This window comes from Moorena sp. SIO3I8 (assembly GCF_010692325.1).
Lineage (GTDB): Bacteria > Cyanobacteriota > Cyanobacteriia > Cyanobacteriales > Coleofasciculaceae > Moorena.
Genome location: NZ_JAAHHW010000032.1, coordinates 1 through 57,671, shown reverse-complemented (window position 1 = coordinate 57,671; position 57,671 = coordinate 1). Strand labels below are relative to the sequence as shown.

At 44.4% G+C, this 57,671-nt stretch carries 42 protein-coding genes, 1 tRNA gene and 1 pseudogene (1 of these 44 running past the window's edge); 21 read left to right on the top strand and 23 right to left on the bottom strand.

The window, feature by feature from the left end; translation table 11 throughout:
• A protein-coding gene (locus F6K51_RS15005) for a hypothetical protein (RefSeq protein WP_293021405.1) crosses the window boundary here: on the top strand, window positions 1-660 show its 3' portion. The gene continues 153 nt to the left of window position 1, outside the view; the window shows 660 of its 813 coding nt (coding positions 154-813); its start codon lies beyond the left edge, outside the window; it ends in the stop codon at window positions 658-660.
• Here the strand turns inward: F6K51_RS15005 and F6K51_RS15000 are convergent.
• From F6K51_RS15000 to F6K51_RS14990, 3 genes and pseudogenes are all read right to left on the bottom strand, one after another.
• On the bottom strand, window positions 625-753 hold the full coding sequence (locus tag F6K51_RS15000) for a hypothetical protein (RefSeq protein ID WP_293021404.1): 129 nt from the start codon (window positions 751-753) through the stop codon (window positions 625-627). The two genes, F6K51_RS15005 and F6K51_RS15000, sit on opposite strands and share 36 nt — an antisense overlap.
• A gap of 645 nt (window positions 754-1,398) precedes the next feature.
• Window positions 1,399-2,040, bottom strand: a complete 642-nt coding sequence (locus F6K51_RS14995; protein WP_293021402.1) for a tectonin domain-containing protein — start codon at window positions 2,038-2,040, stop codon at window positions 1,399-1,401.
• A 403-nt stretch (window positions 2,041-2,443) separates the two neighbouring features.
• A pseudogene (locus tag F6K51_RS14990) lies at window positions 2,444-2,849 on the bottom strand (hypothetical protein).
• A gap of 198 nt (window positions 2,850-3,047) precedes the next feature.
• Between F6K51_RS14990 and F6K51_RS14985 the strand changes: the two are divergent.
• Window positions 3,048-3,200, top strand: coding sequence for a hypothetical protein (locus F6K51_RS14985; RefSeq protein WP_293021401.1), 153 nt, complete (start codon window positions 3,048-3,050; stop codon window positions 3,198-3,200).
• Here F6K51_RS14985 and thrC read toward each other — a convergent pair.
• The 3 genes from thrC to rimO all read right to left on the bottom strand — a co-directional run bounded on the left by thrC (window position 3,197) and on the right by rimO (window position 8,011).
• Window positions 3,197-4,297 carry a threonine synthase gene (gene thrC / locus F6K51_RS14980; protein ID WP_293021399.1) on the bottom strand — a complete coding sequence of 367 codons (1,101 nt, stop codon included), beginning with the start codon at window positions 4,295-4,297 and terminating at the stop codon, window positions 3,197-3,199. The genes F6K51_RS14985 and thrC overlap by 4 nt on opposite strands.
• Before the next feature lie 188 nt (window positions 4,298-4,485).
• Window positions 4,486-5,895 carry a DEAD/DEAH box helicase gene (locus F6K51_RS14975; RefSeq protein ID WP_293021397.1) on the bottom strand — a complete coding sequence of 470 codons (1,410 nt, stop codon included), beginning with the start codon at window positions 5,893-5,895 and terminating at the stop codon, window positions 4,486-4,488.
• Between the two features lie 793 nt (window positions 5,896-6,688).
• Entirely contained in the window at window positions 6,689-8,011 is a 1,323-nt protein-coding gene (gene rimO, locus F6K51_RS14970; RefSeq protein WP_293021396.1) for a 30S ribosomal protein S12 methylthiotransferase RimO, read from the bottom strand.
• Window positions 8,012-8,828: 817 nt separating this feature from the next.
• On the opposite strand from rimO, the gene btpA reads away from it, so the two are divergent.
• From btpA to F6K51_RS14940, 7 genes are all read left to right on the top strand, one after another.
• Window positions 8,829-9,659, top strand: coding sequence for a photosystem I biogenesis protein BtpA (gene btpA / locus F6K51_RS14965; RefSeq protein ID WP_071104593.1), 831 nt, complete (start codon window positions 8,829-8,831; stop codon window positions 9,657-9,659).
• A gap of 220 nt (window positions 9,660-9,879) precedes the next feature.
• Window positions 9,880-10,872 (top strand): vitamin K epoxide reductase family protein, encoded by a 993-nt coding sequence (locus tag F6K51_RS14960; protein WP_293021395.1) that lies wholly within the window; start codon window positions 9,880-9,882, stop codon window positions 10,870-10,872.
• An 18-nt stretch (window positions 10,873-10,890) separates the two neighbouring features.
• Window positions 10,891-11,025, top strand: a complete 135-nt coding sequence (locus F6K51_RS14955; RefSeq protein ID WP_293021393.1) for a hypothetical protein — start codon at window positions 10,891-10,893, stop codon at window positions 11,023-11,025.
• 514 nt (window positions 11,026-11,539) lie between these two features.
• Window positions 11,540-12,844 carry a group II intron reverse transcriptase/maturase gene (ltrA, locus tag F6K51_RS14950; RefSeq protein ID WP_364302757.1) on the top strand — a complete coding sequence of 435 codons (1,305 nt, stop codon included), beginning with the start codon at window positions 11,540-11,542 and terminating at the stop codon, window positions 12,842-12,844.
• 44 nt (window positions 12,845-12,888) lie between these two features.
• On the top strand, window positions 12,889-13,251 hold the full coding sequence (locus F6K51_RS38450; RefSeq protein WP_364302760.1) for an HNH endonuclease: 363 nt from the start codon (window positions 12,889-12,891) through the stop codon (window positions 13,249-13,251).
• A gap of 110 nt (window positions 13,252-13,361) precedes the next feature.
• A complete protein-coding gene (locus tag F6K51_RS14945; protein ID WP_293021392.1) occupies window positions 13,362-13,565 on the top strand; it encodes a hypothetical protein in 204 nt (67 codons plus the stop codon).
• A complete protein-coding gene (locus tag F6K51_RS14940) occupies window positions 13,535-14,812 on the top strand; it encodes an NAD(P)/FAD-dependent oxidoreductase (protein ID WP_293021391.1) in 1,278 nt (425 codons plus the stop codon). Before F6K51_RS14945 ends, F6K51_RS14940 begins: the two co-directional genes overlap by 31 nt.
• 61 nt (window positions 14,813-14,873) lie before the next feature.
• Here F6K51_RS14940 and F6K51_RS14935 read toward each other — a convergent pair whose 3' ends face one another.
• The 4 genes from F6K51_RS14935 to F6K51_RS14920 all read right to left on the bottom strand — a co-directional run bounded on the left by F6K51_RS14935 (window position 14,874) and on the right by F6K51_RS14920 (window position 23,658).
• Window positions 14,874-15,314, bottom strand: a complete 441-nt coding sequence (locus F6K51_RS14935; RefSeq protein ID WP_293021389.1) for a condensation domain-containing protein — start codon at window positions 15,312-15,314, stop codon at window positions 14,874-14,876.
• Between the two features lie 120 nt (window positions 15,315-15,434).
• Complete coding sequence (locus F6K51_RS14930; RefSeq protein ID WP_070393215.1) at window positions 15,435-16,604, bottom strand: pyridoxal phosphate-dependent aminotransferase; 1,170 nt, start codon at window positions 16,602-16,604, stop codon at window positions 15,435-15,437.
• A gap of 192 nt (window positions 16,605-16,796) precedes the next feature.
• Window positions 16,797-22,247 carry a non-ribosomal peptide synthetase gene (locus tag F6K51_RS14925; RefSeq protein WP_293021388.1) on the bottom strand — a complete coding sequence of 1,817 codons (5,451 nt, stop codon included), beginning with the start codon at window positions 22,245-22,247 and terminating at the stop codon, window positions 16,797-16,799.
• 196 nt (window positions 22,248-22,443) lie between these two features.
• Window positions 22,444-23,658: a hypothetical protein gene (locus tag F6K51_RS14920; RefSeq protein WP_293021386.1), complete on the bottom strand. Its 1,215-nt coding sequence runs from the start codon at window positions 23,656-23,658 to the stop codon at window positions 22,444-22,446.
• Window positions 23,659-23,911: 253 nt separating this feature from the next.
• Between F6K51_RS14920 and F6K51_RS14915 the strand changes: the two genes are divergently transcribed.
• Window positions 23,912-24,946 carry a sterol desaturase family protein gene (locus F6K51_RS14915; protein ID WP_293021384.1) on the top strand — a complete coding sequence of 345 codons (1,035 nt, stop codon included), beginning with the start codon at window positions 23,912-23,914 and terminating at the stop codon, window positions 24,944-24,946.
• Here the strand turns inward: F6K51_RS14915 and F6K51_RS14910 are convergent.
• The 5 genes from F6K51_RS14910 to F6K51_RS14890 form a co-directional block, all read right to left on the bottom strand.
• Window positions 24,927-26,381: an MFS transporter gene (locus tag F6K51_RS14910; protein ID WP_293021383.1), complete on the bottom strand. Its 1,455-nt coding sequence runs from the start codon at window positions 26,379-26,381 to the stop codon at window positions 24,927-24,929. The genes F6K51_RS14915 and F6K51_RS14910 overlap by 20 nt on opposite strands.
• Before the next feature lie 65 nt (window positions 26,382-26,446).
• Complete coding sequence (locus F6K51_RS14905; RefSeq protein ID WP_293021382.1) at window positions 26,447-38,923, bottom strand: non-ribosomal peptide synthetase; 12,477 nt, start codon at window positions 38,921-38,923, stop codon at window positions 26,447-26,449.
• A 145-nt stretch (window positions 38,924-39,068) separates the two neighbouring features.
• Window positions 39,069-39,293, bottom strand: coding sequence for a hypothetical protein (locus F6K51_RS14900; RefSeq protein WP_293021381.1), 225 nt, complete (start codon window positions 39,291-39,293; stop codon window positions 39,069-39,071).
• A gap of 409 nt (window positions 39,294-39,702) precedes the next feature.
• Window positions 39,703-39,888, bottom strand: a complete 186-nt coding sequence (locus F6K51_RS14895; RefSeq protein WP_293021380.1) for a hypothetical protein — start codon at window positions 39,886-39,888, stop codon at window positions 39,703-39,705.
• A 434-nt stretch (window positions 39,889-40,322) separates the two neighbouring features.
• Entirely contained in the window at window positions 40,323-41,162 is an 840-nt protein-coding gene (locus F6K51_RS14890; protein WP_293021379.1) for a prephenate/arogenate dehydrogenase, read from the bottom strand.
• Window positions 41,163-41,220: 58 nt separating this feature from the next.
• Between F6K51_RS14890 and F6K51_RS14885 the strand changes: the two genes are divergently transcribed.
• Complete coding sequence (locus F6K51_RS14885; protein ID WP_293021378.1) at window positions 41,221-42,783, top strand: pentapeptide repeat-containing protein; 1,563 nt, start codon at window positions 41,221-41,223, stop codon at window positions 42,781-42,783.
• 275 nt (window positions 42,784-43,058) lie between these two features.
• On the opposite strand, the gene F6K51_RS14880 is transcribed toward F6K51_RS14885, so the two are convergent.
• From F6K51_RS14880 to F6K51_RS14870, 3 genes are all read right to left on the bottom strand, one after another.
• Window positions 43,059-44,714, bottom strand: a complete 1,656-nt coding sequence (locus tag F6K51_RS14880) for a trypsin-like peptidase domain-containing protein (RefSeq protein ID WP_293021377.1) — start codon at window positions 44,712-44,714, stop codon at window positions 43,059-43,061.
• A gap of 74 nt (window positions 44,715-44,788) precedes the next feature.
• Window positions 44,789-45,700: a sialate O-acetylesterase gene (locus tag F6K51_RS14875; protein WP_293021376.1), complete on the bottom strand. Its 912-nt coding sequence runs from the start codon at window positions 45,698-45,700 to the stop codon at window positions 44,789-44,791.
• Window positions 45,701-45,748: 48 nt separating this feature from the next.
• Complete coding sequence (locus tag F6K51_RS14870) at window positions 45,749-46,660, bottom strand: sialate O-acetylesterase (protein ID WP_293021375.1); 912 nt, start codon at window positions 46,658-46,660, stop codon at window positions 45,749-45,751.
• 111 nt (window positions 46,661-46,771) lie between these two features.
• Here F6K51_RS14870 and F6K51_RS14865 point away from each other — a divergent pair, with 111 nt between their 5' ends.
• Both F6K51_RS14865 and F6K51_RS14860 read left to right on the top strand, forming a co-directional pair.
• Window positions 46,772-46,909: a hypothetical protein gene (locus F6K51_RS14865; RefSeq protein ID WP_293021374.1), complete on the top strand. Its 138-nt coding sequence runs from the start codon at window positions 46,772-46,774 to the stop codon at window positions 46,907-46,909.
• Complete coding sequence (locus tag F6K51_RS14860) at window positions 46,899-47,174, top strand: HNH endonuclease (RefSeq protein ID WP_008177627.1); 276 nt, start codon at window positions 46,899-46,901, stop codon at window positions 47,172-47,174. The genes F6K51_RS14865 and F6K51_RS14860 overlap by 11 nt, the downstream gene beginning before the upstream one ends.
• Here the strand turns inward: F6K51_RS14860 and F6K51_RS14855 are convergent.
• A complete protein-coding gene (locus F6K51_RS14855; RefSeq protein ID WP_293021373.1) occupies window positions 47,171-47,335 on the bottom strand; it encodes a hypothetical protein in 165 nt (54 codons plus the stop codon). The genes F6K51_RS14860 and F6K51_RS14855 overlap by 4 nt on opposite strands.
• A gap of 206 nt (window positions 47,336-47,541) precedes the next feature.
• A complete protein-coding gene (locus F6K51_RS14850; protein WP_293021371.1) occupies window positions 47,542-47,958 on the bottom strand; it encodes a helix-turn-helix domain-containing protein in 417 nt (138 codons plus the stop codon).
• A gap of 894 nt (window positions 47,959-48,852) precedes the next feature.
• On the opposite strand from F6K51_RS14850, the gene F6K51_RS14845 reads away from it, so the two are divergent.
• From F6K51_RS14845 to F6K51_RS14835, 3 genes are read left to right on the top strand one after another with little or no spacing between them, the layout of a single operon-like run.
• Window positions 48,853-48,999 (top strand): hypothetical protein, encoded by a 147-nt coding sequence (locus tag F6K51_RS14845; protein ID WP_293021369.1) that lies wholly within the window; start codon window positions 48,853-48,855, stop codon window positions 48,997-48,999.
• A gap of 48 nt (window positions 49,000-49,047) precedes the next feature.
• On the top strand, window positions 49,048-49,659 hold the full coding sequence (locus F6K51_RS14840) for a hypothetical protein (protein WP_293021367.1): 612 nt from the start codon (window positions 49,048-49,050) through the stop codon (window positions 49,657-49,659).
• Window positions 49,646-50,212, top strand: coding sequence for a lamin tail domain-containing protein (locus tag F6K51_RS14835; protein ID WP_293021366.1), 567 nt, complete (start codon window positions 49,646-49,648; stop codon window positions 50,210-50,212). The genes F6K51_RS14840 and F6K51_RS14835 overlap by 14 nt, the downstream gene beginning before the upstream one ends.
• A 135-nt stretch (window positions 50,213-50,347) precedes the next feature.
• Here F6K51_RS14835 and F6K51_RS14830 read toward each other — a convergent pair whose 3' ends face one another.
• Window positions 50,348-51,616: a serine/threonine-protein kinase gene (locus F6K51_RS14830; RefSeq protein ID WP_293021365.1), complete on the bottom strand. Its 1,269-nt coding sequence runs from the start codon at window positions 51,614-51,616 to the stop codon at window positions 50,348-50,350.
• Between the two features lie 147 nt (window positions 51,617-51,763).
• Here F6K51_RS14830 and F6K51_RS14825 point away from each other — a divergent pair, with 147 nt between their 5' ends.
• The 3 genes from F6K51_RS14825 (at window position 51,764) to F6K51_RS14815 (ending at window position 54,933) form a co-directional block, all read left to right on the top strand.
• Window positions 51,764-52,156 carry a hypothetical protein gene (locus F6K51_RS14825; RefSeq protein WP_293021364.1) on the top strand — a complete coding sequence of 131 codons (393 nt, stop codon included), beginning with the start codon at window positions 51,764-51,766 and terminating at the stop codon, window positions 52,154-52,156.
• A 164-nt stretch (window positions 52,157-52,320) separates the two neighbouring features.
• Window positions 52,321-54,645, top strand: coding sequence for a protein kinase (locus F6K51_RS14820; RefSeq protein ID WP_293021363.1), 2,325 nt, complete (start codon window positions 52,321-52,323; stop codon window positions 54,643-54,645).
• Between the two features lie 216 nt (window positions 54,646-54,861).
• A tRNA-Asn gene (locus F6K51_RS14815) sits at window positions 54,862-54,933 on the top strand.
• 284 nt (window positions 54,934-55,217) lie between these two features.
• Here the strand turns inward: F6K51_RS14815 and F6K51_RS38445 are convergent.
• A complete protein-coding gene (locus tag F6K51_RS38445) occupies window positions 55,218-55,559 on the bottom strand; it encodes an AIR synthase-related protein (protein ID WP_364302074.1) in 342 nt (113 codons plus the stop codon).
• Window positions 55,560-56,054 (bottom strand): hypothetical protein, encoded by a 495-nt coding sequence (locus F6K51_RS38440; RefSeq protein ID WP_365939964.1) that lies wholly within the window; start codon window positions 56,052-56,054, stop codon window positions 55,560-55,562. It lies immediately after the preceding gene.
• Here F6K51_RS38440 and F6K51_RS14805 point away from each other — a divergent pair.
• On the top strand, window positions 56,014-56,487 hold the full coding sequence (locus tag F6K51_RS14805) for a hypothetical protein (RefSeq protein WP_293021362.1): 474 nt from the start codon (window positions 56,014-56,016) through the stop codon (window positions 56,485-56,487). The genes F6K51_RS38440 and F6K51_RS14805 overlap by 41 nt on opposite strands.
• A gap of 899 nt (window positions 56,488-57,386) precedes the next feature.
• Complete coding sequence (locus F6K51_RS14800; protein ID WP_293021361.1) at window positions 57,387-57,536, top strand: hypothetical protein; 150 nt, start codon at window positions 57,387-57,389, stop codon at window positions 57,534-57,536.
• The last annotated feature ends 135 nt before the right edge of the window (window positions 57,537-57,671 follow it).

Genomic DNA, 57,671 nt, shown 5'->3' with positions numbered 1-57,671 from the left:
CTGATTGGACATATCGCCATAACTTCTGTATTGGTTTTACTTATTACTGTAGGAGTCATATTTCTGTATTCCTTAGGTAACTACCAAACCCAAAAGTGGTTGTTGCCCCCAAGAGAACCAGTTGCCTATACTGAGACCATCGCTGATGCTGCTCCCCTTGAACAAGAAAGAATTAGTGACCAAATCCAAGAAATCCAAGCGCGAGACCAAAGACATTTTAAAATGATGACATTCTTCTACAACAATTACTATATGTCTAAGTTAATGACCTATGGTACAGCAATTGTAGCAGGAATTTGTTTACTCTTTATTATTCGATCAGGTTGGAATAGTACTCACCCTTATGTGATTAATATCTTCGTAGTGGTTTCAGCATCAGCTATTCTGTTTGGAAATATTCCGGGATTATTCCGGTATGAGGACAGTATTGTCAATAACAAACAGTTATACCTGAACTATGCATCTCTACAGAATGAGGTAACTAGCTACTTGGTGACAGGCCAAGATATCGATGGGAATCCTAGAGAAATGAAATACTTTATTAATCACATTGATAAGGAATTAAGTCGATTAAATCGACTGCCAATTGGGTTTGAGAGAACTCCACTATTAAATTATCCCACTTTATATAGCAGCTCTCAATTGGATAAGGGACTTTAGTCCTGGGTTATAGGGAGTAGGGAGTAGGGAGTAGGGAGTCGGGAGTCGGGAGTCGGGAGTCGGGAGTCGGGAGTCGGGAGGTAGCTTGCTCATGGGGGGACTCTCATGAGCAACTGCATCAAGACTACGATTGTATAATCAACGAGCTCTAAAAGCTAGGTCGCTTATATAGTCTGCGTTTTAGCTTATATATAGTCTGCGTTTTAGCTTATTTCCTTACCCCCTCAGGCTTGATCGATGAAGATTCTAAGACGAACACAGAATTTCCGGGTCTAGTGTACTGAGGCTCGGAGTACCGATTTCCCCAACTGCGCGAATCACTAAATCAGGGCATTTGCGTCCAGGGTCAAGGCAAGAAGCAATAAGCATATGCTTATTGATAAAAAGACCGCGTCATTCTCAACAAATTAACTCTATTGCGAGTACAGTTCTACGAGATTATAGGGGTTTCGAGCCACGATCAACCGATATCCAGCCAATGCACATTATGAGCCATTTTTTCTTGCGCTTACCCTGGTAATTAGGCGTTGCTGAATTAAGGAATGAATGCGGGATAATTTGGTTTTATTAAAGCCCCCTAAATCCCCCGAGCGAGCAATCCCTCGCTCGGGGGACGCAAGAGAGTTTTGTTCCCCCCAAGCGAGCAATCCCTCGCTTGGGTGGCTAGGGGGGCGTGCGCCATACCCAGAATCAGCAACGCCGGTAATTAAGCCTCTTTCTCTGGGTTAATTGTTCAAGTTATTTTACACGGTTCCTAAGTAGTCGGTTTGCAGCCAAGAGGCTGTTTAAACCACTGCCCTCCCAGGGAATAGAAGATCTGATAAATGCACCATTCACTAGCTTATAATAATTATCATCAGTGCCGATTAACCAGACATTCTCCGATGCATCTACTGATATCTGCTTGCCCTCAGAGCCAGATGGAGTCTGTACAAATGATCCGTTCTTTAGCTCATATGTATTGGTGTCCGTTCCAATTATCCAAACCGTAGTAGTGTCGTATACGGAGATCTCCAGTGCTTTAGAGCCAGATGGAGTCTGTACAAATGATCCGTTCTCTAGCTTATATGTATTGGTGTCCGTTCCAACTATCCAAACTTGGGTTGGATCAGCTATACCAACAGATATGCGAATAGCTTTACTGCCCTGCGGTTGTTGAACAAAGCTATTTCCTTCAAGTTTATAAGTGAATAATTCTCCAGCCCCGATTGCCCAAACATTTTCACTGTCACCAACTGCTATTTGAACTGCTTCAAAATCTGGGTCTACCCTTTGCCAACCCTGTAATGAATATTTGAAAACTCTTTGTTGATTGTCAATGCCAAAAGCGGTACCATCAGAACCAACAGAGATGTCCAGCATGGTCTCGAAGTCACTCATATAAAACTCCTGTGAGTGTGGAAACTACATGTATGTATTTGCAGATTGACTGAAAAAAGATCAGTGTCATTAATTTCAATCAACACATTTATATAATGTTTGATTTAACCTAGACTTTGCAGTACCCCTGAGGGTACCTTTTGTACTATTTTCGGATATTGTGTAAAATGGCTCTCCTAGTTTGGCCAGGGTAAGCGCAAGAAGCAATAAGCATATCCTTATTGATAAAAAGACCGCGTCATTCTCAACAAATTAACTCTATTGCGAGTACAGTTATAAGAGATTATAGGGGTTTCGAGCCACGATCAACCGATATCCAGCCAATGCACATTATGAGCCATTTTTTCTTGCGCTTACCCTGCATTTGCGTCGGATTTGAGTTGGGTAAGCTGGGTCAACATTCTCATCCATTAGATACTTCAGTGCCATTGGCTTTCAACTGGGCTTGTCTTTCTGCTTTGATTTTCCGGAGTCGAGCAACAGCAGGATGAGGATTCAAGGCTTGAGCTTTACGCTGTTGATGTGCCCACTCTAGCCAGTCAGCAATGTATTGACTAACTGTGTCTTTGTTCTGTAGGTAATAAAGAATTGTGGCATAGACCTCTTCCAAGGTCAGAGTTGAGTAGATTTTCGCAATTTCTTCAGCAGTGCGTCCTTGTCTTGATGCAGTCGCTCATGGGGGAAACCCCCAAGACCGCGCTGCATCGCTTAAATAGATACTCGTACAACACAGTTTCAATCCCAATCCGATGACCTTTTATCCGAATGTCATCAGGAGCCAGAAAGTTGAAATACTCTTCTAGTTGCATAAGGAATTTGATGGCGATAGTGTTTTGAAATGAGATGCTCTACTAGGATTGATGGAAACAGGGAATCGGGAATCGGGAATCGGGAATCGGGAATCGGGAACAGTTATGAAAGACCGCGCTGAATCGCTTCGTTCCTTAAATTTGGAAACACCATTACGAACATTGCTATAGGGCTAATCTCGCTGGATTAGCTAAACCTTGACCTTTCGGCCACGCTACGCGAACAACCGACTAACCTTGGCCTATTGGCCACGCTACGCGAACAACCGACTAACCTTGGCCTATTGGCCACGCTACGCGAACAACCGACTAACCTTCAACCTAACAACCGACGTTACCACTCATCTTTAAGCCTCTTTTGGCTTTAACCCCATCACCTCTGCCACAGCAGCAGTTGTGGGCTCAATCCCTTCTGTCAATGGGTTTTTGCTGTGTTCGATAGCAGTATCTGGATCTTTGAGACCATTACCTGTCAATACACAAACCACAGTTGCTCCTGTGGGTACCTGGTCTTTTACTTTCAACAAACCAGCGACTGATGTGGCGCTAGCTGGTTCACAAAAAATTCCTTCTTGGGATGCCAATAACCGATAGGCATCTAAAATTTCTTGATCGGTAACACTATTAAATGCCCCTTTACTAGCTTCTTGGGCTGCGATCGCTTTTTCCCAGCTAGCTGGGTTACCCACCCGAATTGCCGTTGCAATGGTTTCGGGATGCTCTAGGACTTTGCCAGCGACAATCGGAGATGCTCCAGATGCTTGAAATCCCATCATTTGGGGTAAGCGATCGCATTTCCCCTGCTGATGGTACTGGCAAAAGCCCATCCAGTAGGCACAAATATTACCAGCATTGCCCACTGGTATGCACAGCCAATCAGGAGCATCACCTAAGTTGTCCACTATCTCAAACGCAGCTGTCTTTTGACCTTCTAAGCGATAAGGATTGAGGGAATTGACCAAGGTCACGGGATACTTGGATGCCATTTCCCGGACAATTGTCAAGCAGTCATCAAAATTTCCCTTAATGGCGATTACTGTCGCTCCATATACCAACGCTTGGGCTAATTTCCCCAGAGCTACATAACCATCAGGAACAATTACAAATGCCCGCATTCCCCCCCGACGAGCGTAGGCTGCTGCTGATGCCGAGGTATTTCCGGTACTAGCACAGATTACCGCTTGGTCTCCTGCTTCCTTAGCTTTTGAAATCGCCATGGTCATGCCCCGGTCTTTAAAACTACCGGTAGGATTGAGACCATCATATTTCACCAGTACCTTTACTCCTCTGCCAATAATTTTGGCAATAGTGGGGACAGGAATTAAAGGAGTGTTACCTTCGAGTAAGGTTACCACTGGTGTGGAGTCAGTGACTGGCAAATAAGGACGGTAAGCCTCAACTAAGCCAGGCCAGTTGAGTGAAGTAGAAACAGACAGACTTAAAGCCACGTTTGGTTAGGGAAGTATTCAGGGTGAAGTATCAAGTGTGAAGTGTGAAGTATGAAGCATGAAGTATGAAGCATGAAGGTTATGATTTGTCAACCCTTCCATTGATTTTTATTGCTTACTCAGCAACTGGTATATTGTGCTACTTCATCCAATACGCCTTCATCCTTTACACTTCATCTTTGTCTATCTTATCTTGACTGATTCTGAATCACAGGCTTTCTCGGTTTTTCTGACCGATGGCGTTTGTCTGTGTTAAGCCGCAGTTTGGGACGTTCCACCATTCGTTCTTCGATATCGTCACTAATGGGGGGTTGAGTTTTGTCATAGAACAACTGCAATGCTGCCGCTGCGATCGCATGAGCATCATATTCTTCTTCCAATTCCCGTACAACTGGCAAGAAAGAAGCCATCCGTTCCCCTGATAAAGCTTCCCGTAACTCTGCCTGCAGTCTTTCTAAGCGCCGGGCTTCAATTTGTGAGCGGGTCGGAATCCGGGTAACTTCCAACCGTTGCCGCACCTTGCGCTCAATCTGGTAGAGTTTACGGCGTTCAAAGGGTTGAATCAGGGTAATTGCTGTTCCTGTCTTACCAGCACGACCGGTACGACCAATGCGGTGAATATAGCTTTCTACTTGATCTGGCAGGTCAAAATTGATCACATGGGTCAGATGATCCACATCTAGACCACGGGCAGCAATATCGGTTGCTACTACCCAACGCACTTGATTTTTCCGGAACCGATACAATAACCGCTCCCGCTGACTCTGACTCAAATCACCGTGGTACTCATCCACACTGTGACCAGCCGCTTGTAATTGGTTGGTTAGTTCAGCAGCCGCTTTTCGTGTTCGCACAAAAATGATTGAAGCTTCTGGGTCTTCCAGTTCCAGAATCGGATGGAGAGCCCTGATTTTTGAGCAGCCACGGGGTACCATGTAAACTCGCTGTTCAATGCGCGCTGGTGCTGCTTTCGATTGCTGAACTTTAACAGTGACCGGGGATTTCAGGAATTTGCTGACTAGGTCCTGAATTGGCCGGGGCATAGTTGCTGAGAAGCAAGTAGTCTGACGCTCTTCGGGAGTCTGTTGCAGGATTTTCTTAACATCATCGATAAAGCCCATGCTTAACATTTCATCCGCTTCATCGAGTACCACCCAGCTCAGGTTTTCCAGCTTCAGGTCTCCCCGGTCTAGCAAGTCAATCACCCGTCCGGGAGTTCCTACCACAATCTGAGCGCCTTTGTAGAGCATCCGAATTTGCCGCTCAATGGACTGACCACCGCAGACGGTTAGTATATGCAATCGACGGTCCTCACTGAAGTCCCGAATCGCTTGGTTAACTTGCTGGGCTAACTCTCGGGTTGGGGTTAGAATTAAGGCTTGTACGGTTCGCTTGTCCAAGTCAATGCGATCTAGCATTGGTAGGGAAAACGCTGCTGTTTTGCCAGTACCGGTTTGAGACATACCGAGTACATCATGGCCATTGAGCAGTTCAGGAATAGCTTGGGCTTGGATAGTAGTAGGTGTAGTGAAGCCGATTTTTTCGAGTTGGCTTACACAAGTTTCAGACAATCCCAGGCTTTGGAAAGAAACGGTCATAAGTTATTTTTCGATTTTTCGTTGGTTAGTTGTGGTTTTTTTCTGGTAAGTCAGAAAGTTAGTAGTTGAACGTGTGAGGAAACACTGTCATGGCTATAAAGACAGTGAGCCTTCAGGTTTTACTCACCATGGTTTTTGCCTTGACAAACCTATGATGAGATTAGATGAGTAGAAAGCGGTTTAGTTTCCACCCATTTGGTTAGGTGCGCTTTCCGTTGGCGAATTAAATTCGCCACGGGTCGCACCTGTTGATAGGCATCAACTCCTAAGTTGCACCTTGTCCCATAGGCAGTCGCGCTTTGGCTTAAACCCCCTCAGGTCGGGGCTGCATCGCGCTTCACCATCAGCTGGGGTCTGTTGCGACCTATTTAGTGTGTCTAAAAGCTTGAGATTAGGTTCATCCCACTAGAACACGTCTTACAGACGCAATGGTTAATGCCCTAGACACAGTTGTCAGGTTGAGGGTGGCTCCTTAGCTAGGTATTGCCCGTTGGATTGGGGTGGGTTAAATCATCCCAAATTTGACCCTCAAAGCTGAATTGATGCACCGCTCAGCTAGTTTTTACCCCCTAAGCAGGTCTTTTAAGTGTGCCGTTTACGCTGCCGTTTAGTGTGCGCTTTAGTGTGCCATTACTATGGGCGACAGACACCTGCTTTTGATAAGGCTAGAGGCCTTGTGAAAAGCTCCATAATCTAAAAGACCAAGGATTATGTCTGGTTCAGGATTGACCAGATTACTTGCCCTAGTGGTGGAGTGTTTAATTCCAGCCCCTAGTTAAAGCCTGTGGCTTGTTTACGGAGGTAGTACTACAGAACCATACAAGTCGTAGAAATCACAATCAGTAATTTCTACTGATACTATGGTTCCTAAAGAGGCATCACCTTGAACGTAGACCAATCCATCCACCTCAGGGGCAAACCTGGCACTGCGACCAATAAATTCACCCGTTAAGGGATTTTCTTGTTCTATGAGAACATCAACTATCTTGCCCAGACAGTTTTGATTTTTTTTCAAGGAAATCGGTTGTTGAACTGCCATCAGGGCATCCCGTCTGGCATCCATCACCCCTTGGGGCAACTGATTAGGCAATTTGTATGCTGCTGTTCCCTCCTCCGCAGAAAAGGTAAACACTCCAACATGGTCAAATTCATGATGCTGGACAAATTCCAGCAAGTGTTCAAAGTGCTGCTCTGTCTCGCCGGGAAACCCGACAATAAAGGTGGTTCGCAACACTGCATCAGGAAGTGCAGTTTTTAGTTGCGTGATTATAGCGTCATTTACTCGTCCCTGCCAAGGACGGTTCATGGAGCGGAGGATTTCTGGATGGGAGTGCTGTAGAGGCAAATCGAGATAAGGAAGAACATTATGAGTTTCCTGAATGGCTTTTATGACGGATGGGGTTAAACCGGTGGGATAGGCGTAGTGGATCCGAATCCAGGGGATGTCTACTTCACCTAATGCTCTCAACAGTTCTGGCAGTTTCGGTTCGCCGTATATGTCTAAACCATAGTTGGTGGTGATTTGGGAAATTAAAATCAGCTCTTGAACCCCTTGAGATGCCAACTGCTCGGCTTCCGCAACAATGGATTCTATGGTACGCGATCGCTGCTTTCCCCGGAGGTGCGGAATTATACAGAAGGAACAGCGGTAATCACACCCTTCTGCGACCCGCAGGTAAGCAACCCCTTCAGAAGTTGTTCGGTAGCGTGGCGTTGTTTCGTCAGCAATGTAGGTTGGTTCAGTAGAAACCTCTTGAACGCGATCGCCTGTTTCTACTCTTTGGATTACATCTACTATTTTATGGTAGTCCCCGGTTCCCACCACTGCCACTGCCTCTGGCAACTCTTCCAATAGTTGGCTTTGGAAGTGTTGAGCCATACAGCCGGTAATCACAATTTTTTGATCAGCTTCCGCCAGTTCTACCAGCGTGCGCACTGATTCTCGCCGCGCTTCTTCTATAAAACTACAGGTATTTACAATAACATAGTCAGCTAATTCTTCATTGGCATCTACCTGGTATCCTGCCTGCACCAGCAGACCCAGCATATGTTCGGTATCAATGCGATTTTTCTCGCACCCCAAGTGAGATATTGCTACAGTTGGCTTTTTGCCCATTCATTCATCATTTTATATTGTACTACGGCTTAGTCACATAACCTACTGCCCTTTACCAGAACCTTACACCATTGATTGAGCTTGGTGTGATTGAGCTTAGTGTGTAAGTGATGTGCTCAACTCCTAATCTGCTCTGCTAATCTACTAGTACTGATGTTCCATGTTGATTTCACTATCAAAACCTATACACTCATTCTAAATTAAATTTTATTAAAATATTCAAAAAAATATGAGGAAATCTAAAAATATCCCTCACAGAAAATCATGGGCTCGCGGGGATCGTGACTCCAACGGGCTCGTGTTGGTAAGCTCCCTCTATGGGGGAGCGGGGGGCTGAGCTCCTACAGGGATTAAATCGAGTAGTGCTGATCTGGGCTCTTAACCACAAGCAGCTCGAAAAGCTCAAAGTTGACAGGACAAAGGTACAATCTACTGGTACTATATATAATCCTATTTTACCCTTGACCTAGCATCAGTAGGCATCAAAAACAGATGTAGTAGTTTTAGGGCTCACCTCTGTTAACCTACCACCACTAGAAATCGTCTTCAGGAATTAAGGTGCTTGCTTTGGGGATAGCACTGACCGATACAATTGGTTTGAGCGACTGGTTTTAGCAACCGGGAGAACTAAATCCCAGGTTTCATCAAATAGAGTAAGCACCATAGCTTTACCATTAATGCCAGTGGTAGACCGATGCCAGAAACGGCATCCGACCTCTCAATTCCCAAGTTTTCTACAGGGGGCGCTGAGGCGCTCTATCTGTAGCTTTTCCTCCCCGCTCCCTGATGAGATGGGGCTTCCAAACATCCCACGATTGTGAACTTAGAGCAAATTTTCCAGACACCGAATCCGATCATAGGAGTTGTGCATTTGCTGCCACTCCCTACTTCCCCGCGCTGGGGGGGTAGCCTGCAAGCTGTGATTGACCGAGCCGAGCAAGAGGTCACCGCCTTAGGGTCTGGTGGAGTCGATGGGGTGATTGTTGAGAATTTTTTCGACGCCCCATTTACTAAAAACCAGGTCGATCCAGCAGTAGTCAGTACCATGACGATCATAGTCCAGCGACTGATGAACCTGGTTCCCATACCAATAGGGATCAATATTTTACGCAATGATGCTCATAGTGCTTTAGCAATTGCTACTTGTGTAGGGGCTAAATTTATCCGTGTTAATGTTCTGACTGGGATTATGGCAACAGACCAGGGGTTAATTGAGGGACAGGCTCATACACTCTTGCGCTACCGTCGGGCACTGGGTAGTGATGTTAAGATTCTTGCTGATGTTCTAGTCAAACATGGACAACCTTTGGAGTCACCGAATATCACCATAGCTGTACAAGAAACCATAGAGCGGGGGTTAGCTGATGGTGTGATTCTCTCTGGCTGGGGAACCGGTACTCCTACTAATCCCCAAGACCTGGTGTTAGCCTCGGCGGCGGCTAAGGGCAAACCAGTGTTTATTGGCAGTGGGGCTAATTGGGAAAATATCTCCACCCTGATGCAATATGCTGATGGGGTAATTGTCTCTAGTTCCCTCAAGCGTCGTGGACAAATTGATCAACCTATTGATCCGATTCGGGTCAGTCAATTTGTGGAAGCAGTACGCAGTAGTGTGTCTGCTAAACAAGAAGAAAAACCAATTGTTTGAAGGTTGGCCAGTTGAAGGTTGAAGGTTGGCCGGTTGAACGCGCACGCGTGGCCAATAGGCCAAGGTTATCAGGTTGAACGCGCACGCGTGGCCAATAGGCCAAGGTTGGCCGGTTGACTTTCAACAGTATGTCACCTTGGTTTCTGTCTATTGGTTGTTTGACTTGATAACGTAATAGTTAGAACTTTCAAGCAACCCCTATTCCTCATTAATCTAGATTATGAGTGTGAGTCGTCGGCGTTCTGCCCCCTGGATTTATCGTTGGTCCCGTCAGCTGATTGCTGCGATCGCTGTCGTGGGTGCCCTGTTAACTGCTTATCTGACTGTGGTTAAACTGACAGGTGGTACTGCAGTTTGCAGCGCGGGTGCAGCTAATGCTTCTAGCTGTAATGATGTCCTTTCCAGCCCTTATGCTAGTATATTTGGTCTGCCACTAACCTTGTTTGGTTTCTTGGCATACACCAGTATGGCTACATTTGCCTTGGCTCCGTTGTTAGTAAAGGGAGACCCAAAGAAGGGACTTCGCTCAAAACTAGAAAATTGGACTTGGTTACTGCTGTTAGCAGGCGCAGCAGCTATGACAGTTTTCAGTAGCTACTTGATGTACTTGCTAGCGTTTGAGATCCAAGCACTCTGTATATACTGCATCACTTCAGCATTATTTGCCATTAGCCTGCTAGTCCTAACCCTTGTGGGTCGCAGTTGGGACGATATTGGTCAAATTTTCTTTATCGGTCTGATCGTGGGCATGATCACCTTGGTGGGTACCTTAGGCGTTTATGCTAATGTTGGGGAATCCGTGGCCACATCAGCAGATAATGGTGGTCCAATTCCCACAGCCTCTGGTGCGCCAAACGCAGCTATTGGTGGCTGGAAAGTTAACACAACCTCTGGTCAATCGGAAATTGATCTGGCGCGTCATTTGACTGAAGTTGGTGCTAAGAAATACGGAGCTTACTGGTGTCCCCACTGCTATGAGCAGAAGCAACTGTTTGGAAAACAGGCATTCTCTCAAATCAATTATATAGAGTGTGCTCGTGATGGCAAAAATGCTCAGACAGAAGCCTGTATCGCTGCTGGAATTCAATCCTATCCTACTTGGCAAATTAATGGCGAATTGCTCCCTGGTGTCCGAACTCTAGAAGAATTGGCTAATGTCACTGACTATCAAGGCTCCAGGGACTTTAAGTACTATTTGCCAGGACGATCCTAATTGGGAAGTGTGGGAAGTGTGGGGAGATGGGGAGGTGGGGAGATGGGGAGATGGGGAGATGGGTGCGATTCGTTGGCTAGAAACCTTGTCCAGAAAGGGCTTGGGGGATTAGCCGCTAGCCAGATAGAGCACCACGCTCTATTTGGAACCTAGATAACTTGATAACCATGCTGGTGAGTATAAGCAAGTCCAGCCGGAGTGGAATCCTCCTGACAGCCTTACCCCTATTCATAGGAACTAACAAGCCTATGGGTAAAGCGGGGTCAAACAGCGAAGCACTAGAAGCCGAATCTGGTTTTAGTAGCAGGCAAGGACTTATGGGTACGCAAGGAAGGTACGCTCAAATCATCGTTACCATCGTATGGCGCAAAGGCTGACACGCCATAGACAAAACGTCAAAGGAGGCACTGACTTCAAGGTTCCATCTCCATGAAGTGATTCCCAAAACCACACCTCCCGGTGAACAGTACCACCCTAAAAGTCCAACCAATGGTAATCAGGAACGAAGTAACCCCTGTTTGTACTCTTGGAAAGGTCGATATCCAAGTAGGTAGTTAGCCGCAAGTCATATGGGGGCAAGATTGAGCTCAGTTGCTAACGCCTAGGGTAATGCCTAGGATATGCAGACGGACTCACGTTGTAGGAAAAGAAATAGTCGCAAGTACCAATGAATAAGTCTAAAACGATGGGATTCTCCCATACGTCGGAATGGAATAAGGTCAATTGGCGTAAGTTAAAACGAGCCTTATTTAAGTTGCAAAAACGAATATTTCGAGCCTCCCAACGTGGCGATGTTCGCGCGGTTAGACGACTACAAAAAACCTTGATGAAGTCTTGGACTGCAAAAATGATTGCGGTGCGTAGGGTCACACAAGATAACAAGGGTAAGAAGACGGCTGGGGTTGATGGGATCAAATCATTAACACCATTACAACGTCTGTCCCTAGTTAAAAACTTGAAAGTCTGCGGAAAGGCCAAACCAACTCGACGGGTTTGGATTCCCAAACCTGGCAAAGGTGAAAAACGCCCACTAGGCATCCCTACCATGTATGACCGAACATTGCAAGCTCTTGCCAAACTGGCATTAGAACCAGAATGGGAGGCACAATTTGAACCTAATTCATATGGGTTTAGACCAGGACGCTCAGGCCACGACGCCATCGAAGCAATATTCAACAGTATCAAACAAAAACCAAAATGGGTTCTAGATGCTGATATTGCCAAATGCTTCGATAAAATCAACCACGATGCACTTCTGAGAAAATTAAATACTTATCCATCCATGAAACGTTTAATACGTTCCTGGCTCAAGGCTGGTGTGATGGACAATGACACATTCTCCACTACAGATGAGGGCACACCACAGGGGGGAGTAATATCCCCTCTACTGGCAAACATAGCCCTTCACGGCATGGAAAAACGGATTAAACAATATGCCGAAACATTACCCGGAAAAAAACGGGATAACAAATCAGCGTTAAGTTTGGTTCGATATGCTGATGATTTTGTCATCATGCACAAAGACCTAACCGTGGTAGAAGAATGCCAGAAGGTCATCAACCTATGGTTGATGGATATGGGCTTGGAACTAAAACCAAGTAAGACCAGGATTACCCACACCATGGATGGATTTGACTTTCTTGGATTCAATGTCCGTCAATATCAGGTTGGTAAAAACCAGTCAAAACAAGGTTTTAAGACCATCATCAAACCATCTAAACAGAAAATCCACAAGCATTATGAGCAGCTTTCCTCTGTTATTGATAGATATAAAGCTGCTCCACAGAAGGCTCTAATCAGCCGACTCAAACCCATTATAACAGGTTGGTGTAATTATTACAGCACAGTCTGTAGCAAAGAAACCTTGGCCTATGGCCACGCTACGCGAACAACGACCTGGGGAATATGTTATGGAATAAACTCCAACGGTGGGGGTACAGAAGGCATCCAAAGAAATCAAAAACCTGGGTAAACCAGAAATATTGGGGAACCATCTCAAACGACAACTGGGTATTCATGGCACAGGAAGATAACTATCTACCGAAACATGCTTTGACACCAATTGTTAGACATGTCAAAGTCAAAGAATCCAGAAGTCCTTACGATGGAGACCTAATCTATTGGAGTACCAGAATGGGCAAGCATCCTGTTTTGACCAATCAAAAGGCCAGACTTTTAAAAAGGCAAAAAGGGAAGTGCTCCCACTGTGGTCTTACCTTTAGGGACGAAGATTTATTGGAAAAACATCACATTATACCGCGCTCCATTGGTGGAAATAACACAGACGACAATCTGGAACTACTTCACCTACATTGCCACGATGTCAGACACGGTTCTACCGTAAAAACCAGTCATGAGCTTGATGCCCATCCCTGGTAGAGGTACCAATGTCAATGGTTCTTACAACGAGGAGCCGGATGAAGCGAAAGTTTCACGTCCGGTTCTGAAGACGAGTCAGTGGGGTGACTCACTGACTTAGTTTAATGGAGATGGGGAGATGGGGAGATGGGGAGATGGGGAGATTTTTATTAAGGGTAATTATCGGTTCTGATAGTAATTCTGATAGTAATAAGGTAAACAAGATTTTTTCCCAATTCCTGATTCCCGATTCCCGATTCCCGATTCCCGATTCCCGATTCCCAATTCCCGATTCCCGATTCCCTTGGATAATTCACGAAATCTCAATGTTGTAGTCATTGGTGGTGGAGCCGCTGGTTTTTTTGGGGCAATTACCTGTGCCACTACTCATCCCCATACCAATGTCACTCTCCTAGAAGCCTCACGCCATCCATTATCGAAGGTGCGCATCTCTGGTGGTGGACGCTGTAATGTTACTCATGCTTGTTTTGACCCAGCCCAGTTGGTGCAAGCTTACCCCAGGGGAAGCAAAGCATTGCGAGGGGCTTACACCCGTTTTCAACCCAAGGATACCATTGCTTGGTTTGGTGCTCACGGTGTTGATCTGAAAACTGAAGCGGATGGCAGGATGTTTCCGATTACTGACACTTCCGAAACTATTGTTGATTGTCTCTTACAAGTAGCTAAGAGGGCAGGGGTAAAGATTCGCACCAGTAATCCGGTTAAGTCGATCTCTCGGCAATCTTCCCAACACCCAACTCCTGACACGCCACACCAGACCCCAGGAGGATTTGAAATTGGGTTGAGGAATGGTGAGATTATAAAATGCGATCGCGTTTTGGTTGCTACTGGTAGCAATCCCCTAGGCTACCGTTGGGCAAAAGCCTTAGGTCATACCATCGAAACCCGGGTTCCCTCTCTATTCACTTTTAATATCCCAGACTCCCGTTTACAGGATTTAGCTGGGGTGAGTGTTAAACAGGTGTGCCTCAAATTACCCGATGCTGGTAAAACGTTGAAGGAACAAACGGGACCATTGCTAATTACCCACTGGGGTTTAAGTGGTCCAGTGGTACTCAAGCTTTCTGCTTGGGGGGCTAGAGTATTGCATGAACACCATTATCAAATGCCCTTGTTGGTGAATTGGCTTCCTGAGTATAATCCAGACCGATTGCGCAAATTACTCCTTGATGTTAAATCCCAGTTACCTCGACGCTTCATTACTACTAGTTGTCCCATTCCTATCCCAAAGCGCCTTTGGGTGAGCTTAGTTACTAGTGTGGGAGTGGGAGCACAAAACCGTTGGGCTGAGTTATCGAAAAAAACCGTACATCAGTTAGTTCAAGAACTGACTCAAGGACGCTATTTGATTCAAGGTAAAGGGGTTTTTAAGGAAGAGTTTGTTACTTGTGGTGGTGTTAGTCTCAAAGAGGTGAATTTTAAGACTATGGAAAGCCGCCAATGTCCAGGTCTTTACTTTGCTGGGGAAATTCTCGATATTGATGGAATTACCGGGGGATTTAATTTTCAGAGTGCTTGGACAACGGGTTGGTTAGGAGGTCAAGGTATTGGAAATAGTTAGTGTTGTGGGAATTGATAATTTGTCTTTTATTTGTCCATTAATTGTGATATTATTTGCGTCCTTAGTTAGAGTTCAAAATCCCAACGTACCAGTAAGCCATTTCAGAGTTTTGTAAGTCAACCAGGGCTTTCCCCAGTTCAACCCCTTGTTGTCGATCCCTGTCTAAAAAATCATCCATCTTGGCTGTTTGGGCTTCAGGAGATAGGGTTCGCCAGTCATGCTCAATCCAGGTTAGCTTGAAGGTTTTACGTACAACTTGCACCGGCTGCTTACGGTTTCTCCAAACAAATAAGGTGCGCAAAACTGGGTGTCTTTCTACCAGTCTCACCCAAGCCTGTTCAAAGAACTTCGGATTCAGCTTGCCGTGAATCGTCAACTTAAATTGGTCGAAATATACCCGATGTTCCGGGTGATACAATGTCTGAAATAATATCCCTTTTTGCGTTGAGGAAAGGGGATACATTGCTTCAATATCTTTAGTTTTATTTTGGGCAACAACCATTTTTTATATTGAGAATTTTTATGTTAAAGTCTTAAGAAATAAGGGAACAGGGAATGGGGAATAGGGAACAGGCAAGAGGCAACACTAGGGAATCTCCGTGCCTTTAGGTCGGGGAAGATGTTAAATGAGAGTATGAACTGCCTGCTCAATTCGATCCAATGCCTCTTCAATCTTGCTGAATGAGTTTGCGTAGGACAGGCGTAAATATCCCTGACCTTGATTGCCAAAAGAAGAACCAGGTAACACTACCACCCCAGCCTCAGTCATCAAATAATCTGCTATGGCTTGATCATCTAACGGTAACTGGGAGACATTTGGAAATGCATAGAATGCCCCTCTTGGCATTTGACAACTGATACCAGCTATTTGGTTGATCCTGGTGACAATCATATCTCGACGCCGATGAAATTCCATCACCATCTTCTCAACAAAGGTTTGGTCTCCTTCCAGGGCAGTCACCCCTGCCAATTGAGTAAACGAACAGGTACAGGAATTGGTATTGATCATGAGTTGAGTTAGCTTTTCACTGATTTCTGGAGATGCAACGGCATAGCCCAAACGCCAGCCAGTCATAGCATAGGTTTTAGAAAAACCATCTAGTAAAATAGTGCGCTCCTCCATGCCTGGCAAACTTGCAATACTAGTATGGGTCTGGTCGTAGAGAATATGAGAATAGATTTCGTCTGCGAGAATGTAGAAGTCGTATTGCTGAGCAAGGGTAGCAATTTCAGCTAGATCCTCAGACGTCAGCACTCCCCCAGTTGGGTTTTGAGGAGAGTTGAGGATCAATAACTTGGTACAATCGTTGACTAGGGTTTTCAAATCCTCAATTTGGATGCGAAAGTTCACGACTTCTCGCAAAGGTAGCGGAACAGGTTTAGCTCCGACAAAGTCAATAACTGATTTGTAAATGGGAAACCCTGGATTTGGGTAAATGACCTCATCTTGGGGATCAACCAGAGCCAGAATAGTCAAGAATATTACGGGTTTTGCCCCTGGCATTATGACAACCCGATCGGGTTCGACTGACAAATGCCGGGTTTTGGAAATGTGGCGTGCGATCGCTGACTTCAGTTCTGGTAGTCCTGCTGCAGGACCATAACCCGTGTGGCCCGCTTGCATGGCTTGGTAGGCTGCCTTACAAATGTGAGGAGGAGTAGGAAAATCTGGCTGTCCAATCTCCATATGAATTATATCTCGTCCTTGGGCCTCCAATTGTTTGGCTTTGGCGAGATATTCAAAGGCAGCTTCAGTGCCTAACCGTTCCATTCGGAGCGCAAAAGTTCTCATGGTCTTGATGTAATCGTTTATTCACTTTTCCAGTGCAGTGCGCTTGAGTTATAGTGTGGTAGTGTAGGTTATCCTGTGCCCCTCCCACTGTTTTTGTACTTGATGTGTTCAGTACTGTAACATACAATGCCAGCCACCAAGCCTCTCTCGTTACCACTCCGGATGCGCGGAATTCCCCATCTGTAGCTTAGGTCATATCTCAATTTCCTCAGTGTTTTTAACTGCTGCAAGGTCCACTGCATCTCGACCAAACCATAGCACTAGATCGATGTGTTTAGCCCACCCAGCTACCGTTGGATATTCAAAGAGGCTTTGGATTGGCAGTTCAATCTGCAAAGTTTGACGGAGCTTTGAAATGACCCGAGTAGCAAGGAGAGAATGACCACCCAATTCAAAGAAGTTGTCGTGAATACTGATGCGATCGCATTTCATGACTTCAGACCAGATTTTAACAATCCTGTACTCAGTTTCAGTTTGGGGTGCAGTAAACTCAAGCCTGTGAGGGAGTTGAGAAAAGTCAGGAATCGGCAGAGATCGACGATCTACCTTGCCATTTAGGGTTAAAGGCAAGGTTCTTAATTGTACAAAGGCGGAGGGGATCATATAATCTGGTAGCCTCTGCTTGAGAAACTGTTGGAGTTGATTAGGGAGAATTTGCTTATCTGCCTCAACTACAAAGTAAGCGACTAACCGCTTATCTCCTGGATTATCTTCTCGGGCTAACACAACGACTGCCTGTAAATCAGGATGCTCACCGAGCACTGTTTCGATCTCTCCTAACTCAATGCGGAAACCCCGAATCTTAACTTGATGATCAATCCGTCCTATAAATTCGAGATTTCCATCTGAACGGTAGCGGCAAAGATCACCAGTTTTGTAGAGGCGACCCAAAGCAGGATGGCAGATAAATCGTTCTGCTGTCAGATTAGGACGGTTAAAGTACTCGCGTGCTAAACCATCGCCACCAATATAAAGCTCTCCCGAAACTCCTATAGGAACTGGATGATAGCTGTCATCCAACAGATAAACCTGAGTATTTGAAATCGCACAACCGATTGGAACCGACGTGCCAATGGCTTCAAGATTTCGGATTGGGTAACAGCAGGTAAAAGTTGTATTCTCCGTCGGACCATAACCATTAATTACAAGGGTATTCGGTAAGGCTCGAACTGCTTTCTTGACATGGGTAACTGACAGAACGTCTCCCCCCGCCAGAAGTTGTCGAACTGAGGTGAAAGACTCCAAATGCTCTTCTACCATCTGATGGAAGAGTCCAGAGGTGAGCCAAACTACAGTGATTTGGTGATGTGATAGCAGATGTGCGATCTCTGCCAGAGATGGACGAGCAGCAGGAGCTAGGACTAATTTTGCTCCATTGAGCAAAGCCCCCCAAACTTCGAAGGTGGCCGCATCAAAGGCAATGGAAGCTAGTTGTAGGCATGTGTCGTCTGAGCAAATTGTCACATAGTTAGGATCGATCGCCAAACGTATCACTGCTTGATGGGGAATACTAACTCCTTTGGGTTGACCCGTAGAGCCAGAAGTATAGATTACATAGGCTAGACTCTCTCTTGTCACCAATTGCGGCTCTGACGAGCTATCAGACTGCACTTCATAAGATTGCAATCCATTGGATTGTGTCAAATCAATCTCATCGAGACAAATCAGGACACACTGCTCATAATTGGCTAATCGGGAGCGCAAAGTCGTTTGCGTAATTAATACGGGAATTTGCGTTTCATTTAAGATGAAAGCCAAGCGCTCCGAAGGATAGTTGGAATCAAGGGGAACGTAGGCTCCTCCAGCTTTGAGAGTTCCTAGCATGGCAACAATCAACTCTGGTGATCGTTCCAGGCAAAGGCCGACCAATACTTCTCGTTCTACACCCAAGGTCTGCAAATAAGTGGCAAGCTGATTTGCACGGCGATCCAGTTCTCGATAAGAGAGCTGTTGTTCTCCAAACACTAAGGCAACCGCATCTGGTGTACGTTCTACTTGTTGTTCAAATAGATGGTGTATGGAGGAATCACCGGGATAATCTCTATGGGCTTGGCTCCATTGTGCCAGTAATTGCTGCTGTTCTGCTTCGGTTAGCAGGGGTAACTCAGAAATTAATTGATCTGGATTGGCAACAATCCCTTTAAGCAAGGTTTGAAAGTGGTGATGCAATCGTTGAATTGTGTTAGATGTGAATAAATCACTGTTATACTCCCAAACCCCTTGCAACCCTTGAGAAGCTTCCCGCATTGACAAAATCAAATCAAATTTTGCAGTGGTCCGTTCTACCCTTCGTGGACTCACAGTTACGCCTGGAAAACTCAAGGCATGGGATGGGATGCTATTTTGCAATACAAACATGACCTGAACCAGGGGATGATAGCTCAGGTTGCGATCTGGATTTAATTCCTCTACTAACTTCTCAAACGGGAGATCCTGATGGGCATAAGCATTTAAGGCAACTTGGCGAGTTCGTTGCAACAATTCTAAGAAGCTTGGATTCCCTTCAAGGTTGTTACGCAACACCAATGTATTGACAAAGAACCCAATGAGAGGCTCAATTTCCTGACGATTACGATTGGCGATTGGCGACCCAACAACGATGTCAGTTGAGTTGCTGTAACGACAGAGTAAGATTGAAAACGCGCTCAGAAGTGATATGAAGAGGGTAGTGCCAGATTGTTGACTGAGAAGTTGTAATTTTTGGGTTAAGTGAGCATCTAAATCAAATTCAATCGTGCTACCCCGAAAAACTTGTTTTGCTGGACGTGGGTAGTCGGTTGGTAAATCTAGCAGGGGTGGACTGTCTGCAAGTTGGTTTCGCCAGTAGTCGAGTAAGGTCTCCAGAACTTGTCCTTGTAACCATTGATGCTGCCAATAGGCAAAATCTGCATATTGAATGGGCAAGGGTGCCAGCGGTAAAGGTTCCGATTGACAAAAAGCAGTATAGAGTTCGGAGAGTTCTTGCTGAAAGATGCCCAGTGACCAATCATCGGCAACGATGTGATGGATTGTAATCACAAGCACATGGACTGTTGTACTGCATTTCAAAAGCTTGCAACGAACAAGCGTATCTTGGGCAAGGACAAACGGTGTTTGAGCCTCAGCATTAATCAAAATCTGAATCTGAGATTCTAGTTCTGTTGGGGGAAGCGATTGTAAGTCGATTAGGGGAACCTGAACTGTAACGTCAAGTTGAATTTTTTGATATGGAGCAGCATTATCGCTCGGAAAAATGGTCCGTAGCCCTTCGTGGCGCTGCACAATTGTTTGAAGACTTTGGGTCAGTACTGATAGATTTAAGTCTCCTTCCAGTTGCCAGACATTTGAAATATTATAAGTTGAACTAGGTCCTTCTAATTGATCAAGAAACCAAAGACGTTGCTGAGCAAAAGATAAAGGAACCTTGGTGTCTTTGGGAACTGAACTAATGGTTGTCAGTTTAATTGAGTCTGTTGGCTGGATAGTGTCGATCGACTGGGCTAATTCCATCAAAGTGGGATAAGCAAACACTTGAGCCAGAGGTAATTCAATGAAGAATACGTCCCTGATCCGAGAAATCACCTGCGTTGCAAGCAGGGAATGTCCACCCAATTCAAAGAAGTTATCGTCAAGGCTAATCTGAGTAAGATTGAGAATGTCACACCAAATCTTGGCAAGCTTCACTTCGGTCTCTGTACGGGGAGCAATCAATTCTCGGTTTTCAAACTGCGCTTCTTGTTGTGCAAGCAGCACCTTACGATCGACTTTGCCATTCGGAGTTAGGGGAAGATCTTCCAGAATCACAAACTTGGATGGCACCACATAGCGAGATACTTGGGCTTGGAGATATGTCTTGAGTTGATGGATCAGCTCTGAGTTTGACTCAGCAACGGTAAGACTATCTATCTTCACAGACTTGCCAGATCTTACCGTTTGGAGGGCGATTTCAATTTGCTCCCAATTGTTATCCTCACGAGACAGGGATGTTGGTTCGAGGGTTAAATAAGCAACTAAATAAGGTTCATTCAGGTTCGTTTTCAGATCTAAAACAGCAGCTTCCCTAACGGTGGGATGTTGAGAGAGAATTGCTTCAATTTCGTCTATTTCAACTCGAACACCATTAATCTTAACTTGACGATCTACACGCCCCAACATTTCAAAAACCCCATCGCTCCGACATCGCCCCAAATCTCCAGTTTTGTAGAGGTAGAATGGAACAGTCTGGTCAAGTTCTTGTTCACTATTGCCGGACTTATGATTAATCAAGGGATTAACGATAAACCTTTCATCATTCAGTTCTGGGCGTTTAAAGTATCCCTGAGATACCGCTGGTCCTCCCACGTAGATTTCCCCGCAAGTTCCAGGCGCTACAGGGGTTAAATTATCATCAAGGATGTAGAGTTTCATCCCTGGTAATGGCTGACCGATCGGCATCACAGCGCCAGGTTCTCCGGATTGGTAAAAACAAAAGGCAACCGAACCTGTTGCCTCTGCTTGACCATATAGATTCAACGTCGCAGCAGGATGCTGTAACCTCTCTTGCCAGATCTGAGGAATATATTGGGGGACAGGTTCCCCATGACCGTTAACAAATCGTAGAGTGTTGGTCAGAAGTTTCTGGCGCGTATCAGGAGGCAAATGCTGTAGGGTTGAATTTAGAATTCGCCAATAGGATGGCACCATATCCATTAAGGTAACCTGCTGATCCTTTGCCAGTTGTAGCACTTTGAGCGGGATTTGACGTTCTTCCGAGGTCGCGATAACAACAGTTGCCCCATGTGATAGGGGTGACAATAACTGACGGGCAGATGTGGCAAAGCAGATGGAGGCAAGGTGCAAATAAATATCAGTGGATTGCAGAGCCATGGGCTGAACGATCGACCAACAGTAATGTGCCAGATTCCGATGGCTGATCATTACGCCTTTGGGTTTGCCCGTTGAACCAGAGGTGTAAATAATATAAGCGAGGCGATCGAGGGGGTTGATTTCAGGAGAAGATTTGGCTCGCTTGTCCCAGCTCAGTTTATCGCGGCCTTCACTGCACTGATCTACAGAAGGAGGATCTTCCACCTTCGACGGGGAAAGATCCTTGGCCGTCACTGGCGCAGAAATCGCTGTCGAGACAGATGGTTTTAATTTCGATGAGATTACTGAAGCAAGGGACAAACGACCGTCGGTCTCGACCTTTAACGTGATCACCTGTGCAATTGTTGATAGTTTTGGTAAATCCTGACACAACTGAGGTTCAGTTAAGACTATCGCTGCTTCAGTCTCTGCCAGCATAAATTCGAGACGCTGCTTGGGATATTGACTATCAAGTGGAACATAGGCACAACCCGCTTTCCAAATTCCCAATAAACCAACAATCATAGCCAACGATCGATCCATATACAGCCCGATCAATCCTCCGGATTCAATCTCTAAATGCTGCAAATGCTCAGCAACTTGATCGGCAAGCTGATTGAGTATGCGATAGGTCAGGGTCTGACCTCCACAAATTACAGCAGTTTTGTTAGGTATATTGTGGGCATAAGCATCTATCAGTTGATAGATACATTGGTTTCTTTGTTCAGGCAACACTTGATGTTTCAGATTCATCAGTAAGTTTTCCTCACCAGGTTCTTGCTTTGGAGTTGAAAGAGTGGCAATGGGGGGGGTGATCATAACTAAAGAACCGATTGGTAGGTTAAGGGTAGAGGGTCACCGATAAGTAGGTGGGCATAAATAAACGTTAAAACTCAAAATCCGAAAATGAAGCTGGAATCCTCTATTCATAGGGGTTTCATGATTTTGAATTTCCATCGCTATTTTACACTTAATTACGCCCACCTACTTAGCAAAAATCACGATTGCAGTGAGATCATGAAGGTTTTTGGGATCGATTCACTAAATCAACCAATTCATGATCAAATAGCATTCGCTTATTCTGAATTGTCCCTTCACGAATCTGGGGCAACAGTTTGAGAGCAGCTTCATCAGTCAACGGTATGCCCAACCCAGCAAATTTATGCTGGACGGCACGTTTGCCAGAATGTTTATTGATACCTAAACGTCGAGCAGTGTTAGTTTTGCCAACAAATTCAGGGCTTATCAGCTCGTAATTTGCAGGGCTTTTCAACACACCATCTACATGAATACCTGAGGAATGAGACCAAATATTGGGACCTACTACTGGTGCATTAATCGGGATCGGGCGACTACTTGCTTGCGAGACATAATCACAAACGCTGGAGAGTCTCGATTCCTGTACAGATAGATTTATATTTAGCCCAACTTTCAATGCACCCACTAATGTAGCCAAATCAGTGTTACCAGCTCGCTCACCAATTCCATTCACTGTAGTGGTTAAATAGAGCTTCCGGCTTGGTCGTTCTTTTTGGGCCTCATACCAGAGATCAAATGCTTTGATCGCAGCCACACAGTTGGCAACCGCCATACCCAGATCGTTATGGGCATGGAGTTCCACATCGATTTCCGAGTTATTGAGAATATCCGTTATGATATCGAAGATCATGAAGGGATCAGTGCGACCTACGGTATCGCAGAGCCGTACTCGATCTGCACCTGTTTCTTCTGACATCTGGATCATCTCAAATAAAAATGAGCGATCAGCATTAAAAGCATCCTGAAAGTCAGAAACAGCGTATAAGCCGTTCTCCTTGATGAAAGCTAATGCACTCCGTTGAGCTTGTAAGATTTTGTCCGGTGTAGATCTCAGGATGCTATCAATCATATAAGGGGTAATCGGAGTAGAAGAGCAGCAGCCATCTAGGCCCAACTTAACTGACCAGGATAGTTCTTCACGCAATGGCCGATGCCAGCCTAACACCCGTGCTGAGATACGCCCATTGGTTTTACGGGAAATCAGCTCTTGCAGGTAGGTCCTTTCACTTCCTTCTTGAGCTGGAAATCCAGCTTCCAACTCCTGAATGTCTAGTGCATCAAGTTGTCTAGCAATTTCCAACTTTTCCTCATTGCTGAAGACAATGCCAAATGTCTGTTCACCATCACGGAGGGTAGTATCTGAAATTATGATTGAATCTTTCAGGTCATTACTTTTCATTAATTGATTCATGGTTTTTTCCAGAGAGATCTTGAAAAAGGTGTTACAATGTACGTTTTTCGATTGTTCAATTAGAAAAGGTTAATAGGATGTAAGAGTAGTTCACACGTTACCTTAACCTTGAGGGTATAAATTATTACTTTTCAAATGATTACAGAATTTTACCACGGCTTCAAGGCGAAAAAATTCTGCTTCAGAAACAGGTGAATGATATCCTATAAGGATTGCTTGGCTAGACGCCTACTTCCCCCACTTCGCAATTACGATGTTAGATTTACTGCAATCATCTCGAATTCAGTTTCTATGGCGAGGGTGTCAGAATGTCGCTGGGATAACTTTAAGATTGGTAGTGATCTGTTTTCTAGTGCAAACCGCGATCGCCTGGAGTGACCTTGCCTACATTAGGACATTGGCCGAAGAAATTCTCATAACTCTTAGCCACGAGATCTCCCTTAATCCGTGGTTTTATGGGATTGTCTCAATGATTCTACTGATCGAAATCTGGTTACCCGCACGTCAGCAGGCTCGGCTGTCCGTTGGTTTCTGTCAAGACTCCTTGTGGTTGCTAGGTGACCTTGTCGAAACGATTCTTTTTCTGAAGCCTTGCATCTCCGTTCTTTACGCTTTGAGCAATCGTGTCGGTTTCCCTATCTTTGATAGCGCAACAATACTTCCTCCACCAATCATGTTAGTGCTCGGCTTTCTGCTTAGCGACTTTCTAATTTGGTTTGGACATATTCTACGCCACCATATCCCAGCCTTTTGGTATTTTCATGCTGTCCATCACTCCCAAACCGAACTGAACCTCTTGAGTGGTCTACGCTTTCATATCGTTGATAAAGCAATTGCTTATATCATTGTTGCTTTACCCATGATCGCGCTTGGGATTTCTGCGCCTTCTATCATTCTATTTAAAGTGTTGCAAAAGTGGTATTTACGTATCTATCATGCCAATCTCAAACTCAATTATGGTTGGTTGAAGCATATCATGATTACCCCTCAGTCTCATCGCATTCATCATTCAATTGAAGCACAACATCGCGATCGCAATTTTGGCTCAATTTTAATTATCTGGGATTACTTATTTGGAACTCAATACTGCCAATATGACGAATACCCAGCAACTGGCATCGACGATCCGAATTTTCCCCTTGAAAGCAGTCGCCAGCCGCACCATCTTCTGATCAACTTTATTCATCAAAACCTCTACCCATTTCAGCAACTTTCGAAATTCTCAATTAATCACGATAGGTTTACAGGTTGGTTCAAAAACTTGTTTGTTATTCAACCTCAGAAATAACATCAGATGAATCATCTCCAATTACATCAGGTAGCTCATCCTCAAGGTATCTCAACCGAGGTAAAAAATAAGCGATGCAAGTCATGGTAAGCGTTAAGATTCCCATGCAAATATAAAGCAAACCAATACCTCGGCCAGGACCTACCCCGATCGCTTGACCAATCAGTCTAGCACCTGGGTTATCTCCACTCATAAAGCGTTCAAAGTAATGATCAGCAAGGAAGCCAGCAAGAAGAAAAGAAATAGGGATTCCAGAGCGAGCAACTGATCTTAATAACGCTAAAACCCGCCCTAGTAATTCAGGGGCTACTTTACGTTGAAAGATACTAATAATGGAGCTGTTAATTAAGGGGACAGGTAGAAGCAAACAAAAACTTGAGATCGTAACTAACCAAATTGAGGGACGAATACCTTCAAGCAGAATGGATAAGCCGATTAAAGCCATGCCAATCAGAATGGTGCGCATTTGATTTTGCTTACCTCCTCTGCTCATTGCCACTAGACCTCCTGCAACCATACCAACATTTGAGCAGGACACAACTAGGCCAAAACCGATCACTGATGCGAAAGAAAGAATGAGGGGAGCCTCTAAAACAGCATGGGCTCCTATCAAAAAGTTACAGACTGTTAGTAGAAAAGTAAGCCATAGAAGACCTGATCGTTCTTTACAGTAATTCCAGCCAAGGGCTAAACTCTGCATAAATGACTCATGCTCAGTCTGCTGCTCAGTTTCAGCGGCAATCTCAGGGAATTTGACGATTAAGAGAGATACTAGGGCAAAGGCCAGGGTAATGAAATCGATAGCCACAATGCCTTCAAACTGAACGATCCCTAATAAAGCTGCAGCTAGTGCAGGTCCTATCAACTTGGATATGGCTTGACTCGTTTGCATCATACTGTTAGCACGAATTAGCTTATCTTTAGGGACAAGCAAACTGGTTGCAGCAAGATAGGCTAATTCTTGAAAGGTGCTAAAGCTAGATCGCAATATATTAGTCAGGCAAATATGCCAAAGTTCTAAATGACCTGTTACGTACAACCAAGCTACTATCAAGGTAGACAAGCCAGCACAGAAATCACTGATTATCATTGTCCATCGGCGATTCCAGCGATCGATATAAACTCCAGCAATGGGACTGATGAGAATAGTAGGCAGCAAAGTAGATAAAATAGGCAATGAAAACAGGGTGACAGAATCCGTGTGTGAATAAACCCAGATGCTGATGGCAAAACTGGTAAGCCTGGAGCCAAGTAGAGAAACGACCTGGCTGAGCCAGATGAAGCTGAAGATTTCCATACCCTCTAGGGCAGTAAATTGCTTCGTGAAAGCGTTAATGATGGGAAAGCTGCTACCATTAATGCGTGATTGCTTTATATCAGTCATTTGATTTATCAGTACATCACTGCCCGAACAATTTGCAGTTTTTCTAAGCAAGAGAGATAGAAAAAGGAAGATTCTTTTACTGTGACAAACCCTACCTGGCAAATTTGAAATAGTTCTCACAACCTTGCCGGAGCATCAAGGTAATTCTCTTGAATTAGAAAAGATAGAAAGAGGTTGAGATATGCCTGGTTGATGGATTCCAACTGAATATTACTTTGAGCTAAACCATTAGTCAAATTTTGATAGTCAAATCTCAGCACCTTGCCTGTATAAGGAGGATTATAGGGTGAGAACGCAGGAAATAACGAATATAGACTGTTATTACTCGCTTGAGAAATTTCTAGTTGTGTAAATTGAGTTCGCCACTCTGAATAGGGGATAGCTTCTAAAGGATAGCCAAAAGCCTTGATCCACTCAAACAATGTTTGTAGATTTACGGTTTCAGGATTATTGATATGGAAAACTTTACCCAGCTGACCTTTCAAAGATAGATGAACAATTGCTTTACTTACGTAATCTACAGGAGTCAATCGGTCTACCATCTGATCACTGTCGGGATATTTGCCAAACTGGATACAACCTCTCAGGAAAATGCAAAGGAAGTCCTGCATGTTCATGATGCCTGTCTGGCAATGGCTAAAGACTCTCCCTAGTCGGTAAATTGAAGTGGGTAATCCACGATTTCGTGCCGCCATAACAAGTTTTTCTGCTACCCACTTGCTCTGGCTGTATCCTCCTTTGAGTCCTTTGCCATGAATCAGGGGATCATCCTCAAAAATAAGGTTTTGTCCAGAATAACTTCCGGCAGAAAAAACTCCAAGGGTTGAAATATGGTGCAGCGGTTTGACTCGACTGGCACATGCTAGCTTTATAATCTCCTGGGTTCCTGCAACATTTACCGGACTTAAAAAAGAGTATGGATACATGCTATTGACCCAGGCTCCAGAGTGATAAATAGATTCAACCTGATGACTGAGCTGTTCGTACTCTGATTCCTCAAGACCAAACTTAGGCAGTGAGAGATCTCCCTTAATCACAACCACTCGCGATTGATAGGTTTCATGCCAAAGACCAAAAGATTTCAGGAGCTTGTGCAGGCGCTGCCAACCCTGAAGGGGATCGCCAGTCCGCATGAGACAGTAAATCTTGGCTGAAGTTTGTTTGAGTAATTCATGCAGGAGAAAAATACCGACAAAACCTGTTGCTCCTGTTAAAAGAATGTGATCTGGGTTGCGATAAATTTGTGCCTTAGCAGGCTTGATGTTTGGATCTAAAATGGCTTCAGCTTCTAAATCAACAAAAGATGTGCCAAGTTTTGAAATATCCTGATCGCTATTTCGAATCCGATCTATAGCTTGAGCCAGCTCTAACAGTGTTTTGGAGGTAAATAAGAGTTGAACGGGTAGACTAATTTGCAAAGCTTCTTGTAGGCGAGAAATAACCTTAACAGCTAGCAAAGAATGTCCCCCAAGGTTAAAGAAGTTGTCATAAAGACCAATCTGGTCCACTCCTAAAACATCGGCCCAAACCATTACTAAGAGTTGCTGGGTGGAGGTGGAAGCAGGGACAAAAGTTGTCTGTCGCTGCAAATCAGAAACGTTGGGCGCAGGCAGTGCTTTACGATCTATTTTGCCATTGGGCATTAAGGGTAATTCTGCCAGTGACACAAACGAACTGGGCAACATATAAGCTGGTAAGCTTTGCTGCAAATATTGCCGCAAGACTGGTGGATCTACATGAACGTTATCCTTCGCTACCACATAGGCAATCAGTTGCCGATCTCTAGTCTCAGATTCACGAGCGATGGTGACAGCCTGACTAATATCTGGATGTTGGCTTAAGACGGTTGTAATTTCACCTAACTCAATGCGGAAACCACGAATTTTAACCTGTTGGTCCAAGCGACCCAGGTATTCAATGGAACCATCAGGCAAGTAACGGGCTAGGTCACCAGTTTGGTACAATCGCCCAGCACCAAAGGGATTAGCAATAAACTTTGTGGCAGTCAACTCTGGACGATTTAAATAGCCACGGGCTAACCCTGCCCCTCCAATATACAACTCGCCAGGAATTCCTATCGGAACAGGTTGTAGATGACTATCCAACAGATAAACCTGCGTATTCACAATAGGGCGACCAATAGTACCAGCACTATGAGCGGACTGTAAACGACAGATCGTAGCATCTACAGTACATTCTGTTGGACCGTAGAGATTAAAGCAGTGAATTGTCTCGCAGCTTTGAACCGCTAGCCAAGTGGAGGAGGCAATCGGTTCTCCACCTACTAAGATGGCTCTCAGGGGTACTTCATCTGTGCTAAGGAGACCTGCTTCTATCAACCAGGTGAATTGCATGGGTGTACAGTCAAAAACATCAATCTGATATTGCTTGAGATAGTGCAGTAGAGTTGAGCCGCTGTATCGATCGCTTTCTGGAACAATGACTAGGGTGTGCCCATGTAAAAGTTGAAGAATCTGCTTAACCGATGTGTCGAAGGCATATGAACCATTAATACTAATGCAAAGGTTCTCCTTACTATGAGTCAGAGAACTGTAAACAGCGTGCAATAATCCCTGATCCAGGTTCAGTACAGAATGATGAGTGATCGCTACGCCTTTGGGTTGTCCAGTAGACCCTGATGTATAGATGACATAAGCAAGGTTAGTAGGATGGACCTTACTGTGAACTGTATCAGTGCTGTATTTAGCAAAAACGTCATCTTCTACATCCAAGCAGATGATTTGAGGTCGGTGAAGCGGTAATTCCTTTAGCAAACATTGTTGAGTGAGGAGCAGCCCAATCTCTGAATCTTCCATCATGTAAGCAATTCGATCACTCGGATAGGTGGGGTCTAAGGGAACATATGCCCCTCCTGCTTTAAGAATACCTAGCACGCCCACCACCATCTCTAGGGAACGCTCAACACAAATACCAACTAATACTTCGGGGCCTACACCTTGCTGCTGTAAGTAATGAGCCAACTGATTAGATCGCTCATTCAGTTCCCGGTAAGTTAGTTTCTGCCCTTCGAATATTACAGCAATGGCATCAGATGTGCGCTCAACCTGAGCTTCGAATAATTGATGAATACATTGATCATGAGGATAATCTTTCTGAGTTTGATTCCAGGCAACTAACAGTTGCTGTTCAGCCTGAGTCAGGAGGGGAAGTTCTGCAATTCCTTGAGTACTATCAACAACAATGGCTTGTAAGAGAGTCTGAAAGTGGCCCAACATCCGTCGAATTGTTTCAGCCTTAAATAAACCAATATTGTAAGTACACCGTCCTGCCAAACCTTCAGGATTCTCAAAAAGATCAAGTTCAAAATCAAACTCACGAATGGTCTTCAGTTCTACGCCTAGACGTTCTACTTTCAAATCAAAGAGTTCTAATTTATCACCCAGGGCATTCTGCAAAGCAAACATGACCTGAACGATAGGATGATGATTGAGGTGACGTTCTGGTTGTAAGGTTTCCACCAGTTTTTCAAAAGGCAAATCTTGGTGAAGATAAGCCTCCAAGGTTGTTTGTCTGACCTGAGCCAATAACGCCTCAAAGCTAGGATTGTTAGACAGATCAGAGCGCAGTACCAGGGTGTTGACAAAAAAGCCCAGCAACGATTCAACTTCAACCTGTTTGCGGTTGGCGATTGGCGATCCAACCACAATATCTGATTTTCTGGTGTAGCGCGAGAGCAACACTTGAAACGCTGCCAGTAAGGTCATAAACAGGGTGACACCTGCTTTTTGGCTTAGGGTCTTCAGTTGTTGCGTCAGGCTAGAATCCAGCCAGAACCACTCTATTCCTCCCTCAAAGGTAGCTACCTCTGGGCGAGGATGATCTGTGGGGAATTCTAACAGGGGAGGAGCACCATCAAGTTTCTGTTTCCAATAGTCTAGATGGCTTGTCAGGGCTTGACCTGCTAACCATTGCCGTTGCCATTGGGCAAAGTCGGCGTATTGGATTGTTAATGGAAAGAGTGGAGAGGTCTCTCCTTGACAAAAGGCTTGATAAAGTTGAGATAGTTCCTGAATGAATACCCCTAATGACCACCCGTCTGAGACAATGTGGTGTATGGTTACTAGCAATACATGGGTAGTGGGGGACAGACACAGTAACTTGGCACGAATCAGTTGATCTTGACTAATATCAAAGGGCTGGTGGCTTTCTGCTTGAATTTGATCTTTAACTTGGCGTTCTTGGTGTTCGCTGTGTAATTCAATCACTGGCAAGGTAAAGATTCCAGCCTCATTAATATACTGGTAAGGTGTACCCGTATCATCAGCTTTAAAGGTGGTCCGTAGGGTCTCATGACGATGAATGATCGCTTGAAAACTTTGCTCCAATGCGGTGTGGTTCAACACACCCTCAAGTTTGAAAGCATTGGGGACGTTATAGCCAGCGCTCATGCCTTCGAGCTGAGTTAGAAACCAAAGCCGTTGCTGAGCAAACGAAACGGGCAAGAGTGTTGCACGAGAAACGGGCTGAATGGCAGGAAAAGAGATTAAATCCCCTTGCTGAGCAGTCTCTATTGCCTGGGTGAGATCCCTCAATGTCGGTTGCTCGAACATCACTTGCAAAGGCAGTTCAACTCCTAGTCTATGGCGAATCCGCGACATCACCTGAGTTGCCAATAAAGAATGTCCCCCTAGCTTAAAGAAGTCATCGTCAAGGCTAATCTGTTCAATTCGCAAAACCTCACGCCAAATCGCAGCTAACAACTCTTGAGTCGGGGTCTTCGGTGCAACAAATGCTCCCTCTCGAGCCACATCCATAACATCGGGGACTGGCAAAGCGCTGCGATCGACTTTGCCATTGGCGGTCAGAGGTAAATGGTCTAAGACAACAAAGTGCTGAGGCAGCATATACTCAGGCAACTTGTTTTGCAAAAACTGGCGTATTTCAGGAATCAGTTTGTAAGTTAGCTTACTTTGTAGGGGGATATTGGCATAGTCTTGCCTCAGCTTAAGAGGACTTCGGTGCTCTTGCCAAAAGGCAACCTTTTGAAGAGCTGAGACAACATCCTGGTCCTTGGGAACAGTCTCACGTAGAAAAACTACATCATAATACCCTGTTGAACTGGCTTCCCACCAACTCAAATGCACCTGATAGCCCAATTCTTCTGCTAATTCCCAGAACATATCCGGCTCAACGCCACTGGAGTTGTTGTGTGCTCCATCACCCATTACATCCATTAGATGTTGTCGGAGATGTTTAACGGTTTTGAATTCCTGAGACGATTGCTCCAGACATTGTTGGACTTGTAATGCCTGTTGAATTCGCCCATTGGGAATACGACGAATACCCAACGATTCTGGACGTTCTTCCAACAACACACGCCGAACTTGAGTCAACATGTCTGGGTCATCCTGCCAGTCCTGCCAAGGAATTGTTACATTTTCCCTTGGTTGAGTCATGCTGAGATGGAGCGTTACATCATAACGAAACTGGGTTAACTCATTGTGATGTTTGCCTCGCTTCGGTTGAACTTCAACATGGCTAATTTCAGGGAAATAGTGAGGTAAGGTAACAAAGAAATCTGGATCAATGACAAGCTCTTCTTCCGCTTGCAAGCTCTGCTGACATCGAGTTGTCAGTTCCTGTAACAACATTGAATCGTCCGCTTGCAAGTATTGCACCATCGTATGAAACTTATCTAATAAGGGTAAACTCCGAATATCTCCCACAAAAATGCGACCGGGGGTGCCAGGAATAATGACATCTATTGCCCCTTGTAAAACCTGGAGAAGATAATGAATACTGGGGAAGTATTGAATGACTGAATTGAGTATAACGGTGTCAAATTTTTGCTTAGGAATGCCTTCAAAGTCATGGGCTAATTTATGATGAAAAATAACATGATTTAAGGTCGTTTTACTTTGCTGTAGATTTTGGTTATAGGCTAAGGCTGCCCTGGAATAATCAGTTCCTTCATAATGTTTGCAATGGGGAGCAATTCGACTTAACAATAATCCTGTTCCACAGCCAATTTCTAATACTGACTGAGGGTGATAATGCTGAATTCGCGACACGGTATGCTCAACCCATTCCCTCATTTCGATAGCTGGAATTGGCTGACCTGTATAACTGCTATTCCATCCTACAATATTGAAATCCAAGTTAGATTTTAATCCTGTCTCATCCGGTTCTGAAGTGGATGGACTGTAGATTTCTTCGTAGAGGGTTTGCCAATCCTCTAATAATTCCTGTTCTGCCTGAGCAAGTAATGCAGCAATCCCTTGTCCGCGCCAGTCAGGCACTAAATAAGCAATCAAACTTTTATGACTGGTTGCATCTCTATGCACCGTAGCAACGGTTTGAGAGACAATTGAATTCTGCCGAATCGTTGCTTCAATTTCTCCCAGTTCAATGCGGAAACCACGAATTTTAACTTGATGGTCGACTCGTCCAAGAAACTCAATATTGCCATCAGGAAGGTATCGAGCTAAGTCTCCTGTTCTGTAAAGTGTGTCCGAAGTTGAAATCTGGAGGGGTTCTTTTGATTCTCTCCCTTCATCCTTTTCTATGACTTTGCCAGAGAGAAAGGGATTCACGATAAAGCGTTCTGCGGTCAGATCAGGACGCTTGAGATACTCGCGTGCTAAGCCGTCTCCGCCAATATAAAGCTCTCCAGGTACTCCAACTGGAACTGGGTGAAAAGTTTGATCTAACAGATAGACTTGAGTGTTTGAAATCGGAGATCCGATCGGAATTGATGTGCCGATCTCATCAAGATCTCGAACAGGGTAACAGCAGGTAAAGGTGGTATTTTCTGTTGGACCGTAGCCATTAATCACCAGGGTGTTGGGTAAGGCTTGAACTACGGTTTGAACATGAGCAACAGAGAGAACGTCACCTCCAGCTAAGAGTTGTTGAACAGAGGAGAAAGCTTCAAGATGCTCTTCCACCATTTGATGGAAGAGCCCAGCAGTGAGCCAGAGAATCGTAATGTGATGATGCTGCAGGAGGTAAGCAATTTCAGCCAGAGAAGAACGAGAGGCTGGAGCGAGCACCAAGGTAGCTCCGTTGAGTAACGCACCCCAAATTTCAAAGGTGGCTGCATCAAAAGCAATGGAGGCGAGTTGTAGAAAGGTATCCGCTGCGGTGATGTTAACATAGTTGGAATTGACCACCAAACGAACAACTCCCCGATGGGAAACTGCAACACCTTTGGGTTTACCTGTAGAGCCGGAAGTATACATCACATAGGCAAGATTGTCAGCGGTGATTGATTTTCCGCTCAAAGAAGTCCCAGCCTGGGTTTCTAGGGTAGGAGAGATGGTGTCTGTTAACGTTCTCTTCAAATCAGGCTGGACATCGTGTTCTTTCCGGTTAGTCGGTTGTTGAGCAGCAAACTCTCTTAAGTTGATTTCATCTAAACAAATGAGGAAACAGGTCTGAGAATCCGAAAGGTGGGCTCGAAAAGCTGTTTGAGTAATTAATATCGGTATTTGTGTATCTTCGGCAATGAAGGCCAAACGTTCTGAGGGGTAGTTTGGATCAAGGGGCACATATGCTCCCCCAGCTTTAAGAATTGCCAGTATGGCCACAATCAGGTCAGGCGATCGCTCCAGGCAAACCCCAACCAATACGTCTGGATCGACACCCCAGTTCCGTAAGTAAGCGGCAAGCTGATTGGCCTGGTAATCCAGCTCCTGATAAGTAAGTTGTTGGTCTTCAAATACTAGGGCAATGGCATCTCCTGATCGTTCTACCTGTTGCTCAAATAGTTGATGAATACAGGAGTTACGAGGGTAGTCTCTTTGAGTCTGATTCCATTGCGTTAGAATCTGGTGTTGTTCAGCAAGAGTCAGAAGGGGCAACTCATCGATCCTTTGACTGCTATCGATCACCACTGCTTGCAATAACCTCTGAAATTGTTCAAATAACCGCTGGATCGTTTCAACTTTGAACAAATCACCCCTGTAAATACAGGAGCCGACCAACCCCTGAGGTTTTTCCCAAAGGTAAACTTCTAAATCAAATTCGCGGGTTGTCTCAACCTCTGATCTGAGGGACTTGACTTCTAAGTCTGGTAGTTCTAAATCAGCATCTGGAACATTTTGCAAAGCAAACATGACCTGAATAATCGGATGATGGTCAAGACGACGCTTCGGTTGTAATTCCTCTACTAATTTCTCAAAAGGTAGGTCTTGATGCGTGTAAGCCTCTAGCGTGGTTTGTCTAACCTGTCTAAGCAGTTCCACAAATCTAGGATTGCCGGACAAGTCGGAACGCAATACCAGGGTATTGACAAAAAAACCAATCAAAGGCTCAATTTCAGCCTGATTACGATTAGCAATGGGCGCACCCACCACAATATCGGTCTGTCTGGAGTAGCGAGATAATAATATCTTAAAGACAGTAAGCAAGGTCATAAATAGGGTAACGCCTGCTTTTTGGCTGAAGGCTTTCAGATTCTGGCTCAGGGATGCATCAACCTGAAAACTGACCTCCCCCCCTTGAAATGTTTGCACAGCAGGTCGAGGGTAGTCTGTGGGCAGTTCTAATAGAGGGGGAGCGCCTTCCAGTTGTTGTTTCCAATAGTTGAGTTCAGCCTCTAAAACTTGATCGGTTAGCCATTGCCGTTGCCAACAGGCAAAATCTGCATATTGGATCTGTAAAGGGGAAAGGGGAGAAGATTGATTCTGGCAAAAAGCTTGATACAGTTGGAGTAGCTCTTGTTGGAATACCCCGATCGACCAACCATCACAAATAATGTGGTGTATCGTGACCATCAAAATATGATCAGTAGGCGACGATTGCAGCAGTTTGAAGCGAATGAGCCTGTTGTGAGTCAGATCAAAGGGTTGTTGACTTTCTACTTTAATTAGCTCTTTAATCTCGGCTTCTTGTGCTCCTGCTTCCAACTCAATCACGGGTAATGTTATCGTTCCAGGCTCATTAATCCGTTGACAGGGAATACCTTGACGATCAATGGGGAAGGTAGTGCGTAGGCTTTCATGACGTTCGATGAGGGCTTGCAGACTTTGTTGTAGTGCGGGTCGATTCAAATTCCCAGTTAACTGAAAAGTTCTACCCGTGTTATAGCTTGTTGTATTGACCCCTTCAAGACGATTGAGGAACCAGAGCCGTTGTTGGGCAAATGACAGGGGAAATGATTTGGGGTCGCTTAAGGGGTTGCGATCGATCGGCTGAATAGGAGGTAAGGGAGAAAAATCTTTCTTCTGAACAGAGTTCACAGCCTGAGCAAGGTCTATTAACCTGGGTTGCTCAAATAGAGTGATCAGTGGGATCTCAACCCCAAAACTTTGACGAATTCGAGAGATAACCTGAGTCGCTAATAACGAATGGCCTCCCAGTTCAAAGAAATCATCCTGCAGACCCACCTGTTCTAAACCCAATGCCGAGGCGATGATATTGGCAATAACAATTTCAACCGGACTGCGAGGCGGAACAAAGGTAGCTTGTTGTAGGTGTTGCAAATCAGGAGCAGGCAAAGCAGCACGGTTGATCTTGCCATTGGGGGTCAGGGGGAATTCTGACAGCAAAATGATCGCCATTGGCACCATATAGTGAGGCAATAGTCCTCGCAAAAACCTCCGCAGTTCAGGAGCAGAAGGCTGATCACTCCCACTGTGCAAAACTGCATAGGCGACCAATTGTTGTTCGCCACGTTGATCTGGTCTCAACAAGGCAATTGCAGTCTGAATGGCTGGATGTTGTTCCAGGGTTGCACTGATCTCTCCGAGCTCGATCCGGAATCCGCGCAACTTAACTTGGTGATCAATCCGTCCTAAAAACTCAATTCTGCCATCAGCAAGATAACGCACCCGATCGCCCGTTTTGTATAAACGATTGGCTAGAGAGTTTGCAGGTAAAGCTTTGCCACAATCCTCGTGCAGCCTCTTTAAGCGGTGAGGCATTGCGGCAAATGTTGCCTGGGTCAGATCAGGACGGTTGAGATAACCTCGTGCAAGACCGATCCCCCCAATATACAACTCGCCAGGAATACCGATCGGAACCGGCTGACCATAGGGATCTAGAATATAAACGTTGACATTGGGAATGGGGCGACCGAGTGTAATGATAGGGTCCTCTGGTTGACAAAGGGCGATAGTCGTATACACACTCGCCTCTGTTGGGCCGTAAGCATTAAATAATTCCCGACCCTTAGCCCACTCTTGCATCAACGGAACAGGACAGGCTTCCCCTCCTACAATCAGCACTTGTAAACTGGGGATTGGCATGAGCGGTAAAGTCGCCAGGGCAGATGCAGGTAATACCAAATGCGTAATTGCCTGCTGCTGGAGAAGTTGCACTAAATCTAAACTCGGAAGTAAAGATTCTGATGGATTCAAGCATAAGCAAGCCCCAGAACTTAAAACCATCAAGATTTCTGAGATTGAAACATCAAAACTCAAGGAGGTAAATTGAAGGACCCGACTGTGGGGGTTGACTTTAAAAGTCGCAATCAGAGTTGCTGCTAGATTGCTTAACCCCCGATGCGTGACCATTACTCCTTTGGGTCGTCCGGTAGAGCCAGAAGTATAGATTACATAGGCTAGCGTCTCTGCAGTAATGGCAGAGGTTGGTGCTGTCACAGGTTGGTTGGCAAAAACAGCAGAGTCGCTCTCTAACATCACCACTTTTGCTGGGTGAGATGGAAGTCTAGTCAGTAGAGTGGGCTGAGTCACAAGCACCGAAACTTGTGCATCTGCAAGCATATAAGTGAGCCGTTCTTGGGGATAGGTCGGATCAAGAGGGAGATAGGCTCCACCTGCTTTAAGGATGCCAAGAAAACCCACAACTAGCTCTATAGACCGTTCGACACAAAGACCTACGACAACTTCTGGACCAACCCCAAGACTTTGGAGATAATGAGCGAGTTGATTAGCCCGATCATGCAATGCTTGATAAGTGAGCGTTTGCTGTTGAAACTGGACAGCTATAGCATCTGGATGCTGAGATACCTGCTGCTCTAACAGAGTTAGAACCTGTGAATGAACAGAAATGTCACACAGAGAATCCATTTGGGTTTGATTCCAAGCAACTAGGAGTTGATAGGATTCCTCAAGACTTAAAAGCGGCAGGTGACAGATCGATTGATCAGGATTTCTGACAATTGCGGCAAGGAGCGTTTGAAAATGCCCAATCATTCGAGCAGCAGTGTCCTGATCAAACAAATCCGTGCTGTATTCTAACTTCCCTCTCAGCCCAGATTCCCGATTTTCAAGACATAAGGTTAAATCAAACTTGGCCGTGACCCTTTCCGTTTGTAAAGGAGTCAGGGTTAAATCCGAAAACTTCCACTCATCAACCTCATTCTCCTGCAGAACAAACATTACTTGAAACAGCGGATTGTAACCAGGGTTTCGTTCGGGTTGTAGCTCTTCCACAAGCTTCTCGAACTGCAAATCTTGATGGGAATAAGCTTCTAACGTTACCTGTCGTGTCCGATCCATTAATTCTCGGAAGCTTGGATTACCAGAGAGATCAACCCGCAACACTAACGTATTGACAAAAAAGCCGATCATCGAATCAAGTTCAGGATGATTGCGACCTGCGATTGGGGTGCCCACTATAATATCTTCCTGGTTACTGTAACGGCTGAGCAAGGCCATAAAAGCCGTCAACAATGTCATGAATAGTGTTGTTCCGGCTTGGTAACCCAGTTCTTTAATTTGTTGCGTCAGGTCTTTACTGAAGTCAAAAAGCTGAGTCGCACCTCGAAAGGTTTGCACTGGAGGGCGAGAATGATCAGTAGGTAAATCCAGCAAAGGTGGTGCACCAGCTAATTGATGTCTCCAATACTCCACCAGATTTGCCAATCGTTCTTTTGATAAGCATTGTCGCTGCCAGTGGGCAAAGTCTATATATTGAATTGGTAACTCAGGTAATGGTGAAGACTCACCATTCAAAAAAGCCGTATAAAGACTTCCGAGTTCTCGCAACAAAACTTTTGTAGACCAGCCATCTGTAATAATATGATGAAAAGTTAATAGTAAGATATGCAAATGCTCTGACAGATGAAGCACTGTGGCTCGCAATAATATCTCTTGAGATAGGTCAAAAGCATATTGACTTTCTGCCTGAATGAATTGTTCTGTTTGAGTCAACTGCTCTTGGCTAGGTAGCGATTGTAAATCAACAACTGATAAGATCAGATTTAAACCAGGTGCAATTGCTTGTATTGGGATCCCTTTTTTTATGAAAAATGTGGTTCGTAGTACTTCATGACGGCGAATAATCTCATTTAAACTTTGTTCAAGTATTGAAACATTGAGTATTCCTGAAATTCGAAAATTATGAACCACATTGTAGTTAGTATCACCAGGATTAAGCTGATTTAGAAACCACAGTCTTTCTTGAGCAAAGGAGAGACTATAGTTTCCTTCACGAGGAAATTTTACTATAGTTTCAACTGCTTGATTCTTATATTTATCCCACTGTTGTAGAGTCTCAATTATTGCTATTTTATGCTGTTGCAACTGATCTCGTAAGGCTGGATTTAAAGCTCCTTCTGGAGCTCTACATTTTAACCTAGGTGCTTGAGTTGAATCACTATATTCAAGCCATAGCTTTATTCCCAAACGACTGAGATCAGATAAAAGATTCTCGATTACTGTCATAAATCTCCTGTTTTATAAGAGCTTGAAATGCTTAAACTTTTTGCTCAACAAATTTTATAAATTATAAAATATAACTTTTACTCCAATACAGGTGTCTCGAAATAACATTCGAGGTAAGGATTCAGGTCGTAAAAATAGGGATAAGTTAAGGAAAACCCATGTCACGACCGATGTGGGCACGTAATGCTTCAGCAAAAAAGTTGACGACACAACGTTGCTGAGAACGACAGGTTTGCACAACAGTCAAAAGTCTGGCGGTGTTTTCAAATCTTTCCAAGGAGCGAGAACCTCCGCGCTCCCTTACGCTTTGTAACAGCCAATCAATGACAACGTTCTGCCAAATTGTTTCAGGAGGTACTTCTGGATGCATGGCGAAAATACCACCACTGATCAAACTTGTTTTGGAGATTATTTAAAAGCCTCAAAGCTCTTGCTCCCCCTTGCGGTATCCATTTATTGAAAGCTTTACTTAATTTGGATTTGAATTCCTTGGCCCATAATTCGTAAGCTTTATGATCAGCCTGGGTTTGCCATAAGTGATAATGCTCAAAAGCGCACATCTTGCAGACTAATAAATGCTTTGCCAATACTCTCATTGTGTAATCCAGGACATTTAATTAAACCCTTGAAATGCCTGCGCATATGTGCCAAGCACTTTTGTTGGGCTACTACAGGGTAACCATTAGTATACACGCTTTTCGTCGCTGCGCTCGAACTCCACCATACTTATCTCCTAGCAGTGACTCTAGTTCTTTTCGTGAACGTGTATCTGCTGCTCTTTATAGGCAAAAATCCTGGTTGGCGACTAGCCATAACCATTCCTTTACCCCAATGACCCCCCAAGGGGTTTCATCGACATGGACATTGGGTTGTTCTATTTTTACCCAATTTTCCAGTTCTAGTACCGGCTGTTCTATGGCTTGGGCTACTAGGCACGTTGGTGGCCCCTTTGGTTCCGACTCCAATCTCTACTTCACCCATCTGCTAAATCAACTCTTACACTTAATTACGCCCACCTACTTAGCATATCCAAATTTACACTATATACCAAGTTAGTATACAGGAAGTTTTTTTTTACAAAACTTTATTTTTTAGGAACGCAGTATCAGGTGATGAGAGAGTAACTTATTACTGTATCATAGTAAGTACCGCGCGCCGAATTAATTACCTACTATAATTCTCTGTAACCCTTGAATTAAAAGAGTTTCAGTTTTTGCAAATTTGTAATTAATTTTGTGTACCTGCTTACATTTGAAAAACTGTAACAAGGTAAGCATATGCGCTACGCGCACGCTACGCGAACAGCGGTCAGCGTTCAGCCGTCAGCTTAAAATAAACACTGCTTGGTGGGATTAGCAGTGGTGGCTTTCTAATTAGCTCAATAACAAACTCAACAAACTCAGGAAACAAACTTTTTCCGAGCTACATGAGTAGTTTCAAAGATTTTTTCCAGACTTGACCAATCTTCCTGTTCAATCACCTCAATTATCTGGTCAAGGCGATCGCGATACCCTACAAGCGATCGCATTATCGACTCCTGATTGTAACGAGCCATCATTATTCCCAGTTCTGGATTACCACCCCCAACACGGCTAGTATCACGAAAACCAGAACTAGCTAACTGTTGGGCTAACCTCAACACCACTGGGTCAGTCTCCTGCATACAAGCATCAATCAAACTCCCACTCACCATCACCGGTAGATGAGAAATCCATGCTACCGCTTGGTCATGGTTTTCCGGGCTTGTGATGTAAACCAATGACTTAAGCGATCGCACAATCTCCTCCACCTTCTCAAGTGCTGGTGGTGGTGTTGTCTCAATCGGCGTCAGTACGTAAGGGTTTCCGGCAAATAGATTAGACACCGCAGCTTCCACACCCCTGTGTTCCGTTCCTGACATCGGATGACCACCTACAAAATTTTCCCACAGGGGAGCCATTTCTCTAACTACTGGCATTTTGACCGAACCAATATCAGTGATTACGGTATCCTTGTTAAGATAGTTGACTAAATCCTTGACAGTAGAGGCGATCGCGGCTATTGGGGTGCAGATAAACACAACCTCTGCTGTGGCTAGGATACTTAAGTCAATACTCGCATCATCAACAATGCCGTGATCACGTGCGAATTGACAGGTTTTTGGTTGACGAGAGACTCCCAAGACCTGGTGACCTTGTGCTCTCAAGTCCAATCCTAGGGACCCACCCATCAATCCCAGTCCTACAATACCAATTTTCATTGTCTCTCACCCGGATTCAGCCTATGCCATGATAAATATTAATTTTTGTTAGATTGTAATGAATGTCAGGGAAATTATCCAACAATATGCAGCAGGGGTAAGAGATTTTACAGCTGCGGATCTTACTGAACTTAACCTAAGCAGCGCTACTCTTAGTGGTGCCGACTTGAGTGAAGCTAACCTGAGGGTAACTAACTTAAGTGGTGCTAACTTGAGCGGCACAAACCTCAGCAGAGCCAACTTAAACGTTGCTAGACTCAGTGGTGCCAATCTCTCTAAAGCCAAGTTAACACAAGCACAGCTCAATGTAGCAAATTTGATTCGGGCTGATTTAAGAGGTGCCCAACTGATTCAGGCATCACTGATTCGTGCTGAGATGGTTCGTGGTTCCCTAAGTGGAGCAAATCTAACCGCAGCAAACCTCTCTGGTGCTGATTTACGAGAAGCCACCCTCAGACAAGCTAATCTCAGCCGCGCTACCTTCAATGAAGCCAATTTAGCCGGGGCAACCCTTAGTCAAGCAAATTTGAAGGGAGCCCACTTAAATGGAACAAATCTGTACAAAGCCGATTTCAGCGGTAGCAATCTTAAAGGGGTTGAAATCAGACAAGGAAATCTCACCTGTGCCAATTTTAGGGGAGCCGATCTCAGTGGGGCAAATCTACGCTGGGCTGATTTAAGTGGAGCAAACCTCAGTTGGGCTGATCTCAGCAACGCTAAATTAAGTGGAGCTACCTTAGTTGGGGCTGATTTGAGCAATGCCAATTTAGTTAATACCAGTTTAGTACACGCTGATCTTAGTAAGGCCAGGCTGATTAAAGCCAATTGGATTGGAGCAGATTTGACTGGTGCTACCCTCACTGGGGCAAAACTATATGCCGTTTCCCGGTTTGGTCTCAAAACCGAAGGATTGATCTGTGAATGGGTTGACTTGAGTCCCGATGGCGATAAAAGTCAAATTATCCGTCTGTCTTCCGAAGCTGCCAAAACGTTTTTCAACGAGACCCTGCCAACAGTAAAAATTATCGTTGATACCCCGTTAGACCTCAAAGCGAATTTGGCTTTAGCCTCGATTTACAATCAGATAGCTAATGTTTCTGAAGTCTTCAATCAAGCCCCCAGCCTTGAGGTTGGTGTCCGCAGAACAACCATTACCTTTACAAGCAACAACGCTGACTTATTCATTATCGCTTACTTGGCAATTGTCCCCTTCAAAGATGGAGGTCAAACTCATCGCAATATTGTGACCCTATTAAATAGCCTACCCTCACGCTCAATATACAGTTTAAATAATCAAGACAAACAGCAAATACATAAATTAATTACAAAGATTTGCCAAACTATTGAGCAGCTTAAACCAATTAAAACCGCTAAGTTAGCACCAGAAATAAAATCATCTGCTAACTTCTTTATTGCTCCGACTCAGACAATTATTACTAACTCTAGAGACTACTCATTAAGTATTTATTATAATCAATATTTTGGGAAGTATCTGATGAATCAATCAAGCTGGAGCGAGCAATCTGAAGACACTACAACACCATCAATACCAGTATCAACCCTGCCTCCAGTGAGCCAAATTGTTGAATTTATTAAAGCCTGGGATTATTTGACCGGTTGATGGTGTAGACAACAACGACATTTAAATTGAGATATTAATTGAGATAATATGGCAATTTTAACCAGATATCAATTACGGCTTTATATCATGTCAGGGTAATTACCCTTAATAAAAATCTCCCCATCTCCCCATCTCCCCATCTCCCCACCCTCTCCTTAATTATGGATATTCAACCAGACTTGATATTAGGAATGCCTAGGAGTGCGTTCGCGAAGCGGAGGCCGAAGGCCACGCTACGCGAACGGCTTTGCCGAATCGCTTATCTTGAACTCAGGTTAATTAGATATTTGCTTTCTCCAAATTCTAATCTGCTGATCCCAACCACCACTAACTAGGGTTTGACTATCCTGGCTCAAAGCAACAGCCACAACATAGCCCGAATGACCATTTAAGGTGCTTTTCAACTGAGCGCTCCTCATATCCCACAACTTAATGGTCTTATCCCAACTACCGCTAATCAAGGTACTTCCATCTCTAGTAATCGTTACTGACCACACCCCATCTGTGTGACCCGTCAACGTCCTAGTCAGTTTACCAGTGTTAAGATTCCACAAGCGAATCGTGCCATCTCCTCCACCACTGGCTAAGGTTTTCCCATCCAGACTAATTGCCACAGACGACACCGATCGAGAATGTCCCTTGAGGATACGCACTAACTTACCTGTAGCTAGATTCCACAGCCGAATAGTGGTATCTTGAGAACCACTGACTAAGGTTTTGCCATCAGGAGAGATTTCAACAGAATTCACCGAACCTAAATGTCCGGTAAGGGTATGCAACAGTTTACCCTTAGCCACCTGCCAAATCTTAATAGTGTTGTCCCAGCTGCCACTAACTAAAGTTTTGCTATCTACACTGAAGGCTAAAGTCGCCACTGTATCTTGATGTCCAGTCAGGGTAACTAACGGTTTACCCGTGTTAAGATTCCAGGTCTTGATCATACGGTCATCACCGCCACTGACTAAAGTTTGACCATCCGGACTAATCACCACAGCATTCACTGCACCACCGTGACCTCTCCAGGTACGAATTAATTGACCAGTTGACAGATTCCACAGGGAGATAGTGCCATCACTATGACCACTAGCGGCCATCAATCCCTTTACTGATCTCCCTTGAGCAAGGGTGCCAATTGCCACAGAACTCACTGAGCCAGTCCCTACTTTAAGGGTATTGGCCAACTTGTAGAAAACTGTTCCGGTCTTGGCAGAGGCAGCTGTAGGAGAGACAGCGACTTGAGGAGTCTTTACAGGAGTTGGCAGTTTCAGCTGAGAGCGCCAGGTTAAATAGGTGTCAATGGCAATCCCAGATGCCACAATTGTGTCAGAATCACCCACTAACCTGACCATGCCATTAATGCCAATTACCCGCCCCTGATGGTCTAATACCGGTCCACCACTCATCCCAACTCTCACCAAATTGGTATAACTCAGAGCATATCCCCTAGGAAGTTTAGAAGCAGCATCCGTCAGCAGTCCTTCAGTATTAATAAACCGCCGTTGTTGAGAAGCACCTCCAGAACGAGGCCATCCAGCCACATAAACCCTTTGACCTGCACTGATTTGCTGGGAATTCCCTAACCTAGCAACTGGGTAGTTAGAGGTGCTAATGAAAGGTAAGATCGCTAAATCTACCCCTGGCATCCGTCTGATATAACGGGAGTCTACAGGATAACGATTGCCATCAGGGGTTTGAATCCTGTAGATGCCAGCTTTTTGTAGCACATGAGCACTAGTCAGGATATAATAGATATTTCCTTGGCGTTCAACAATTATCCCACTCCCACCCTGTTTTGGACCATCAATCCGGACAGTAATCTGTTGCGCAATACTTTTCGCAGCTGGTGTTGATATCACCACTGTGGGAATTGCTGCAATGATGGCGATGCTACCAATTAAAAACCCTGGAACTGTTTTAGATAAGATGTTCATCAAGCTTGACCGGAATCAATGGCGACGTTTCCTCTAGTTTTCCCTGTCTTGATGCACCCTATTATCTTTGAGTATTATCTTTGAGTCAGTTTCCAAAATGCTTTAGCAAATCGTTTTCCAACAATCAAATAACTTTCGGTTGTCAAGTGGACATAGTCTTGTAAAGCCAAGTCATCTGTAGTAATCATCCTAGTAGCTGGTAACTGGACTGTTGCCTGTTGCGCTTTCACGGTTTCCCAGTTCGGGAGCGTTTCTGGATCAGTAGTAGTGCCAATTTGAGCAAAAACTACTGGTAACTCAGGTTTACCTAAGTCTTGACGGAAATCTTTTACCAAGGTAACAAATTTATCAGCCCACTGATTGGGGAAAAACGTTATATCTGAGTCTTGAGAAGGCTTTTGAGCATCTTTTTCCCCTTGAAAGAAAAGTATACCGGTGATTTCTCCCATCACAGAAGCAGCACCTACTCGCTTTAAGCAAGAGCCATAAAGGGTATCCTCACTCAGGCTTCTTTGCCACTGTTGAATGGCACTGCCAGACTTGGCACAAGGAATCAAACCGATGATTAGCTCAGGATTGTATTTCAATAATTCAGTAGCAAACGCCATCCCCGGACCTACCCCAGCTGACTTATCTTCCGAAACTTTATCAACTTGTTTGGTTTGTGAATCAATAGGTTCGGTGGCTAGATGCCAGCGGTAATCGTTTCCAAACACAAAAACGTTGGGGTGAGTAACGGAACTAGCAGGTGTTAGCTTACCTGTTCCGGACATATTCGACTGTCCTGCCAAAATAAATAGGGACATCTTGCCTTCAAAATCTGGTGGAATCACATTGATTTCCCGAGACTCAGATTTATGCTTAACTAAGAAGCGACTAATAATACCGTAGCGTTTGATAAACTTACCGACTGGATAATACTTCTGGAGAAGAATACCAAGAAAAAGACCGATAGCTAGAAAGGAAATAACTGTCCAGGTTTCCATTAATTAATTGATACCATAATCCTCGACTAGTAAATTCCAAAGATGATGTCACTGATCAGTAAGTTTCCAAAATGCTTTAGCAAATCTTTTTCCAACAATCAAATAACTTTCCGTTGTCAAGTGGACATGGTCTTGCAAAACCAAGTCATCTGTGGTAATCATCCCAGTAGCTGGTAACTGGACTGTTTCCTGTTGCGCTTTCACGGTTTCCCAGTTCGGGAGCTTTTCTGGATCAGTAGTGGTGCCAATTTGAGCAAAAACTACTGGTAACTCAGGTTTCCCTAAGTCTTGACGGAAATCGTTGACTAACTTAACAAATTTATCAGCCCACTGATTAGGGAACAATCTTCGACTTGGGTAGGCTTGAGGATTAAGGGCATCACTTTCTCCCTGAAAGAATAGTAAACCTTTAATTTCTCCCATTAGTGAAGCTGCATAGGCTCGCTTTAAGCAAGAGCCATACAAGGTATCCTCACTTAGATGTCTTTGCCACTGTTGAATACTAGAGTCCCATTTAGCACAGGGAATTAAACCAACAATCAGTTCAGGATGGTATTTGAGCAATTCAGTAGCAAACGCCATCCCTGGACTGACTCCAGCTGACTTATCTTCCGAGACGTGATCAACTTGTCCACTTGGTGAATCAATCGGTTCTTTGGCTAGATGCCAGCGGTAATCGTTTCCAAAGACAAAAACTCTGGGGTGGGTAACGGAACTAGCAGGTGTCAACTGACCACTTCCTGACATATTCGACTGTCCTGCCAAAATAAATAAGGACATCTTGCCTTGAAAATTTGCAGGAACTGGTTTGCTTTGATTATCCTTAATGCTAGAAGTACTCAGGATACCGTAGCGTCTGAACAACTGGTCTACTTGAGCAGACTTTTGTAGTATAATACCTAAAAAAGCACCGATAACTATACCGATAACTAGATATAAAATTATTGACCAAGCTTTCATGATATAGCATGTTTATTTGAGATGTTCAACACTTAGGATTTTACGGTTATCGTAGTAATGAAGTCCACAGGATTTTTTCCCTATTGCCTATTGCCTATTGCCTATTGCCTATTGCCTATTGCCTCTTGCCTACTCCCTACTCCCTACTCCCTACTCCCTACTCCCTACTCCCTACTCCCTACTCCCTACTCCCTAGGACGAAAGTACCTCACCCAATTCAGAACTTTTATAATTATCAATGACTTGTGAACTTTGCGGAAGAGATGTAGAGCGATTGACAGTTCATCACTTGATTCCTAGACAAAACACTAAGCGAAAAAAGATGAAACCTGGTCCAACGATTACTATTTGTCCTGCTTGTCACCGACAAATACATGCTTTATTCCCAAATACTCGTTTAGCTCTGGAATTGAATACCTGTGAAGCCTTAAAAAATGACCCTCAGATGCAGAAGTTTTTAGCCTGGGTCAGAAAGCAAAAGCCTGATAAGCGGGTGAGGGTTCATCGTTCTTAAGCGTTCGCGTAGCGTGACCATTCGCGTAGCGTGGCCGTTCGCGTAGCGTGGCCAAAAGGCCAAAAGGCCAAGGTCAATCGCATAAGCGCGTTTGTATCTGGATTGTCAACACATGTATTCGATAAAAAGGCAAAAGGCAAGAGGCAAAAGGCAAGAGGCAAGAGGCACAAGGCAAGAGGGGAAAGATATACGGAGTTTTATTGGATAAAAAAATACCTCTTAGGTTTACATCTCAACTAAAAATGCAATACCTGTCCTTTTCGTGAAAAAGATAATTACAAATCCTGATTTTTACGCTTGGTCAATGTTATTTAAAGCTCACTGGTTCATGCTTTCAAGCTGCTTGTCACCCCGTGAAAGTCCTGGCTCAAATAACTTTAAAATCCGAGATAGTCTCAATCCACACCCTTGCGCCACAATGTAGCGGATTATCAGGGCGATACATCACCCGACAGGGGCCATTGACTTCTACCGTATGACCGTAAATGTTTTTAGAGCCTCGTTTTACCGTAATCACTGGATTGCGTTCCCCGGTGTTGTGATTTTGGCGAATGACTTTCTGATTAACGTGGATTACAGCCTTCGTGTAATTTGTACGCTTTGACCAATTCCGCTTTGGTCCACGAGTGCCAGGCGTGACCACTGGCATGCCATCAAACAGAGGAATCACCCAAGTTCTACCGACCTTATATGCCCCTTTGACTCTGCCCTTGCCCAGAAGGTAACGGACGCGAGTGGCGGAAACACCTAGTAATTCAGCGGCTTGTGCGGTAGAAATCATCATGAGGCAAAAACCATTGCTTTAACGATACTATTATTATAACCAGATTTTAAAGAAAATGCAAGGGGTTAGAAAAACTATTGCATTATCGCCACGGAGTAGCCGGAGTGGGTGGAGTAGGTTAAGTGAGCTAAATAGGTGCTGTGGGCGCTTTGAAACTATTGCATTGTTGCCATCTTAAGGAGTATCGGGGGTCGGATAGGTGGAGTGGTGGTAATAGGATTAGTAAATGAAATAGTGGTAATGGGTTTAGTGGGTGCTATAAAACTATTGCATTGTCGCCACGAAGTAGTAGCAGTGGGTGTAGTGGGTTAAGGTAGTTTAATAGGTGGTATAAGTGCTGCAAAACTATTAGACCTCTTGCAAAAGTATTTTTCTGATAGTGTTTGCGTCAATTATTGTCCACTGTTCCCAGATCCGCTGTTCCCTGTTCCCGACAACTGCCGCGAAGTCTATTGCATTGTCGCCATCTCAATGAGGATCGGGCGCGGGGAGATGGGGTAAATGGGGAGACGAAATTGATGTGTAGCCATAATTTACAGAATTGGTATCACTACAAATCAAATTTGAGATTATACCCTGCTTCAGTCATTAATCGTAGGGTGGGCAGTGCCTACCAAAGCCCTTTGCAAGCTTCATTATCTGTCTGGTGCACTGCCCACCCTACATGAACCAAGCTTATTGAGAATGGTGCAAGATTTGAGTATAACTACAAATCAAATTTGAGATTATCCCCTGGGTGACTGAGCAATAAAAAAGTACCCTCAAGGGTACTGTCTCGTGAAAATACTGAGCCTAGAATAGATTTATTGACCGTTGACCGTTGACCGTCAATCATTCAAGTTGGCATAGATATCCTCAACAACTTTTAGATCATTTAACTTAAACAAGAGAGACATGAGCGAAACCAATATTTATCAACAAATTTGGGAAAGTGACGAAAACCAATTCTCGGTTAGCACTCGCACTAGCTCCGGAGAATGGGAAGACGAAACTGCTGACATTCTATTAGATGAGCAGGTCAAAGCTAGCGGTCAACGGTAAATCGACTTAGCCACCCGACCCTTATTCCATAAAGTCAATGAAGACAAATTGTGTGATGAAACCCGCACCTATGTCAGTTTCATTAAACTTTTAGATAACTACGCTATTCGTTCTCTTGACCCAGAATTTCCTCTCGGAGAAGAAGAACATGAGCAGTTAGATTTTCTTTCTTTGATTCTCTCTACAAAACCGATCCAGCTTGCCCGAAACTATATTAACGAAGAGTTAGGTGAGACTCTTTCGGAGCAGCAATTTAGACTCAAGCTACAGCGAATCTGGTTTGAACTCTACACCAATTACTACAAGGGCAAATCAACTCACTTCGCTTCTGGCTTTGAGCATGTATTTGTTGGGGAAGGAAAATACAATATCCGCTCTGGAGATAAACGAGAAACCCTTGGCACCATTTCTGGTTATCACTCATGGGTTAAATTCTACCTTGATGAACAAAATCAGCGAGTCAACTTTCTTGGCTACAAGTATGACTTACGAGGGAATCAAGGACCGAATAATCCCAACGTTGTCACGTTACAAATGACCCAAAACGTGACTGATATGGGAGGCAATGTTATTGCTAAATTGTTCAAGAAGAAAGGCGGATTTTTTGTTGGACCAAGCCCTGAATGTGAAATCGCGCTCGCAACCGTTGCCTCCGCATGAAAGTGTCTATGGCAAAATTCGTGACAAGGGTCGAATTACTATCAATGATGCCACTTACGATTTAGTCCTCTACCGCAGTACCAATCCCAATGGTAGCCGTGGCGAGTTTATTCGTTCCTTCTTTCCCATCTTCCTGAGCAAGGATGGCACAAAAGAACCGGAGGATGGTACAAAAGTTGTGCCAGTAGATGATATCATTAAGAATGATGGTCCTGTGATAATCGTAGCGGCATTACCTAATCCTGAAGGTTCCGATCAAGGGGGAAGGGAGTGGGTTGAGTTGAAGAATGTGACCAGTGAAGCCATTGACCTCACTGGCTGGGAGATGGCAGATAAACTAGGTCGTCCCCAACTCCTGAGTGGCATTCTCCAACCTAACGAAGTTAAGCGCTTCCCCATCACCCGTTTAACTCAATCAGACATGCACTTGAGCAATAAATCAGGATTGATCACATTACGCGATCGCTCCTCTAACCAGATAGCAACAGTGAAATACTCTCGTGCTCGTTCTGGTCACATCTTCCAATTTAATAGTGATATCGAGTCAGGTTAATCACTTCCTATTCAGGTTAATCGTTAATTGTTAATTGTTAATTGTTAATTGTTAATTGTTAATTTTCAATTTCAATTATCGATTTTCAATTGACGATTAACCCAGAATGATAAGTATTCAACCAGACACGATGAACTACTTATTTACAGAGCCATCAGGCATAATTGCGCCCTTGAGGTTAATGCCCTGGCGCTGAGCCCTCCTGATGTCAAAGTTAGCGCCCTTGAGGTTAGCCCCGCCCAGGTTAGCACCATGCAAGCGAGCACCGTTTAGGTTAGCCCCCTCTAGGTTAGCTCCCCACAGGTTAGCCCCCCTGAGGTTAGCTCTCCACAGGTTAGCCCCCTCTAGGTCGGCACCACTGAGATTAGCCCCCTCCAGCTTAGCTTGCTTGAGGTTCTTATCCTGTAGGTTGATGTTTGGGAGATTGCAGCCTGGGCATTCTCCACTGGTTAGCAACTGTCTGGCTGGACTGGTGAGCCAGGCATAGGTTATAGCCGATGAAGAAGCAGCCACAAGGCTGAGGGTGGCAAGTTTTACTACTGCTTTTGTTGGTTGTATAGCCCGCAATAGTGTTTTTAGAGGAGTGACATCATTCACTACATCAATCTGCTTCAGGGCTTTTAGGGCAGTTGCGGCATCGGGATAGCGATGTTTGAGGTTAGGTGCAACCATTTTGTCTAGCCAATGAATAAACTGGGGATTTAGCTTGGGCAACAGTTGTTTGAAATTAATCCGATAATTCTCATCAACTAAGGTGTTGATTTCGCTAGATTTTGTCCCTGTCAGCAAGCAAATCAGGGTTATCCCTAAGCTATACAGATCAGATGCTTTGGTCAATTGCCGATTAAACATCTGCTCTGGTGGCATAAACCCTACACTACCTTTAACAACGCTACTGAGGGTCACATCCCCACCTGCTATCCGGGCAAAACCGAAGTCTACTAGATACACCTTCAAGTTACCCTGTCTATCAACCAAAATATTTTCTGGTTTAATATCTCGATGAATCACAGGAGGTTGCCGCCGTTGCAAGTAAACCAAGACTTCCAAAACAGCGATCGCAATTTGCTTAACTTCTTCTGGTGTCCAGTGGTAATCTTCGGCGAGGGAAGGTGCTGGTTTATATTCTTGGACTAAGCAAAATCCAGTGGGAGTGTCAAAAGAATCGATATAGCGAGGAATGCTAGGATGATTGAGCTGCTGCAGGAGTTTAATTTCTCGTTCATAAGTGTCGTATTCTGCCCAGCTAGTGCCTAATTGGGAAAACTGCAACTGCTTAATCACAACAGGTTGCTGAGTCTCCAGTTGTGTCGCCAGGTAGGTGACTCTACCCCCAGCGTGATTTTGTCCTAACTCTTGTTTAATTTCATAGCCCTGGGGGCTAAAGTCTAAATCCTTACTCATAGTGCTAATTTCAACTGTCCATGTTTAAGAAGCGAATATGATGACCACCGAAGAACACACATCTAATATCTATCCTGGCATATAGTTTTTATACCCAGTTGTTTTCTGTTGTAGCAAATGAGGACAAAATCGGGAGAGGGAAGAGGGGTGAAGAGTGGAAGCTTTGGGGTTGTCAACAATTTTCAGATCATCCCGCAACGGGAGCAACGTCCATCATTAAAATGGCTGATCACTGATATAGCAGAAGTCACAAGTCAGAAGTCACAAGTCAGAAGTCACAAGTCACAAGTCAGAAGTCACAAGTCACAAGTCAGAAGTCAGAAGTCACAAGTCACAAGTCAGAAGTCACAAGTCAGAAGTCACAAGTCAGAAGTCACAAGTCAGAAGTCACAAGTCAGAAGTCACAAGTCAGAAGTCACAAGTCAGAAGTCACAAGTCAGAAGTCACAAGTCAGAAGTCAAACTCTTGCGCTTACTTAGGTTTGAGACTTTTGTCATGTCCGCGCCTGCCCTGGCGACTGCTATAGCTGATTTAATATAGCTGATTTAATATAGCTGATTTAATATAGCTGATTGCTTACATCCCATTTCCTACCGGGTGATGCTACAGCAAATCCAATTACTTCTGTAAACCACTAATTCCGGAAACACTGTTGGTTTCTTGAAAAAAACTAAATAGAAGTGATTCTGGTAGGAAAAAATTCTTTGACAATTAATCCAAATCATTCCCTATGGGGAAAGCTCCTGAACGGACGTTATCAAATCATTGAATCTCTAAGTGCTGGGGCATTTGGCAAAACCTATATCGCAGAGGATACCCGACAACAGGGCCATCCCCGCTATGTGATTAAGTATCTTCAGCCCAAAAGCGATGATCCTCAAAAATGGCAATTTCTTAAGCGTCTCTGGCTCAATGAAGCTCAAACCTTGATCAAACTGGGTAGCCATAACCAAATTCCTCGTCTACTTGATTATTTTGAAGATCACCACGGATTTTACTTAGTTCAAAAGTTAATTATCGGAGAAACTCTTAGTACTGAACTGCCGATCAGCCAAAACAGTAATAAACGCTTTAGCGAAAACCAGTGCATTGAACTATTACAAGATGTTTTAGGCATCCTAGAATTTATTCACCGTCAAGGGATAATTCATAGAGACCTCAAACCCAATAACCTAATCAGACGAGGGTCAGACCGTAGGCTAGTTTTGATTGACTTTGGTGCTGCTGAGCTGATTAATTCAAAGCCAATCGAACCCCATCTGACCGAGATCCCATCCTCTGATCGATCCAAGACAATTCGCCCCTTCGCCTACATACCCCCAGAGCAACTTGCTGGTCAATCCCTTCCTAACAGTGACATTTATTCCCTAGGAATGATTGCGATTCACGCCCTCACAGGGATGACCCCAATGCAATTGGCTGACCCTGAGACTGGTGAGATTGATTGGCGAAAACATGTATCGGTTAGCGATCAAATGGCGTTTGTACTCAACCATATGGTGTCTTACCACAGCCAAGACCGCTATCAGTCAGCAACTGATGCCTTAATCGTACTTAAGACACTGATGTGTAATCAAAGTCCTCAGTTAAAAGTATCTATTGCTAAGTCTGACTCAGAACTGATAACGGAGCACTCACCACTCAGTATCAAGTTTAGTGACAATAACACTCTTGAATTAAACGTGCTGGATACTCAGTCTGACTCAGAACTGATAACGGAGCACTCACCACTCAGTATCAAGTTTAGTGACAATGACGCTTTTGAATTAAACGTGCTAGATACTCAGTCTGACTCAAGGGTTACCATTGAACACTCAGCACTGACTAGGGAGTCTAGCTCACAACAATTAAAACAGGCAACGCCTAAATCTGACTCAGGACTCAAAACTGAGCAGGAAACACTCAGGAATAAAGACTCAGAACTTAGTAATAAAGAATCAGAACTTAGTAATAAAGAATCAGAACTTAGTAATAAAGAATCAGAACTTAGTAATAAAGAATCAGAACTTAGCAATAAAGAATCAGAACTTAGCAATAAAGAATCAGAACTTAGCAATAAACACTCAAAAATTAGTAATAAAGAATCAGTAATTATTACTGATGAGCCGCCATTAGATTGGAAAGTGTATGTCCGTGAATTCGCCCTGTATAGCTGGCCAAAATTGCCACCTTTACTGAAAGGAATCGGAGTGGGAGCAGCAAGCTCCAATGCTATAGCCATTTTAATCGGACTTTATGCTTTACTGAATGCTTCTGCGTCTCGTTCTGAATTTGATATTCTACAAAAGGCAATCAAACACTATCAAGCCGGTGATTTGAAGGAAGCGATCGCACTAGCAGAATCGATTCCTAGCGATAGCCTGATCTATGAACAATCCCTAAATACGGTTCAACAGTGGCAGCAACAATGGCAAAGTGCTGAAGCTCTGTTTAAGGCTACAGAGCAAGCCTTTTATCAAGAACGATGGTCAGATGTGCTTGAGGGATACCATAAAATGCCCTCAATTGGCTATTGGCAAAAGAAGATGGAGCCATTAGTCAACAAGGCAAAACCTCGCCTTGAAGCAGAAGCCCAAGGGTTATTAAAGCAAGCCTACAAACAAGCATTAGCCCAAGACTTTAGCAATGCGATCGCACTACTCGAACAAATCCATCCAGAAACCCGCACCGGTGCTAAAGTCCAAGCAAAGCTGAAGGAATATCAGCAAAAGCAACAGATTCGAGCAGAGTACTTGTTACAAGAAGCCTATGAACAAGGAGGACAGGGGAACTTTATTAAAGCGCTAGTGTATTTGTCTCAAATCCCTAAAGAAACCCCCACCTACCAGAAAGCGAGAATCAAGATAGCTGAGTATTCCCGTAAGCAGCATTTAAAGGAAGAAGTGGAACGACAAGCTGCTTTAGCCAGAGCAGTGTTAGAAAAACAAAGGCAATCAGGGGTTAACCAAAAACCGTTGCTCAACGTCAACGTTGAATCAAGCCGTTCCCCACTCAAGCATGGGTTACAGTGGCAAGAAGTCAACCATTAGGATATTATTGTTGACTACTGACTGTTGACTAATGAATTTTGACTACTGACTGGCTCATAGTTAGCTGACTGTTTAATGTTAACTAATAATCGTTAACTGAAAAAGTACTCAAAACTCCCGACACAACAGTGATTTAAAAAAAATTTGCGAAAGTACTTGCCAGACTTTGTACTTTATGATTATAATAAGTAGATGTGATGAGCAATTGTTTGGCAATCCTCAGTAGCTCAGCGGTAGAGCGGTCGGCTGTTAACCGATTGGTCGCAAGTTCGAATCTTGCCTGGGGAGTTTCATTAATAAGTTGAATTAACGCGCTGTTAGCGGAATTCCCCACTCGTCTTACGGTAGGGATGGATAGGGGCACTTATTTGAGTTTTTCTCTTTTAAATTTAGATCAATAATCCCTAATGGCGTGGGCGTACCTTATAATTGATAGCTCTGTTTTCCATAAGGCTGGCCTGTTTCAACTCATTATGCTCTTGATCGGAAAAAGCGATGCAGCCCTACTCCCTACCCCCTACTCCCTACTGCCATTAACCCAGAACGAAAGTACCTCACCCAATTGAGAACTGCTATATAATAGTAATAGGTCTCGAGATAGCTTGTGGAGCTGGGATTACCCGACCAATTAAGCTGCTTTGTTGATGACCGCAAGCTTTCAATTTATTAATACATTCATCAGCTTTTTCGGCTGGAATAGCTGCTAGAATTCCACCAGAGGTTTGAGGGTCAAATAACAACGGGTAGTTAGGTAAATGACTAACGTCTAATCTATTCTTGATGTAGATAGATAATTGTAAATTTTTAGGGTGAATAGAACTAGTTATTCCTGCTTCTACAGTTTCTATTGCTCCTGGTAAAATCGGAATTGCTGCTAACTCTAATTCCACGCCTACGTTTGAGGCTTTAACCATTTACCGGAGATGCCCTAACACTCCAAATCCAGTAATATTAGTACAAGCTGTTGCGCCACATTCACGAAAGACTTGGGCGGCGGTTTGATTGGATAGTAACATCGATTCCACTGCCTGTTCAATCCAGCGACCTTTGGCTTGGTAGCGCATATTAGCAGCAAAGAGAGTTCCCGTCCCAATGGCTTTAGTCAGAATCAGCACTTGACCAGGTTTCATCCCGCTTTTGCGCAGCAGTTGTTCAGGATGAACTAGACCGTTGCAGGATAGACCAAAGGTATCAGTAACTAGAATAAATCCCTGCTCATCTGTGGTTAATCCTGAGGCTTTAATCCAACTCGGAGCCGAAGCTTGAGTCACCCAAAAGACATGATGGCATTCTACAGGGTCATTTCCACAACAAATTAATGGAGTGCAATTCCCACAGTTATTTACTCTCTCCATCCAAACCCTTGCCATGTCGATACTAGCGATTGCTGGTGCTGGTATTGCTGGCATGGTGCTGTCTTTTCCAGCAGCCCATAATTTTCTCCTTCCCGGTGGATTGCTCAATCCCAATCCCAAGGCATTAACTATTGCGTCGGTACAAGGTTGGACAATACTCGTGCTAACTCGGATAGTCCTACTGTTTTGCCGAGCCATTCCCGCACCGATTTGGGCAATAGTAGCCCTGTTTGTCCTGTTTCCTGGAATTTTACCCAGTGCGATCGCACTCGGATTAAACAACCTTGGTATTCTAGGCACATTAATGACAGAAACCAACGAAAACCTGGAAAAACCTCCTTTAGAAGCCTTGAAAGCCCAGGGAACTCCGGGAATGCTGCTATTTCTCTATGGGATACTCCCGATTAACTTGCCCCGTTTCCTAGCTTATATCCTCTATCGCTGGGAAGTCTGCATCCGGGAGACTGTCATGGTTGGTAAGTCGTAGCTGGAGGCTTAGGTCTGTTGCTGACCGAACAATTGAGCAGCTTTGACTATAGCAGTGTAGTAGTCTCTTTTGTTTCGTCATTTTGACCTTTTTAGTCGATTGGGTCAGTGCTGCGGCTAGAGGCTCAAGAACTTAACTAGTAATCCTGAGATTTCTCAAAAACTTGAGATACCATGACTAGGACCAAGTATTTCGACACAACTATACTGGAAGCAAAATGATTGATCTCCCAAATCCTTCGCCATACTTGAATTAACATGAATGCTTCCCCCACCTGCGTTCTCGTGGTGGGGGTGTCCGTCTTGATTACAAGGGTTTATCCCTCGCGACAGGCGGCATTCCCGCCGAACACCCAGGACTTTTGCTGGAGTGCTCCCCCAAGTCGTTTCCGCTATGGGGCTTGTATTAGGAACTTTTACCTAGAGTCTGACGTATATAAACCGACTACACAGGATTTATAGGTTTGTTTTCCCTGGCGTTGAGAGGTCGTGCCTCTAGGTTGCTCAGAATCTTGTTCTGTCCTTTGCCGTACCGCTCAAGCTAAATTAATTATAACACAATTTGTCGTTCCTTGACCCGCACCTGAACGTTCGCGCAGCGTGGCCGTAGGCCAGGTGGGGGAATGCGTCACAAAATCTGTTCAATTAACGTCACCCCATCACCCCATCACCTGATCACCCCATCACCCCATCTCTGAGTCAACCCACTCTCTAGCTATTTTTATTCGCACAAAAGAAACTTTTTGTCGATGATTTACGTCACCTAAGGTTATGACAATTGTCACAACCCCTATTACCACAGGATCACCTACGATCCCAAAAAAAATCAGGATACTGAAGATAGGGGTAACTACTTAATAACGTTACTACTAGATGACGTTGCGACTAGAGGAGTGTAAAATGTTCGAAAAACTTATCTTAGCTATAACCTTCACCTTAGTACTTTATTTATCGTCAGATTTCGGTTTAATCAGCACCGACTCAACATCTTCTGCTTCTCCAGCATCGGACTTTACAGAGGAAGTTGTGAGTCAATTAAAATCAAACTGACATCTAACCAGGGCTATTTCATTCTCATGAAAGCAAATAAATGCTAGATTTACAGGTTAAACCAGTGTTTCATGAGTTCCCATGGGTTTGCCACCCCCACCTGCCCCTACAATCTTACTTCCAAGCCTTCCCCCA

Bases quoted from the DNA above. Each gene is read 5' to 3' on its own strand.
- F6K51_RS14870 (WP_293021375.1), bottom strand. From the start codon at position 46,660: ATGAAAGCTTGGTCAATAATTTTATATCTAGTTATCGGTATAGTTATC.
- F6K51_RS38445 (WP_364302074.1), bottom strand. From the start codon at position 55,559: ATGGTTAAAGCCTCAAACGTAGGCGTGGAATTAGAGTTAGCAGCAATT.
- F6K51_RS14845 (WP_293021369.1), top strand. From the start codon at position 48,853: ATGAGCGAAACCAATATTTATCAACAAATTTGGGAAAGTGACGAAAAC.
- F6K51_RS14875 (WP_293021376.1), bottom strand. From the start codon at position 45,700: ATGGAAACCTGGACAGTTATTTCCTTTCTAGCTATCGGTCTTTTTCTT.
- F6K51_RS14975 (WP_293021397.1), bottom strand. From the start codon at position 5,895: ATGACCGTTTCTTTCCAAAGCCTGGGATTGTCTGAAACTTGTGTAAGC.
- F6K51_RS14880 (WP_293021377.1), bottom strand. From the start codon at position 44,714: ATGAACATCTTATCTAAAACAGTTCCAGGGTTTTTAATTGGTAGCATC.
- F6K51_RS14900 (WP_293021381.1), bottom strand. From the start codon at position 39,293: ATGCATCCAGAAGTACCTCCTGAAACAATTTGGCAGAACGTTGTCATT.
- F6K51_RS14945 (WP_293021392.1), top strand. From the start codon at position 13,362: ATGGGGAGATGGGGAGATGGGGAGATGGGGAGATTTTTATTAAGGGTA.
- F6K51_RS14830 (WP_293021365.1), bottom strand. From the start codon at position 51,616: ATGAGTAAGGATTTAGACTTTAGCCCCCAGGGCTATGAAATTAAACAA.
- F6K51_RS14995 (WP_293021402.1), bottom strand. From the start codon at position 2,040: ATGAGTGACTTCGAGACCATGCTGGACATCTCTGTTGGTTCTGATGGT.
- F6K51_RS14935 (WP_293021389.1), bottom strand. From the start codon at position 15,314: ATGGTTGTTGCCCAAAATAAAACTAAAGATATTGAAGCAATGTATCCC.
- F6K51_RS14920 (WP_293021386.1), bottom strand. From the start codon at position 23,658: ATGAATCAATTAATGAAAAGTAATGACCTGAAAGATTCAATCATAATT.
- F6K51_RS14930 (WP_070393215.1), bottom strand. From the start codon at position 16,604: ATGAGAACTTTTGCGCTCCGAATGGAACGGTTAGGCACTGAAGCTGCC.
- F6K51_RS38440 (WP_365939964.1), bottom strand. From the start codon at position 56,054: ATGCCAGCAATACCAGCACCAGCAATCGCTAGTATCGACATGGCAAGG.
- rimO (WP_293021396.1), bottom strand. From the start codon at position 8,011: ATGGGCAAAAAGCCAACTGTAGCAATATCTCACTTGGGGTGCGAGAAA.
- F6K51_RS15000 (WP_293021404.1), bottom strand. From the start codon at position 753: ATGAGCAAGCTACCTCCCGACTCCCGACTCCCGACTCCCGACTCCCGA.
- F6K51_RS14905 (WP_293021382.1), bottom strand. From the start codon at position 38,923: ATGACAGTAATCGAGAATCTTTTATCTGATCTCAGTCGTTTGGGAATA.
- F6K51_RS14860 (WP_008177627.1), top strand. From the start codon at position 46,899: ATGACTTGTGAACTTTGCGGAAGAGATGTAGAGCGATTGACAGTTCAT.
- F6K51_RS14890 (WP_293021379.1), bottom strand. From the start codon at position 41,162: ATGAAAATTGGTATTGTAGGACTGGGATTGATGGGTGGGTCCCTAGGA.
- F6K51_RS14885 (WP_293021378.1), top strand. From the start codon at position 41,221: ATGAATGTCAGGGAAATTATCCAACAATATGCAGCAGGGGTAAGAGAT.
- F6K51_RS14960 (WP_293021395.1), top strand. From the start codon at position 9,880: ATGAGTGTGAGTCGTCGGCGTTCTGCCCCCTGGATTTATCGTTGGTCC.
- F6K51_RS38450 (WP_364302760.1), top strand. From the start codon at position 12,889: ATGGCACAGGAAGATAACTATCTACCGAAACATGCTTTGACACCAATT.
- F6K51_RS14800 (WP_293021361.1), top strand. From the start codon at position 57,387: ATGTTCGAAAAACTTATCTTAGCTATAACCTTCACCTTAGTACTTTAT.
- F6K51_RS14850 (WP_293021371.1), bottom strand. From the start codon at position 47,958: ATGATGATTTCTACCGCACAAGCCGCTGAATTACTAGGTGTTTCCGCC.
- F6K51_RS14805 (WP_293021362.1), top strand. From the start codon at position 56,014: ATGTCGATACTAGCGATTGCTGGTGCTGGTATTGCTGGCATGGTGCTG.
- F6K51_RS14925 (WP_293021388.1), bottom strand. From the start codon at position 22,247: ATGATCACCCCCCCCATTGCCACTCTTTCAACTCCAAAGCAAGAACCT.
- F6K51_RS14915 (WP_293021384.1), top strand. From the start codon at position 23,912: ATGTTAGATTTACTGCAATCATCTCGAATTCAGTTTCTATGGCGAGGG.
- ltrA (WP_364302757.1), top strand. From the start codon at position 11,540: ATGAATAAGTCTAAAACGATGGGATTCTCCCATACGTCGGAATGGAAT.